At 41.2% G+C, this 57,671-nt stretch carries 50 protein-coding genes and 1 tRNA gene (1 of these 51 running past the window's edge); 25 read left to right on the forward strand and 26 right to left on the reverse strand.

Annotated features, from left to right (window positions below):
• Window positions 1-423 precede the first annotated feature (423 nt).
• Window positions 424-1,308 carry a polysaccharide pyruvyl transferase family protein gene (locus FTV04_RS12325; RefSeq protein WP_180089722.1) on the reverse strand — a complete coding sequence of 295 codons (885 nt, stop codon included), beginning with the start codon at window positions 1,306-1,308 and terminating at the stop codon, window positions 424-426.
• A 101-nt stretch (window positions 1,309-1,409) separates the two neighbouring features.
• On the opposite strand from FTV04_RS12325, the gene FTV04_RS12330 reads away from it, so the two are divergent.
• Window positions 1,410-2,303 carry a hypothetical protein gene (locus tag FTV04_RS12330; RefSeq protein ID WP_180089724.1) on the forward strand — a complete coding sequence of 298 codons (894 nt, stop codon included), beginning with the start codon at window positions 1,410-1,412 and terminating at the stop codon, window positions 2,301-2,303.
• 1 nt (window position 2,304) lies between these two features.
• Here FTV04_RS12330 and FTV04_RS12335 read toward each other — a convergent pair whose 3' ends face one another.
• The 8 genes from FTV04_RS12335 to FTV04_RS12370 all read right to left on the reverse strand — a co-directional run bounded on the left by FTV04_RS12335 (window position 2,305) and on the right by FTV04_RS12370 (window position 12,755).
• Window positions 2,305-3,297, reverse strand: coding sequence for a glycosyltransferase (locus FTV04_RS12335; protein WP_168378744.1), 993 nt, complete (start codon window positions 3,295-3,297; stop codon window positions 2,305-2,307).
• A 2-nt stretch (window positions 3,298-3,299) separates the two neighbouring features.
• On the reverse strand, window positions 3,300-3,953 hold the full coding sequence (locus FTV04_RS12340; RefSeq protein ID WP_168378743.1) for a YrbL family protein: 654 nt from the start codon (window positions 3,951-3,953) through the stop codon (window positions 3,300-3,302).
• Entirely contained in the window at window positions 3,937-4,956 is a 1,020-nt protein-coding gene (locus FTV04_RS12345) for a glycosyltransferase (protein WP_180089726.1), read from the reverse strand. Before FTV04_RS12345 ends, FTV04_RS12340 begins: the two co-directional genes overlap by 17 nt.
• Before the next feature lie 171 nt (window positions 4,957-5,127).
• Complete coding sequence (locus FTV04_RS12350) at window positions 5,128-6,606, reverse strand: phosphoethanolamine transferase (protein WP_180050004.1); 1,479 nt, start codon at window positions 6,604-6,606, stop codon at window positions 5,128-5,130.
• Between the two features lie 88 nt (window positions 6,607-6,694).
• Window positions 6,695-7,588, reverse strand: coding sequence for a mitochondrial fission ELM1 family protein (locus tag FTV04_RS12355; protein WP_180050006.1), 894 nt, complete (start codon window positions 7,586-7,588; stop codon window positions 6,695-6,697).
• Window positions 7,589-7,671: 83 nt separating this feature from the next.
• Window positions 7,672-8,598, reverse strand: coding sequence for a branched-chain amino acid transaminase (locus tag FTV04_RS12360; RefSeq protein ID WP_078191262.1), 927 nt, complete (start codon window positions 8,596-8,598; stop codon window positions 7,672-7,674).
• 18 nt (window positions 8,599-8,616) lie between these two features.
• Window positions 8,617-11,376 carry a bifunctional [glutamate--ammonia ligase]-adenylyl-L-tyrosine phosphorylase/[glutamate--ammonia-ligase] adenylyltransferase gene (gene glnE / locus FTV04_RS12365; protein WP_180089728.1) on the reverse strand — a complete coding sequence of 920 codons (2,760 nt, stop codon included), beginning with the start codon at window positions 11,374-11,376 and terminating at the stop codon, window positions 8,617-8,619.
• A 92-nt stretch (window positions 11,377-11,468) separates the two neighbouring features.
• A complete protein-coding gene (locus FTV04_RS12370) occupies window positions 11,469-12,755 on the reverse strand; it encodes a sensor histidine kinase KdpD (RefSeq protein WP_180089730.1) in 1,287 nt (428 codons plus the stop codon).
• A 1,122-nt stretch (window positions 12,756-13,877) separates the two neighbouring features.
• Here FTV04_RS12370 and FTV04_RS12375 point away from each other — a divergent pair.
• Both FTV04_RS12375 and FTV04_RS12380 read left to right on the forward strand, forming a co-directional pair.
• Window positions 13,878-16,112, forward strand: coding sequence for an NADP-dependent isocitrate dehydrogenase (locus FTV04_RS12375; protein WP_180089732.1), 2,235 nt, complete (start codon window positions 13,878-13,880; stop codon window positions 16,110-16,112).
• 456 nt (window positions 16,113-16,568) lie between these two features.
• Window positions 16,569-16,943, forward strand: a complete 375-nt coding sequence (locus tag FTV04_RS12380) for a hypothetical protein (RefSeq protein WP_180050014.1) — start codon at window positions 16,569-16,571, stop codon at window positions 16,941-16,943.
• Window positions 16,944-17,371: 428 nt separating this feature from the next.
• Here FTV04_RS12380 and FTV04_RS12385 read toward each other — a convergent pair.
• Window positions 17,372-17,458 (reverse strand) — tRNA-Leu (locus tag FTV04_RS12385).
• 178 nt (window positions 17,459-17,636) lie between these two features.
• On the opposite strand from FTV04_RS12385, the gene queA reads away from it, so the two are divergent.
• The 8 genes from queA to secF all read left to right on the forward strand — a co-directional run bounded on the left by queA (window position 17,637) and on the right by secF (window position 25,898).
• Entirely contained in the window at window positions 17,637-18,677 is a 1,041-nt protein-coding gene (gene queA, locus FTV04_RS12390; RefSeq protein ID WP_180089734.1) for a tRNA preQ1(34) S-adenosylmethionine ribosyltransferase-isomerase QueA, read from the forward strand.
• A gap of 21 nt (window positions 18,678-18,698) precedes the next feature.
• Complete coding sequence (locus FTV04_RS12395) at window positions 18,699-19,727, forward strand: hypothetical protein (RefSeq protein WP_180089736.1); 1,029 nt, start codon at window positions 18,699-18,701, stop codon at window positions 19,725-19,727.
• A 54-nt stretch (window positions 19,728-19,781) separates the two neighbouring features.
• Window positions 19,782-20,348 carry a LemA family protein gene (locus tag FTV04_RS12400; protein ID WP_078191268.1) on the forward strand — a complete coding sequence of 189 codons (567 nt, stop codon included), beginning with the start codon at window positions 19,782-19,784 and terminating at the stop codon, window positions 20,346-20,348.
• An 80-nt stretch (window positions 20,349-20,428) separates the two neighbouring features.
• Window positions 20,429-21,325, forward strand: a complete 897-nt coding sequence (locus FTV04_RS12405; protein ID WP_180089738.1) for a DUF4303 domain-containing protein — start codon at window positions 20,429-20,431, stop codon at window positions 21,323-21,325.
• 80 nt (window positions 21,326-21,405) lie between these two features.
• On the forward strand, window positions 21,406-22,536 hold the full coding sequence (gene tgt, locus FTV04_RS12410) for a tRNA guanosine(34) transglycosylase Tgt (protein WP_180089740.1): 1,131 nt from the start codon (window positions 21,406-21,408) through the stop codon (window positions 22,534-22,536).
• 106 nt (window positions 22,537-22,642) lie between these two features.
• Window positions 22,643-22,972, forward strand: a complete 330-nt coding sequence (yajC, locus tag FTV04_RS12415; protein ID WP_078191271.1) for a preprotein translocase subunit YajC — start codon at window positions 22,643-22,645, stop codon at window positions 22,970-22,972.
• 54 nt (window positions 22,973-23,026) lie between these two features.
• Window positions 23,027-24,925 (forward strand): protein translocase subunit SecD, encoded by a 1,899-nt coding sequence (gene secD / locus FTV04_RS12420; protein WP_111885819.1) that lies wholly within the window; start codon window positions 23,027-23,029, stop codon window positions 24,923-24,925.
• A 10-nt stretch (window positions 24,926-24,935) separates the two neighbouring features.
• On the forward strand, window positions 24,936-25,898 hold the full coding sequence (gene secF, locus FTV04_RS12425) for a protein translocase subunit SecF (protein WP_180004599.1): 963 nt from the start codon (window positions 24,936-24,938) through the stop codon (window positions 25,896-25,898).
• A 62-nt stretch (window positions 25,899-25,960) separates the two neighbouring features.
• Here the strand turns inward: secF and FTV04_RS12430 are convergent, their stop codons facing one another.
• The 5 genes from FTV04_RS12430 to cysM form a co-directional block, all read right to left on the reverse strand.
• Window positions 25,961-26,611, reverse strand: a complete 651-nt coding sequence (locus FTV04_RS12430; protein ID WP_180089742.1) for a hypothetical protein — start codon at window positions 26,609-26,611, stop codon at window positions 25,961-25,963.
• An 81-nt stretch (window positions 26,612-26,692) separates the two neighbouring features.
• Window positions 26,693-28,999: a bifunctional (p)ppGpp synthetase/guanosine-3',5'-bis(diphosphate) 3'-pyrophosphohydrolase gene (locus FTV04_RS12435; protein WP_078191275.1), complete on the reverse strand. Its 2,307-nt coding sequence runs from the start codon at window positions 28,997-28,999 to the stop codon at window positions 26,693-26,695.
• 33 nt (window positions 29,000-29,032) lie between these two features.
• The gene (rlmD, locus tag FTV04_RS12440; protein WP_180089744.1) at window positions 29,033-30,421 is read right to left on the reverse strand and encodes a 23S rRNA (uracil(1939)-C(5))-methyltransferase RlmD; all 1,389 of its coding nucleotides are present in this window, start codon (window positions 30,419-30,421) and stop codon (window positions 29,033-29,035) included.
• A 6-nt stretch (window positions 30,422-30,427) separates the two neighbouring features.
• Complete coding sequence (locus FTV04_RS12445) at window positions 30,428-31,246, reverse strand: 3'-5' exonuclease (protein ID WP_180004601.1); 819 nt, start codon at window positions 31,244-31,246, stop codon at window positions 30,428-30,430.
• 32 nt (window positions 31,247-31,278) lie between these two features.
• A complete protein-coding gene (cysM, locus tag FTV04_RS12450; RefSeq protein ID WP_078191278.1) occupies window positions 31,279-32,199 on the reverse strand; it encodes a cysteine synthase CysM in 921 nt (306 codons plus the stop codon).
• Between the two features lie 153 nt (window positions 32,200-32,352).
• Here cysM and FTV04_RS12455 point away from each other — a divergent pair, with 153 nt between their 5' ends.
• The 5 genes from FTV04_RS12455 to rsfS all read left to right on the forward strand — a co-directional run bounded on the left by FTV04_RS12455 (window position 32,353) and on the right by rsfS (window position 38,277).
• Window positions 32,353-35,160 carry an ATP-binding protein gene (locus FTV04_RS12455; protein ID WP_180089746.1) on the forward strand — a complete coding sequence of 936 codons (2,808 nt, stop codon included), beginning with the start codon at window positions 32,353-32,355 and terminating at the stop codon, window positions 35,158-35,160.
• Window positions 35,161-35,271: 111 nt separating this feature from the next.
• On the forward strand, window positions 35,272-36,060 hold the full coding sequence (locus FTV04_RS12460) for a crotonase/enoyl-CoA hydratase family protein (protein ID WP_180089748.1): 789 nt from the start codon (window positions 35,272-35,274) through the stop codon (window positions 36,058-36,060).
• A 32-nt stretch (window positions 36,061-36,092) separates the two neighbouring features.
• Window positions 36,093-36,962: an NAD(P)-dependent oxidoreductase gene (locus tag FTV04_RS12465; protein ID WP_180089750.1), complete on the forward strand. Its 870-nt coding sequence runs from the start codon at window positions 36,093-36,095 to the stop codon at window positions 36,960-36,962.
• 42 nt (window positions 36,963-37,004) lie between these two features.
• Complete coding sequence (locus FTV04_RS12470) at window positions 37,005-37,802, forward strand: hydroxypyruvate isomerase family protein (RefSeq protein ID WP_078191282.1); 798 nt, start codon at window positions 37,005-37,007, stop codon at window positions 37,800-37,802.
• Window positions 37,803-37,875: 73 nt separating this feature from the next.
• Window positions 37,876-38,277: a ribosome silencing factor gene (rsfS, locus tag FTV04_RS12475; RefSeq protein WP_078191283.1), complete on the forward strand. Its 402-nt coding sequence runs from the start codon at window positions 37,876-37,878 to the stop codon at window positions 38,275-38,277.
• Window positions 38,278-38,371: 94 nt separating this feature from the next.
• On the opposite strand, the gene FTV04_RS12480 is transcribed toward rsfS, so the two are convergent.
• From FTV04_RS12480 to FTV04_RS12500, 5 genes are all read right to left on the reverse strand, one after another.
• Window positions 38,372-38,989 (reverse strand): hypothetical protein, encoded by a 618-nt coding sequence (locus FTV04_RS12480; protein WP_180089752.1) that lies wholly within the window; start codon window positions 38,987-38,989, stop codon window positions 38,372-38,374.
• A gap of 13 nt (window positions 38,990-39,002) precedes the next feature.
• The gene (locus FTV04_RS12485) at window positions 39,003-40,334 is read right to left on the reverse strand and encodes an ammonium transporter (protein ID WP_180089755.1); all 1,332 of its coding nucleotides are present in this window, start codon (window positions 40,332-40,334) and stop codon (window positions 39,003-39,005) included.
• A gap of 348 nt (window positions 40,335-40,682) precedes the next feature.
• Window positions 40,683-42,137 carry an NAD(P)(+) transhydrogenase (Re/Si-specific) subunit beta gene (locus FTV04_RS12490; RefSeq protein WP_078191286.1) on the reverse strand — a complete coding sequence of 485 codons (1,455 nt, stop codon included), beginning with the start codon at window positions 42,135-42,137 and terminating at the stop codon, window positions 40,683-40,685.
• A 3-nt stretch (window positions 42,138-42,140) separates the two neighbouring features.
• A complete protein-coding gene (locus FTV04_RS12495) occupies window positions 42,141-42,461 on the reverse strand; it encodes a proton-translocating transhydrogenase family protein (protein ID WP_078191287.1) in 321 nt (106 codons plus the stop codon).
• 11 nt (window positions 42,462-42,472) lie between these two features.
• Entirely contained in the window at window positions 42,473-43,600 is a 1,128-nt protein-coding gene (locus FTV04_RS12500) for a Re/Si-specific NAD(P)(+) transhydrogenase subunit alpha (protein ID WP_180089757.1), read from the reverse strand.
• A 941-nt stretch (window positions 43,601-44,541) separates the two neighbouring features.
• On the opposite strand from FTV04_RS12500, the gene FTV04_RS12505 reads away from it, so the two are divergent.
• Together FTV04_RS12505 and FTV04_RS12510 are read left to right on the forward strand one after the other, a co-directional pair.
• Window positions 44,542-45,459 carry a DMT family transporter gene (locus FTV04_RS12505; RefSeq protein ID WP_180004610.1) on the forward strand — a complete coding sequence of 306 codons (918 nt, stop codon included), beginning with the start codon at window positions 44,542-44,544 and terminating at the stop codon, window positions 45,457-45,459.
• A 123-nt stretch (window positions 45,460-45,582) separates the two neighbouring features.
• A complete protein-coding gene (locus tag FTV04_RS12510; RefSeq protein ID WP_180004611.1) occupies window positions 45,583-46,779 on the forward strand; it encodes an MFS transporter in 1,197 nt (398 codons plus the stop codon).
• Window positions 46,780-46,831: 52 nt separating this feature from the next.
• Here FTV04_RS12510 and FTV04_RS12515 read toward each other — a convergent pair whose 3' ends face one another.
• The 3 genes from FTV04_RS12515 to FTV04_RS12525 form a co-directional block, all read right to left on the reverse strand.
• Window positions 46,832-47,476: a HEPN domain-containing protein gene (locus tag FTV04_RS12515; RefSeq protein ID WP_180089759.1), complete on the reverse strand. Its 645-nt coding sequence runs from the start codon at window positions 47,474-47,476 to the stop codon at window positions 46,832-46,834.
• A 97-nt stretch (window positions 47,477-47,573) separates the two neighbouring features.
• The gene (locus FTV04_RS12520; protein ID WP_180089780.1) at window positions 47,574-47,984 is read right to left on the reverse strand and encodes a hypothetical protein; all 411 of its coding nucleotides are present in this window, start codon (window positions 47,982-47,984) and stop codon (window positions 47,574-47,576) included.
• A 187-nt stretch (window positions 47,985-48,171) separates the two neighbouring features.
• The gene (locus tag FTV04_RS12525; RefSeq protein ID WP_180089761.1) at window positions 48,172-49,587 is read right to left on the reverse strand and encodes a methylenetetrahydrofolate reductase C-terminal domain-containing protein; all 1,416 of its coding nucleotides are present in this window, start codon (window positions 49,585-49,587) and stop codon (window positions 48,172-48,174) included.
• Between the two features lie 284 nt (window positions 49,588-49,871).
• Between FTV04_RS12525 and dusA the strand changes: the two genes are divergently transcribed.
• Window positions 49,872-50,903 carry a tRNA dihydrouridine(20/20a) synthase DusA gene (gene dusA, locus FTV04_RS12530; RefSeq protein ID WP_180024574.1) on the forward strand — a complete coding sequence of 344 codons (1,032 nt, stop codon included), beginning with the start codon at window positions 49,872-49,874 and terminating at the stop codon, window positions 50,901-50,903.
• A 118-nt stretch (window positions 50,904-51,021) separates the two neighbouring features.
• On the opposite strand, the gene FTV04_RS12535 is transcribed toward dusA, so the two are convergent.
• Both FTV04_RS12535 and coaBC read right to left on the reverse strand, forming a co-directional pair.
• Window positions 51,022-51,540: an Asp-tRNA(Asn)/Glu-tRNA(Gln) amidotransferase subunit GatC gene (locus FTV04_RS12535; RefSeq protein WP_180026766.1), complete on the reverse strand. Its 519-nt coding sequence runs from the start codon at window positions 51,538-51,540 to the stop codon at window positions 51,022-51,024.
• Window positions 51,541-51,932: 392 nt separating this feature from the next.
• Entirely contained in the window at window positions 51,933-53,204 is a 1,272-nt protein-coding gene (gene coaBC / locus FTV04_RS12540; RefSeq protein ID WP_180063973.1) for a bifunctional phosphopantothenoylcysteine decarboxylase/phosphopantothenate--cysteine ligase CoaBC, read from the reverse strand.
• A gap of 112 nt (window positions 53,205-53,316) precedes the next feature.
• On the opposite strand from coaBC, the gene radC reads away from it, so the two are divergent.
• On the forward strand, window positions 53,317-54,018 hold the full coding sequence (gene radC / locus FTV04_RS12545; protein WP_180089763.1) for a DNA repair protein RadC: 702 nt from the start codon (window positions 53,317-53,319) through the stop codon (window positions 54,016-54,018).
• Window positions 54,019-54,093: 75 nt separating this feature from the next.
• Window positions 54,094-55,005 (forward strand): bestrophin family protein, encoded by a 912-nt coding sequence (locus FTV04_RS12550; protein ID WP_078191309.1) that lies wholly within the window; start codon window positions 54,094-54,096, stop codon window positions 55,003-55,005.
• Window positions 55,006-55,102: 97 nt separating this feature from the next.
• Here the strand turns inward: FTV04_RS12550 and FTV04_RS12555 are convergent, their stop codons facing one another.
• Window positions 55,103-55,954 (reverse strand): PHP domain-containing protein, encoded by an 852-nt coding sequence (locus FTV04_RS12555; RefSeq protein WP_180089765.1) that lies wholly within the window; start codon window positions 55,952-55,954, stop codon window positions 55,103-55,105.
• A 44-nt stretch (window positions 55,955-55,998) separates the two neighbouring features.
• On the opposite strand from FTV04_RS12555, the gene FTV04_RS12560 reads away from it, so the two are divergent.
• The 4 genes in view from FTV04_RS12560 to mnmC are tightly spaced (at most 37 nt apart) and all read left to right on the forward strand, a layout consistent with a single transcriptional unit that may run on beyond the window.
• Window positions 55,999-56,610: an inner membrane-spanning protein YciB gene (locus FTV04_RS12560; RefSeq protein WP_078191311.1), complete on the forward strand. Its 612-nt coding sequence runs from the start codon at window positions 55,999-56,001 to the stop codon at window positions 56,608-56,610.
• Between the two features lie 28 nt (window positions 56,611-56,638).
• Window positions 56,639-56,941, forward strand: a complete 303-nt coding sequence (locus FTV04_RS12565) for a YciI family protein (protein WP_180089767.1) — start codon at window positions 56,639-56,641, stop codon at window positions 56,939-56,941.
• 5 nt (window positions 56,942-56,946) lie between these two features.
• Complete coding sequence (locus FTV04_RS12570) at window positions 56,947-57,462, forward strand: hypothetical protein (RefSeq protein ID WP_180089769.1); 516 nt, start codon at window positions 56,947-56,949, stop codon at window positions 57,460-57,462.
• 37 nt (window positions 57,463-57,499) lie between these two features.
• Window positions 57,500-57,671, forward strand: partial view of an FAD-dependent 5-carboxymethylaminomethyl-2-thiouridine(34) oxidoreductase MnmC gene (gene mnmC / locus FTV04_RS12575; protein WP_180089771.1) — the start only. It continues 1,775 nt past the right edge of the window; 172 of the gene's 1,947 nt are visible here — the first part of the coding sequence; it begins with the start codon at window positions 57,500-57,502; its stop codon lies beyond the right edge, outside the window.

Below are 57,671 nucleotides of genomic sequence, written 5' to 3' on the forward strand. Positions count from 1 at the left end.
AGTAACTTGGACCAGTGTTGATCATTTAGCATTGTTCGAGGCATAGCGAGTGTAAAATTGGGTTTGGCGATTTAATTTTACTATCTCGCTATTTTTTTAATCAACAAATGTCAACAGACCCTAATAACTAAATTTATAAAAATTTGAATTTGAATTACCAAAATTTTCCATTACTTATGCCAAAGTCAGTCGATCGCAAGTCTATAAAAAATCACTTCAAAAGTTGATCATAAATTTTACTAAAATAAATATATACATTTAGGAGAAGAGACTTCAGCTTAAACGAGTGTTGATCTTTCAGTTTTGTGCGAGGCATAGCGAGAAGTGAAGTTAGTGTAATTATGTAATTAATTGGATTCAGCTTTCTCACTATTTTTTGAACATTATATTTCAACAGCCCCTAAAAAATATTGGTCTTTATAATTACAGTGGGAAACTATTTTTTAAATCATCTAATGAAATATTAAATTTACCTAGGCGTCCCGTATTAGCGTGTAAATGAATAAAGTCCGGATTAAGACACTCATAACTAACATCTACGGGCAAAATTTGTTCACCAACTTTAAAAATCGAAAAAAAATCATAAAACTTAAATTTATCACCAACCAATTGATCTTCAGAAAACCGCAACCATTTCCATGGAACTTCATAGGCTTGGGCAATGATTAATCCATGCAAGGAACTTGATAAACAAACATCAGCACTCGCAATTTCATCAATCACTTTTTCTGGTGACTGCATTACATCCACGACATGTATATCATCACAACCTGCCAATTTATTCTTAACTTCCTGATAATGTATATGATGTGGGCAAATTGCGATTTTTATATCCAATGAATGTGGTTGATAATAATCTGAAATAAGCAAAGCTGGATCACCGTAAACATTAGGCACTTTCCAGTTCAATTTATTTTGAATTTCTTGTTGAGTTAGCGTTCCTCTCACCGCATGTATTTGGGGAATAAAAGAGCTTTTTAAACGCTTTAATATCTTCTTTTGTTCCAAAGGAGCAATAAGCCCACTCCCCCAAATATCAACAACTCCTTGATCTTCCGTGATATGGCCCAAAATAGAGCCTACACTAAATAAACTCTCATTAACGCGTTGGTCTCTAGTATTAATTACAACACGATCAGTCATTAAGCCAATTAACCATGGGCCAATCCAATCGCCAAAGTTTTGATTAACATCCCACCAATATGCAAATATAGGTGGTTTAGCATTGATCAATCCATCTTTATTAATTGTTAAACATGCCTGATTTTCAAATCCTAAAGGCTTTTTTTTCCGAGAAAAAATACTCATTCTTTATACTACATCACGGTTTCACATCAAGGATAACAAAACAATAAATTTGAATAAATATCTAATATAATAAAGATTATATACTTTTATCCGAGTTTACTATGTCTTTATTTCGACGTCTTGCAAAAAAATACTATAAATCCCAAGAAAAAAAGAGAGATAAAGAGTTTAGGTCGCGTTGGTATCTTCGCTTCGGTAAATTAGAATCCAGTTTTGAAGCCAGTCTCATTCCGTCATTACATGAAATTTATGCGCCTGAGGGACATGTCTACGCTGATCCATTTATCGTAGAAGAAAATGGACATACTTATATTTTTATTGAAGAAGTGGCACCAGATCATCCTGTTGGTTTTTTGTCAGTAATGGAAGTATTTGAAGATGGTACATACACTGAACCCAAAGCTATTATTCAGTGCTCTTATCACCTTTCTTATCCTTGTATATTCAAACATGAAGATATTTGGTACATAATTCCTGAAAGTGCAGCCAACCAAAGTATCGAGTTATGGAAATGTACAAATTTTCCATATTCTTGGGAATTTGATCGTACATTAATAAGTCATATAAATGCTGCAGATACTACACCGTATTATCAAAATGGAATGTGGTATCTATTTACCGCGATTAAAAATCAAAAATCAAAAAAATATGGTAATGAACTCCATATTTTTTACAGTGAGAATCTACTGAGTAGTGATTGGCAACCACATCCTCAAAACCCAGTTAAAAAAGGCATTGTGCAATATCGCCCAGGTGGTCACTTGAGCATGATCAACAATAAATTAGTCCGCCCATCACAGGACTCTCTGAAACGCTATGGTGGCAGCTTAGACCTCAATGAAGTTACAAAACTTTCTCCAGAACACTACGAAGAGAAATTTTGGATGAAATTAGATAGTGAGTGGCACCCGAATGATAATGGCTGTCATACCTTTAATATTTTTAACCAACATATTGTGATAGACGCAATTCGTGAAACCCCTAAAAAACTTTAACTTAATTTTGATACAAATTTTCAGTTTGCTGCAACATTGATTCAAATTTTAGGTTTTGCTCTGCTTTTATAAATGCTGCTTCGAATAGAGGGAGCATTTCAGCTCTAGGTTTTAATTCCCTCGATATCAAGTTCGCCATCTGTTCACTCGAATTCGGTTCACAGATAAACTGCCCATCAATAAAGTCAGGCACCATCCCAACATCAGTCGATAGAGTTGGTACGTGACTCAATAGAGCTTCAGCCAAAGTAATAGGACCACCTTCTTTTAAAGAAGAAATTACGAAGCAATCTACCTGAGCAAGTAAATCAGAAATATCTGACCGAAAACCCAATAGTTTTACACGATCATTTAAGTTAAGTTGGTCGATCTGAGTTTTCAGCGATTGGTACTGAGTCCCATCCCCTACAATCCATAATTCAGCATTGATATTTTTCCAAGCATCAATCAGGATATGAAAGCCTTTCACTGTTTCCAATCTACCAATCGCCAAGGCAATGGTAGGCTGATTTTCACATTTCACTTTATTATTAATTTGATTAATATCTTGATCTACACCATTCCAAATCACATGAACTGATTTTGAAATCGGAAATTTTGCTTTAATTTTCCCACTCACAGCAATGATGTCATCAAACGCCATGAATGGTTTTAAATTACTTTTCATCCCATGTACGGTGACAATCTTTTTACAAGAAAACTGCTTTAACCACGGTGCTAAAATACTTGCTGCTTTACTTGCCTGAACATGTAAAACGTCTGGTTGAAGTTGCTTTATTTGTTTAACTAACGCATAAATGAGAAACGGATTCCAGCGACTTCTAGAAAAATCAAATGGATGTAGTGTGATATGACCACTTAGTTTTTGTTGATAGGAACGATCTGCAATTAAATGAACTTCATGACTTTGCGCCAATCCACGACATAAATCTAATGTATGTTTTTCCAACCCCCCCATACCACCATTCGTTGCCATGACCTGTACAATTTTCATGATTACTCCGACTTCATATTTTTTTGTATCAACTGCTTGAGACGCTCTGCACGGCGACGAAGTTTTTTATGCATTAAGAAATCAGACCAATAAGACCATGGAATAATCTCCTTACTCTTTAATGTTGATTTAACATCAATACATTTTAATCTAAGCCCACCTCGATGATGTTGAACAACTAAATTACCCGAGTTTAAATCAAATAGTGGAATATTATGTTGAATTAGCCAATCCGTTAACTGATCAATCGAGTGACATACAGCCTCTATATTCAATGGTATTTGATGCTTGAGATAATGATGAAGACTAAGCGATACCTCACCTTGCTCATCCCGAATTAACTCACAACTAAGAATTAGTTGTGCATGAACAACTTCTAACTTCAAACAAGAGGCAATAAATTGATGTAATTCATGCTCATCAATACGTCTTTTTAAACGCTGATATGCACTCCATTCAATGTAATTTTCATTAAACCGATAAAAATGAGCGCTTAAAAAGCGTTGGATTTTTTGGCGAAAATTCTTAATTTGACGTTGTTCTGGAGGTAAATCTATTTTTAAACACACCTGAGGATCGGAAGGTGAAATCACGCAATAACGATTTGCTCCCGCCCCCAAATACTCTGCTGACTCTAACTTAGCAACTGAAAACATGATCCTTCCATTCATAGTCTTCGGTATAAGGCTGTGAGAAAATAGTCTCTAACATGAACTTTGTGACACGTTTTGAACTATAGCTAGAATGCGTTCTGTTCCAACCAGCTTCAGCAATCACTTTTGCTTCCTTGGGATGATTCACATAATATTGAACCTTATTTGCTAAATCATCAACATCACTAAAATACACCACTTCTTTATCTGAAAATAACGTCTCAAATCCAGGAATATGAGGTGTGAAGGTCAATAACCCATTACCTGTCAGTTGTGTAATACGATCTGATGTATATAAATCTAATGAATTCGCACGTGAATAGTTTAAGCCCATACGGGATTGACTTAAAACTTTAAAATATTCCGCACCAAAAACTTTTGGATCTTCATCAAAACCGCAATAACGTGTAGGAATATGTTTAATTTTTTGTTGCAAACTACGAATAAATTGAGTACGTTCCACATCAGAAGATGAACCACAAAAGACCAATTCATTCACAAATTCATTTTTTTCAAAATTTTTTAGACTATCAACAGCATCCAGACTCATATTTGGCATATAAGCCACTTTATTGCCATTTCCTAAAGTCTTTAATAACTCACCACTTGTGGTGACAAAAATACAATCTAAATAAGGCGACCATTCTTTAATAAAATTCGCTTTCTTATCTACGCAAATCCAATCAACATACCAAAATGCTACTTTCGTTTTGGGATATTGTGCTTTAACTTGTTTTAACGTTTCCGTACTCAATAATGATGAATGGCCTATTAGGATTAAATCTGGTTCAAAATTTTTTACAACTTTTAATACTTCTTGATTTGCCCATTTTTTACCAACTTTTTTAGTGCGCCAAATGGTGCCATAATAAGCCATATCATGAAAAGAGAAGTCATAAACATGATGACCATTTAAAATCAAACCTGCCGAAATTTTTCTGTCTGTATTATAAAATTCAGCCCCAGATTTTTTAAAAGCAAAATTATTGATATGTAATATTTTCATAAGTTAACTCTGCAATCATATTTTAACATAATTAAAATTTCTTTCTTAATCTTACCTGGGTAATTCAATTATAAATAACCTCTAACAACAAATTAAAAGTGATTTATCAATTCTGCTAAGACTTACAAATAAAACAAAAAAAATCAATTCATTTTTATTTTTTGCTGTAAATCATTGCGCTTCGCTTTCATTTAATTTTTTATATGGCACATAATCATCCCAATCAAAAACGGTGACATTTTGATTGTCTTCGATATTCGCCAACGATTTTTTAGGATCTAATAATGGTGTTTTCACCCCCAATAAATCTGCATAAATATGCATATAATCATAGGCACTCACAGTCTTGTTATAGTGGTTTTTGGCCTGCGCATCGCTACGTAATACAAAAAATGGAACCTGATAATTATCTTTAAATTCATTATCTACATGATATGAATCTTCATCCACGGTCATACCATGATCAGAAAAATAGGTCACACTGAAACTACGCTGATCAGCCTTCAAAGAGGTATATATCTGTTCTATAAAGTGATCCAACTTATTGATCGAAGATAAATAACAATTAATCGTTTCAGGTTTATTCGCATACATACGTGGTGCCTTAAACAGACGTTCACAAGCATCCGGATGTGAACCCATCATATGAATAAAAATTACATTTTTTTGATTGGCATATTTTTTTAACTGGGCCTGTAATATTTCGACCATTTTGTCGTCATCAATATTACTCGACATATAGTTACCACTTTTCAGGAAGAACTGATGATCGGCATGAATGGCAATTTTAGAAATCGCCGTATCATTTTTCCCCATAAATCCCTGATTTGAAATCCATATGGTGTTATAGCCCGCTTGTTTTGCTAGCGTCACAACATTTTTTGCAATCTGCGGTTCACGATTTTGATCAACCAAAGTCAGCGTTCGAGTCAGACTGGTGACCGTATTCGGTGCAGTTGCGATGTAATGATCTACAACATCCAGTGGCATCTCATTTAAAAAAGGTGTGGTATCGTCTTTCGAACCGTAGAGTGATAAATGATCTCGCTGAACACTCTCACCAATGATAATCACTTGATTGTCATAGCTAGCATTCACCTGCTGAATTTCCCAATCGATATCTTGCAAATTATCTTCAAGGAGTTTGGCTTCTTCTTGTTTATATTTAACCGTCGCCATTGCAGTTTGAATACCAAACACACTAACGCCGTTAGCAATAAAGATAAGTGTCAAAATCAGCTTGGGATAATTTCCCTGATTAGATTGATTAAAAAATAAAACATAAAAACAAAGGCTTAAGAAAACAACAAAGGCAAAAACAATATATTTAGGATCGACTACAGATAAAAACTCAAAGGCTTCATTGGTATTACTTTGAAACATCGATGCCACGATTCCCAAAGACATATGCCCTTGTAAGAACCCTGTCCCACTTGCAATATACAGGCTAATGACAAAAAATAGCGCAAGGAAAATGTACTTAAAAATAGAACTATGTAGTTGTTTTACTGCAATGAAAAAAAACGTACTCGAAAGAACCAAAACAAAGAATAAAGGAGCATCTTTGATTTCAGATAAATAGTCCCAAAAACCTAAGCCAACGCAAAACCCAATTGAAAGCAAAAATGGAAACAAATAGGTTTTTAGCATTGACCGGACAACCCTGTAATATTATTCAAACATTTCCAAGATAGACTGAAATGTTGGTAGAAATTTTTCGTCGGGTATTATCTATACTTTAGGGACCGAGTACAATCTTTTTGGCGATACGGTCAGTTTCTTTAAATTCGGTAGCGAGATTCAAATCAGTTAAAGTGGTCTGTAACGACACCAAGCCTTGTTTTAAAATTTCATCTACCGACTTGGTAATCCGGTCTTCCTTCAACCGATCCACTTCAATCACCCCGACTTTACAACCCGCGGTGAGAGCCTCGTAAATCATTGAAACACTATCTTCAGTCACCCAAACTGCTTCGGCTTTTTGCATTTCTTCAAAAATCCAACCTTGCGGAGTGTCTTCAACTGGGAAAATCTGTACTTTTTCAATATTCTTTAACTGTTTTAATTCTGCTAAAAACGCTTTTGGTGTGCGCCGTGAAGTGGTCAAAATGATTTGTGAATTTGGATTCTGCTCGACTATTTGTTCAATCGCTTGGAGTACTTTAGCAGCATTCCACTGATGGCGTTTTGAAGAGCCTCCCAAGGCGATAAGGATTCGACCATGCTGATGCCGCTCCTCATTCACAATAGGATTTAACGCACCCTGTGTGGTCAGTACTTTATTTGATGCCTGAATACCATCGTGCTGTGGAATTACTGCATAATCAAACCATGCAAACGGCAAGCTGGGCTTCATTAAAATAATAGTTTTGGCTTTGTTATACACTTTGCCTAACAGCCATACTCGAAAATGTGTATGGCTGCCGACGCCAAAAATATAAGTTGGCTCGTGTTCTACGGCATGAAGCTGATGGCTAAATAGCGCAGAAATAAGTGTCACTATAGGCAAATCATCAATTGAAATTTCTTGAAATGTGACTGCTTCCTGAGATTGGCGCTGCATGGCCTTAAATAAACCTAGAGCCTGTGAGCGATGTCCTGCTTTACCATCACTGACATAAACAATATGCATAGTCTCGTTCCAAAAAATTCAATATCTTCAAGCCAATAAAAAAGGCGAAACTTAGTTTCGCCTTTTCATCTTAACCGATCAGCTTATTTTACGTAAGTTAACCAGTGCGCATATTTAGGGTCTTTACCCTGAACCGCATTAAAGAATGCAGTTTGGATTTGCTCAGTGATTGGACCACGACAACCTTCACCAATTTGACGGTCATCATATTCACGGATTGGCGTCACTTCAGCAGCAGTACCTGTAAAGAATGCTTCATCAGCGATATAGAATTCGTCACGTGTAATACGACGTTCAACCACTTCAAAACCAAGGTCTTTCGCAATCGTAATAATGGTTTGACGGGTAATACCATCAAGTGCACCACCCGCGATGTCAGGAGTATGAATCACGCCATCACGAACTAAGAATACGTTTTCGCCTGAACCTTGACATACATAACCTTGTGGGTCGAGTAACATTGCTTCGTCATAGCCAGCATGTGCCACTTCTTGGTGGGCAAGAATGGACAAAGTATAGTTACCAGATGCTTTTGCTTTACACATGGTCACGTTTGGATGATGGTGCGTAAATGAAGACGTTTTAACACGAATACCCTTCGCCATCGCTTCATCACCAAGGTAAGCACCCCAGCTCCATGCAGCAACAACGGCATGAATTGTATTGTCAGTTGCTGCAATACCTAATTTTTCTGAACCAATAAAAATAATTGGGCGTAAATAGCAAGAAGCCAATTTATTTTCACGAACCACATCAATTTGAGCTTGTTCTAATGCTGCATGATCAAATGGGACTTTCATTTGATAAATTTTTGCAGAATTTAATAAACGCTTAGTGTGTTCTTTTAAACGGAAAATAGCCGTTCCATTCGGAGTTTCATAAGCACGGACGCCTTCAAACACACCCATGCTGTAATGCAATGTATGTGTTAATACGTGAGTTTTTGCCTCACGCCAGTCAACCAATTGTCCATCTTGCCAAATAAAACCATCACGATCAGCCAAGTTCATGGCACACACTCCAAATTTTTATACACAGTCATTTTTATCCAATGCAAACGTTGCAGTTGGATCAATTAATCTTTGCCATAGCTTGCAAACGACCACTCGGGTATCGTGCCAATCGTCAGCTGAAACTTGCATGGATTGATTCGCAAGTGCTAAACGGTGGCTCTCGGCTCGTTCACGGAGATAAGCTTGAATCAATGCTGTCGCATCGGCGCTGGATAAGCAATCCGTTCTTGCGGCATCCTCAAGGATTCGTACGTTGTCAGAGTAATGGGCGAGATCGGGATTCGACCCACTCCATGCTAATACTGCATACTGTGCCATAAATTCGATGTCAACGATACCACCTGCATCTTGTTTTAAATGAAAAATTCCATCTTTTTGCTGCTCTTTAGAAGAACCTAGATGGTCTTTCATTTTTTGGCGCATTTTGAGCACTTCTGCACGAACATTGTTCTCATCTCGTGGCTGCGTCAAAATATTGCAGCGCAAGTTTTCAATTTCAATCCGTAAACTGTGCTCGCCTGCAATGGTTCTGGCACGTACTAAAGCTTGATGCTCCCAGACCCAAGCATTTTTATGTTGATATTGCTCAAAAGCTTTTAAGCTGGTCACCAATAACCCCGCCTCTCCCGAAGGTCGTAAACGTGTGTCCACTTCATACACTCGACCATCTAGGGTTTGCGTGGTCATTAAGGACATAAATTTTTGTGCCACCCGCATGGCAAATTCAAAGCCACTAATTGGTTTCTGTCCATCGGTATCCGCTTGTTCGTCCATATAGTGAATAAACACCAAATCCAAGTCCGAACCATAACCCAGCTCGATGCCACCCACCTTGCCATAGCCAATTACCGCGAAAGCCGTGTGATCAATCGAACAACGCTGCCCTTCTGCATCGATTGGATAGCCATGTTTTTTGGCAACAATTTGATATGCCAAATGCAAGGTTGCATTCACCGACACTTCAGCAATATCGGTCAATGCATCCGACACTTTCATCAACGGACTTTCTGCCAAAACATCACTAGCAGCTACTGCTAAGACATTGGATTTTTTAAATAATCGAAGAACACGCATTTGGTCTTCGACTTGATCAATTTCAATTCGAAGCAGTTGTTGACGTAGAGAGTCTTCTAAATCTTTACGCTTTGGCAGCTCAAAATCCATCGACAAAAACTCGTCCAACAGCACGGGATAATGCGTCAATTCTTCGCAGATCCACGGACTCACTGTTGCCATTTTCACTAATCGTTGTAATGCCCCTTTGCTCTCAATCAGCATCACCAAATAGACCGTACGGCGCAGCACCGACTCCACCAAAGGCATCAGACGTAGTAAAGCCACCTGAGGTTTATCTGACTGTAATATCGCCTCAATGAGATGTGGCCAAAAAGTTTTTAAACGCTGTACTGCTTTGGCAGGTAATTTTTTCAGCGCATGCCCATACCAAAATTCGTGAATTAAATTTTTGGCATCATCATCTAAAACATCATTTAACTGTGCTTCTAAATGACTAAAGCTTTCCAATAACGGATCGGGTTCTTTTTCTTTAATAAGATGTTCAAACTGGTAAATGACTTTGGCACGTTTCTGATTGAGCACATTCAAAAAGTCATCCCAGGTTGCAAAACCTAAAGTATCTAAAATGCGCTGGCGTGGTTCAGGCTCATGTGGCAACGATTGGGTTTGCTGATCATTGAGTGCTTGAATCGCATGTTCAATACGACGTAAAAATAAATACGCATCTTCTAAATCAGCAACTGCGGTTTTTTCTAATAATCCAACTTCACCTAAATGATGCAGACTCACTAAACATTGACGGTCTTGCAACTCGAGTTTTGAACCGCCATAGATGAGCTGAAAGACTTGAACAATAAACTCAACTTCACGAATTCCGCCTGCACCGAGTTTAATATCATCTTCGATATTACGACGTAGCACTTCACGTTCAATCATGGCTTTCATGTCACGCATAGCTTCGAAAGCGGTGTAATCGACATATTTGCGGAAGACGAAAGGTCGGGTCATTTCCAGTAACTCTGCGCCTTCTTTACCGCCCGTGACGATCCGTGCCTTAATCCAAGCATAGCGTTCCCATTCGCGACCATGCTGGCTTAAATATTTTTCTAATGCCGCATGACTGATTGCCAAGGCAGAACCATCGCCCCATGGGCGTAGACGCATATCTACACGGAAGACAAAACCATCTGCGGTAATATGGTCAAGCAAGTAAATTAATTTTTGTCCCCACAAAATACAGAACTGCTGTACATCAATACATTTTCGACCATTGGTTTCGCCCTGTTCATCAAAGGCAAAAATAAGATCAATATCACTTGAAAGATTAAGTTCCTGTGCACCAAGTTTTCCCATGGCAACCACAATTAGGTCTTGAAATTTCCCCTTATAGCCTAGCGGTTCACCATATTTCGCAATCAACGGATTCAGCGCAAAATCTTTTGCCGCACAGATGGACGCATCGGCAAAGTCTGAAAGCTCTCGAGTTAAGGTGACGACATCGGTGAGTTGATTGGCATCTTGCCAAATCCAACGAAACATGAGACGTGCGCGCAGCACACGAATTGCACGCATCCAACTATTTTCATCTTGGATATCGGCAAGGCTGCTTGCGACAAAATGTTGAATTTGTGCTGTACTGAGCGAGGTTTGAAACTGATCAATTGCATAGTCTTGTTCTAAACTGGCCTGATGAATTCCGAGCACCTGTTCAGCATATTGACTGGCACGTAATGTTTTCTGCAATTGCTCCGCATTCATTTCACAAACCCTAGCGTGATTTTTTTCTAGTTATAACAGTTGATAACGCTTAGGGAAAAGTATTTTTAGGCTTTTATACCAATAGATGCACATTAAAGTTCACTTAAGGTCGCATCTTTCTGTGCACTGCTGCTCTCGGTATTTAGGGTTTGATGCAGGCTCGTCGCCTGTGGCAACCAGACTTTAAATTGTGTGCCTTCACCTTCTTTCGAGTTCACCACAATTTCACCCTGATTTAAGTCCACAAAACGTTTACAAAGGACTAAACCCAACCCCGTACCACGTTCTCCTGCCGTACCTTTAATACTAACCGTCAGTTTTTGCTGAAATAAATCATCAATCTGAGCTTGGGTCATCCCCAATCCAGTATCTTGAATAGTGAATACAACCCGTTCTCCATCTCGATCGGCTGAAATCGTCACCACACCTCTACCATCGGTATGGGTAAATTTCAATGCGTTTGACACCAAGTTTTGCATCACTGATGTGATCATATTGATATCTGCATTGACCTTAATGCCTTCAGGCACGGCATTGATCAGTCGAATATTTTTCTTCACAGCCAAGCTATTCAAGACATCACTGACGATTTTTGCAGACTGATGTAAATCAAAATTAATCGGGTGATAAACAAAGCGACCACCTTCTGCCATAGCCCAGTTTAATAAGCTTTCTAAAAGGTTATACGTCGACTGTGTGGTGTCATATAAATAGTCTGCAATATTTTGCACACTTGAATCATCTAAGGTATTGCGTTCCTGCGCCAAAACCTCTGAAAAACCCAGTAGACCATGAAAAGGTGCTCTTAAATCATGCGCAATAATTTGGAAAAATTTAGTCTTACTAAAATTCAGTGCCGACTGCTGTTCATAGGCTTCTTTTAATTCGGCATTTTCAACACGGAGTTGAATGATGTTGACTAGACTTTGTACAAATTCTTCAACGATCTTTAATTGTTTGGCTTCAAATGCAGTGACTTGATCATCAAACAAAATCACTTTACCAATAGAGTCTTGATCATATTTTAAATCGAAAGCGACTAGACGCTGATGCCCTAAACCCAGTTCCTGCATATAGTCGGAATAAGCTTGGTAATTTTCAGCGTCTCGGTCTATACGAGAATGTTCAGCAAAAAACTGATCTAGACGATCATCATCAGCTTCGGCCATAAAGGCCTTAAATATGTGCTCTGACGCATACCATATATAAGGTTCATTTTTAAATGCGAGGACAGCATTATCGACTTGCACAATACCACGCGCGAACTTTAAAAATTCTGCAATGCGGTTGTCGTCCGTATAAACCCCCATCAATAAAGACAAACGACAGGCAGTTAATAATTCGGTTTGTGTACCAATATCCAGTAAACGTAAAGCCATCCCGTTGCTCTCCTCAGGGTTTATCTTAAAGATAAAAACCAACTGCTACGATCAAGATTAATAGCAAAAATAGCCAGAACACTCAATAACAAATTCTAACAAAAAGACCAAGATCATTTACGAATCAGTCATTTAATCGAACTTTCATCCAATTAGAAAATAAAAAAATCTATAAAGAACATAACATTAAAGGTAAAACAAAAATTAAAATAATAAAATTAGAAACTTAAATTAATTTAAATTTTATTGACTGTTTATTTTAAATCGTACTTTTCGCGTTTTATTCAAACTAAAAACACGACCAAAAGAAACATTCATTTACATAAGACCTAAAAAACTGGGCTTAATTTTCTTTAACTACATCACAAAAAATAGTGATATTTATGACTATTCTATGACCAAATTGCTCATCAGGATGCTTGTTTCAATCAGCTACACTAAATGAATCTATTTTTAAGTTTCTCTATTAGACTAATTTATTAGTTTTTATCAGTTGAGCGTGTCATTGCTACTTCAAATAAAACCTGCTCGCTTTTAATTTATTAAACTAAGCTAAAGATTCGATTCATGCTTCTGCTCTACATGAAATCAATCATTCAATTGACTAAGGTTGAAAATAGCCATGCCTTATTCATCAGATATATAAGTTAGCGCATAAACATTCCATCAACACTCAAAGTCAATTGGGACATCAAAACCAAGTCGTTCTTTTACAAAGTCCCCAATCCTGACTAATTTTCGAACTTACGCACCAAATCTACACCTAAAAGCTAAGGCTTTCGGTTTGACCTGCCCTACGCTTTGCTTTACAACTAAAATTCGAACGAGCCATAAAGAACAGATCATCCCCCAAGAAAACGATATAAATTTAATTGTTCAATAGCTTTAAGCTATGAATAACAAGCTTTCAATATTCCCCTTCTCAGTTTTGCGCTAAAATTGGGCGTCAAACTGCACTTCTTTTGTATCATTTTTCTACGAAATGACCACATCACAGGATCTTGCGTTGACTGAAAAGCAATGAACCCCGATACTTTCATAGTTTTATTTAAGCAAATCGGTTCATAGAGGCGAGCCACAAGCTCGGACCTCAAAGACACAATCTAAAGCAAGGGGCTATATATGGCTGGTGGAAAGTCAACTATCATCTACACACTGACCGACGAGGCGCCATTATTGGCGACTTACTCTCTGCTGCCGATCATTGAAACCTTTACTAAACCTGCTGGCGTTGAAATCGTTAAACGCGATATCTCAGTTGCAGCACGTGTACTCGCTGAATTTTCAGACTACCTAAGCGAAGAACAAAAGGTGCCAAATAACTTGGCAGAGCTTGGACAATTAACCCAAGATCCAAGCACAAACATTATCAAACTTCCGAACATCAGTGCTTCAGTTGGCCAATTAACTGCTTGCATTAAAGAATTACAGTCTAAAGGTTTTGCAGTTCCAAACTACCCAGAAAACCCAGCGACTGAGGAAGAAAAAGAAATCAAGGCGCGTTATAGCAAATGCCTAGGTTCTGCTGTAAACCCTGTACTTCGTGAAGGTAACTCTGACCGTCGTGCGCCTACTGCAGTAAAAAATTACGCGAAGAAACATCCGCACTCTATGAGCGAATGGAAACAGTGGTCACAAACTCACGTTTCTCACATGGACGAAGGTGACTTCTACCACGGCGAAAAGTCTATGACTTTAGACCGCGCTCGCAACGTAAAAATGGAATTGATCACTAAGTCTGGTGAAACTGTTGTTCTTAAGCCAAAAGTTGCGCTTCAAGACGGCGAAATCATTGACTCAATGTTCATGAGCAAAAAAGCACTTTGCGACTTCTACGAAAAAGAATTAGATGATTGTAAAGAAGCAGGCATTTTGTTCTCTCTACACGTAAAAGCGACCATGATGAAGGTGTCTCACCCTATCGTTTTCGGTCACTGTGTGAAGATTTACTACAAAGATGCATTCGAAAAACACGGTAAATTGTTTGATGAGTTAGGTATTAACATCAACAACGGTATGTCTGGTCTTTACGAAAAAATTGAAACTCTTCCGACTTCTCTTCGTGAAGAAATCATTGCTGACTTACATGCTTGCCAAGAACACCGTCCTGCACTTGCAATGGTTGATTCTGCAAAAGGCATCACTAACTTCCACTCACCTAATGACGTAATTGTAGATGCATCTATGCCTGCAATGATCCGTGGTGGCGGTAAAATGTGGGGTGCTGACGGCAAACAGTACGACTGTAAAGCTGTAATGCCTGAATCTACTTTCGCGCGTATCTACCAAGAAATGATCAATTTCTGTAAATGGAATGGTAACTTTGACCCACGCACTATGGGTACAGTTCCTAACGTTGGTCTGATGGCGCAAAAAGCGGAAGAATACGGTTCACACGACAAGACTTTCGAAATTCCTGAAGCGGGTGTTGCCAACATCACGGATCTGGAAACAGGTGAAGTGTTGATGTCACAAAACGTGGAAGAAGGCGATATCTGGCGTATGTGCCAAGTGAAAGACGCTCCAATCCGTGACTGGGTGAAACTTGCTGTGACTCGTGCACGCAACTCAGGAATGCCTGCGATCTTCTGGCTTGACCCGTACCGTCCACACGAAAACGAACTCATCAAGAAAGTTCAAACTTACTTGAAAGAGCACGACACTACTGGTTTAGACATTCAAATCATGTCTCAAGTCCGTGCAATGCGTTATACACTTGAACGTGTTGCTCGCGGCCTAGATACAATTTCTGTAACTGGTAACATCCTACGTGACTACCTCACAGACTTGTTCCCGATTATGGAATTGGGTACTTCTGCGAAAATGCTTTCTATCGTGCCCCTAATGGCTGGTGGCGGCATGTACGAAACTGGTGCGGGTGGTTCTGCGCCTAAACACGTACAACAACTTGTAGAAGAAAACCACTTACGTTGGGACTCTTTAGGTGAGTTCTTGGCACTTGCTGTTTCTCTAGAAGAAATGGGCATCAAAGAAGACAACGCGAAAGCTAAACTTCTTGCAAATACACTTGATGCTGCGACTGGTAAATTGCTTGACAATGACAAGTCTCCATCACGTCGTACTGGCGAACTTGACAACCGTGGCAGCCACTTCTACCTTGCTAAATACTGGGCTGAAGAACTTGCTGCGCAAGACGAAGATGCAGATCTTAAAGCGAAATTCGCTCCTCTTGCTCAAGCACTTGCTGAAAACGAAGAAAAAATCGTTGCAGAACTTGCTGAAGTTCAAGGTAAAGCTGCGGACATCGGTGGTTACTACGCTGTAGATACAGCAAAAGTAAATGCTGTAATGCGTCCAAGCGCAACTTTAAATGCTGCTCTTGAAGCTGCTCAATAAGTTGATGCTGAACTAACGCAAGTTAGGGATATAAAAAACCAGCGCTTCGGCGCTGGTTTTTTTATACCCCAATTTATATAGTGTTATGCCAACTATTTCATTTAATACTTAGCTCTAAATTTTATGAATGTGAGTTATCAAAGGTTAGGATTTTTCATTCAACTACAGTCCAATGATATATTTACATATTTTAATCTTAGGCGAATAAGCAAAGGAATTAAAGGGTAAAATAAAACCTAAATCCAATGAGAAACTTTTACTAGTAAGCCATAGCATAAATGCTCTCTACAAGATATGGATGTCTAGAAGTATTATGTAGAAGGTCTCATGGAGAATATTATTGGATAGGTGATAATACACACGGGGCATACTGCTATTAATCACCCTATATGAAAGAGAACGACTATCAAACATAATCCCAATCATCATTTTTTTTTGGTTTTAAAGTGGTAAAAAATGAAAAAAATCATAAGTTTATTTATTCTATACTCAGTTGCATTGCATACTCACAGTCAAGAAATTTTAGACCAGGCTACCAAAGACATAAATGATGGAATGTTCCTAATTACCAAGTTGGATGAGTTAAATGATGTTAATGAAAGAATTGATGCTAACGTCAAATTAGGCAAATCAACTAAAAATTCTAGAGTATTAGATTCTATAATTTGTTCAACACGCCCCCTTATGGAGAAGAAGTTATTGATTATTAATGAACTTATTGATTCTGAAATATTGCTAGATGCAAATTTAAGGGATGCTAGAGATGAAAAAATAGAAGATAGGGTAAAAGTAAAAGCCTTTTTAGAAATGACTAAAAGTAGATGTTTATAAAATGATTATTTAGATACCACCTCGAACTTAGCACCATATTGCGTTGGCAGTAATACATATAAAGAAAATAAAGGCTTTCTAACTTGGTTCCACTCTGAGAATGCTCGAAAAAGAAGTGTTAACACTGAGACAATCGCAGATGTCATCAAAGTAGCTTTAGATAGTTAATAAAGCTTTTAAATACTACAAGCCCCTATAAGACACCCGATCAATCACATTTGATTATTGTATTGATCTAATAATTTAAGCTTAGCATCTGATTACACCATGAGTACCCAAACAAAGATCAGGTACTCATTTTACGAAGTGACCACCTGATATGTAGCTAATGGAATCATTGAAAATTTTCTAGGGATTTGATATAAGTTATTAATTCTAGACATAAAAAAAACCCCAAGTCTTAATAAGCTTGGGGTTTTTTAGAATTTTGGTCCCGAGGGTCGGACTCGAACCGACACATCATCTCTGATAGTGGATTTTGAATCCACCGCGTCTACCAATTTCACCACCTCGGGAAGGTGTTGAAACGTATAATAAACTGTTTCAAAAACTTGTCAACGCATGATGTTCTCATTTGATTAAAAATAAACCGTATAAGAATTTTTAGATGGATAATCCATCAATTTCAGCGTTAAAACCTAAAAAAGCTTATACTAAGCCAAATTTCATTATCCCCTTTTCAGATTTCTTAACATGCAACTTTCTGACTTTAACTTCAATCTCCCTGACGAACTCATTGCCCGCTATCCGCTTGAAACACGTAGTGCATCACGCCTGCTCCATCTCGATCTGAATGGCGAATATCACGACTATCATTTCACTGACATTCTAGACTTGCTCAATGAAGGTGACTTATTGGTACTGAACGATACCAAAGTAATGAAAGCCCGCTTGAAAGGCAAACGAGCAACTGGCGGTGCAGTTGAAGTCTTGGTTGAACGTATTCTTGACCCAAAAACCGCACATTGCCACATTAAAGCCAGCAATACGCCTAAAGAAGGTGCGGAATTATTTATTGGTCCAGACGAAGTTAAAGTGACCGTTCAAGGCCGTCATGAAAACTTATTTGTTGTGGAATTTTCACAGCCTATTTTACAAGTTTTAGATTTATACGGTGCTTTACCGATTCCGCCTTACTTTAACCGTGAAGCAGAAGCGATTGATACCGAACGTTACCAAACTGTTTTTAACGATCCGACCAAATTGGCTTCAGTTGCAGCACCAACAGCAAGCTTACATTTTGATGAAGCGCTACTCAAAAAATTGGCAGACAAAGGCGTAAATAAAACCTTTGTTACCTTGCATGTGGGTGCTGGTACATTCTTACCCGTGCGCACCAATGACATTGAAAATCACATCATGCACAGCGAATGGTGTGACGTATCAGAAGAATCTATGGCTTTAATCCGTGAGACAAAAGCACGTGGCAATAAAGTTATTGCTGTCGGTACTACAGCGACTCGTGCGACTGAAAGTGCCGCTCAAGCCAATGGCGGCGAACTCAAGGGTTGGACTGGTGATACACAAATCTTTATCTACCCAGGTTATGAGTTCAAAGTAGTCGATCGTTTAATTACCAACTTCCATTTACCTGAGTCTACCCTGCTCATGTTAGTGTCAGCGTTGTCCAGTCGAGACAATATTTTGAATGCCTATCACCATGCCGTCAAAAGCCAATATCGCTTCTTTAGTTATGGCGATGCGATGTTAATTGATAATATTAACCACAAATAAAATTACGCCGAAATCATCCCTATGCCGATAGATTCTGTAAAGCACTCCATCCATATTCGTCGAAAAAAGAATGCTGTGGTTTTTCAGAATATCGCTCGGCTCTGGGATATAGGCCGAAACGCCAAAACACACCAAGAGCTCCTCGATGGACTGCATCCATGGAATGCTCCCATTACGCTCAAATTTGAAAACTTACTCCCTCTAGCTTTAGCCGCACTAGGTGTCGGCTTCATGCTATTCATTGTGATTCAGCCCGATCATGGCTGGGCACAACTCTGCTTTGCTGCGGGGTTGGCCATGGTGTTCTGGGCCTATATCAGTTATGAAAAAGATGACCCGCTCGAAGAAGTTATTGCGTTTTTAGAAACCGAATGCATTGCCAGAAAATACCAATTGGCTTTTAACCGACAGCCTCAATACATTTCAATGCCACTGAATAATCTGCAATTTATTGGCAATCTTAAACGCATGTTCCCCGTGTTTAAGCAAGGCAGCCTTTCGAATGATATTCAGACCTTCGCGAGCACCGTTTGGGAAGATGAAAATCAGCAACAGCATCAAGTCATGGTCTTTCATTATCACTATGTGAATGAACTGAAAGTACGTGACAAAGACGGTGATGAAGTCACGGTTAAAGAAATTCATAAAGACCTGTGGGGCGTATTTGTTTTTGATATTGGCATCCATGGTCTTGCCGTATCTGCAACAGGCAAAAACTTTGGCTATCCCTATAGTTTTCCTTGGCACAGCAGCGACATTCAAACCAATCAAAAATTAAAGTTTTATGGCGAGAACCAAATGGAAATGGCTAAATTACTCAGCCCGGGCTTTGTCCTCCGACTAGCGGATTTTTTTCAAAACCGTGAAGGTGATCTGCTATTTCATCCGAGCCACCGCATAATGTGCTATCTTGGCTCTACAGATTTATTTAAAGTTAGTAGTAAAGCAAAACGAATTCAAGATGTTTCTGCATTGCGTGGACATCTCAGAACCTTTAAATTAAATGCTTTAGAAAATTTGAAAAACGACTTAACGCAGTTTTTAAAATAGATTTCATATAATAATGTTTTAAATTACGACCTTTTATCTTGAGGATAAAATTTTATGGGGCTTTTGATCTTTGTTTTAATCATCATTGCATTGGTGATTGGCGCAATCATGATTCGCAACAACATTGTCCGACATCACAATGCAACCATTCGTGCATGGTCAGATGTAGCCAGCTATGAACGTCAAAAAATCAAAATTTTAGATGGATTACAGCCTTTGGTTGAGCAATATTCCAATTTTGAACAAGGGACTTTGGCAAAAGTCACTGAACTCCGTCAAAACATTATGAATTTGAACGTCAATAGTACCGATGTCAGCCAATTACAGCGTATTGAAGCCTTAAATCAAGATCTAATGCGCAGCCTGAATGTTGTGGTTGAAAACTACCCAGAGCTCAAAGCCAATGATATTTATCTGAAAATGATGAATGAAATTGAAGAACAAAACGAAAATGTCGGTGCGGCGATTACTATTTTTAACCGCAACGTCGAGTTGTTCAACAACCACATTCAAGTGTTTCCTAACAATATTATTAATACGCTATTGCTGAGTAAAAAAGCGGTTCGCCCTTTCCGCGATCAAGCTGCCAGCCAAAATTTTGATTATCGTCCGAACTTTTAAGTTCGGGCTTTAATGCACAAAAGTAAAAAAATAATGATGAGGTGATCAAGCACCTCCAAAACTAGAAAGAAAAATAAAATATGCAAAATCAAATTAATGCACTGAAAAATGTGCTGATTCAGGCGTTTTTCAAACTCTATGAGCAGCACCAAGACGACCATATTTACGCATGTACGTTGGTGTTCAATCCCTATTTGTCCATAGACTATATCGTAGTCTCTACGCAGCGTAGTATTTTTGCCGAAGATGAAGATTCTGCTCAATATCTTGCAGCACATGATCGATGGAATGTGTCAAAATGGCGCTATCATAGTGCGCTTTCCCTCGGCCAAGACTTGGCGCAGTTCAAACTGACATCTGTAAATGAAGTGGGCCATTTAAACCTTGATCCCTCCTCTATAGAAAGCACAATAAAGTCTGAATCGGCTAACCATCTTTCAATCTTGCTCAATGCCATACAACAAACAAAAGTCGACTTGGTTCAGTCCTACGGCATTGAATTGGATAACATCCTGTTTTTTATCACGGTCCCAACACAGCCCGAAATAGAGATTTATTCAGCTCAGGTTTTAAATACACCAAGTACACAGCTTGAAGATTTTCTTAAATCCAAACAACCCCTACAACTCGACAGCTTACCTAAACGTATGAAGCTGTCTCAGTATGATAAAGACCTACTGATTGATTTGGCTCAAATCGTTGAAATACAATCTTATAACTATTTACATGTTGCCAATGAAGTCTATCTCTTAAGCTTAGAAAAAAGTTATGCAACCACGAACCCCTATATTCAAAAGCTCATTGACAACATCGTAGCCATGACATCGGACCCGAAAGGCACATTTGCGATGGAAAAAGAAGAAATTTTGCAGCGAATTAACCAGTTTTATTTTAATGCCAAGAGTTCAGATGAAGCCTTGTCACAAGATGCGATCTATAAATTTACAGACTTAACACCCGACAAAGCTAGCGTTTAACCGCAGAATCAAGGAAAATAGAGCACTTTTAGCACTCTTACCATCAGCGAACTGTTTTTTCGCCTTGATCTGGACCTTGTATGAAGTTTGAAAAATTGGCGCAATCGGGCCGTGCTCGTCGCGGCCGTTTAACCCTTGAACATGGTGTTGTTGAAACACCTATGTTCATGCCTGTCGGTACTTACGGTACTGTAAAAGGCATGCTCCCACGTGACATTAAAGAAATTAAATCCCAAGTTATTTTGGGCAATACCTTCCATTTATATCTTCGCCCAGGCCTAGATGTCATTCGTGAACATGGTGGTTTACACCAATTCATGAAATGGAATAACCCGATTTTGACAGATTCAGGCGGTTTCCAAGTCTTCAGTCTTGGCGCTATGCGCAAAATTAAAGAAGATGGCGTAACTTTCCGCTCTCCAATTGACGGCTCTAAAGTCTTTTTATCTCCTGAAATTTCGATGGATATTCAGCACACACTGAATTCAGACATCGTGATGATTTTTGATGAATGTACGCCTTATCCTGCGACACATGAAGAAGCGCAAAAATCACTGCAGCTTTCATTGCGTTGGGCGAAACGTTGTAAGACTCAACATCATGACGTGCTGAAAAACCGTAATGCCCTGTTTGGTATTATCCAAGGCGGCATGTACGAAGATTTACGTGATGAATCTTTAAATGGTCTGAAAGAAATTGATTTTGATGGTTATGCCATTGGCGGCTTGTCTGTTGGCGAACCAAAAGAAGAAATGATCAAAGTATTGGATTATCTTCCAGAGAAAATGCCTGCAGATAAACCACGTTACTTGATGGGTGTCGGTAAACCAGAAGATATCGTAGAAGCAGTTCGTCGCGGTGTCGATATGTTTGACTGTGTGATGCCAACACGAAATGCACGTAATGGTCATTATTTTGTGACTGACGGTTTAGTGCGTATTCGCAATGCCAAATATCGTCATGATCAAAGTCCGCTTGACCCACATTGCGACTGCTATACCTGTACAAATTTCACCAAATCTTATCTCTTCCATCTTGAGAAATGCGGCGAAATGCTCGGTTCGATGCTCGGTACTATTCATAACTTACGTTATTACCTGCGTCTGACTGAAGCGATGCGTGATGCACTCGATAACGGTACATTCGATGAATTTGTTCAGGACTTTTATCGTCGTCGCGGCATGGAAGTGCCACCTTGTCCTCAAGATTAATTCTTTCAGCATTTGCGCTGAAGAAAAAGACAAGGTAAATTGCTGAACAAGTCCAATTTATTTATCAAAGTATTGATAACCAGTTTTTTTAGTTTAGGAAAATGAAATGAGCCTTTTTATTTCTACTGCTCACGCGGCAGGTGAAGCTGCACAGCAACCAAGCATGATGGCAAACCTGTTGATGATTGCGGTATTTGTCGCAATCTTCTACTTCTTGATCTGGCGCCCTCAATCAAAACGTGCAAAAGAACATCGTGCACTAATTGAAAGCCTAGGTGTTGGTAGTGAAGTTGTTTTTGCGGGCGGTTTAATGGGTAAAATCACAAAAATCGAAGGTGATTTTGCAGTTGTTGAACTGAACCGTGGCGTAGAAGTAAAAGTACAACGCGCAAGTGTGATTTCAGTTCTGCCTGAAGGCACTCTAAATAACCTTTAATCAAAAAATAAGTCGTGCACCCGCACGGCTTTTTTCATTTTAAGAAGAAAACGAATGCGTTACCCAGCATGGAAATATCTACTGATTCTAGTGGTACTAGTCATCAGTACATTATATGCCCTGCCAAGTTTGTATCCTGATGAACCTGCTGTTCAAATTTCAGGTGCCAAAGCCGGTACCCAGATTGACCAAAGCATCGTACAAAAAGCAGAGCAGATTTTAAAATCTGAAAATATTGCCAGCCATGACAATAGCTTCACCAATAATGCCGCTTTATTACGTGTTGATTCGAGCGAACAACAATTAAAAGCGAAAGAAGCACTGCGTCGTGGGCTCGGTGAAAATTATGTCGTCGCACTGAACCTTGCGCCTACTACGCCAGAATGGCTACAAAAAATTGGTGCTAAACCAATGAAGCTAGGTCTGGATTTACGTGGTGGTGTACATTTCCTACTCGAAGTGGATATGGATAAAGCCATTTCACAACGTATGGAAACGTCTGCGGCTGACTTACGTCGCCAACTTCGCGACAATAAATTAAAATTCAATAGCTTATCTTTGAACAACAACACCATTACGATGCAATTTGCAAATAATGATGACCGTTCTGCAGCTATGGATTTCCTTCGTCGTAACGGCAATGAATATACTCAACAAGCCGTTGCAACAACTGAAGGTTCGACTCTTCGTCTAAGCTACACAGATACACGTAAACAAGAAATTCAGTCTTATGCTGTCAACCAAAACTTAACAACTTTACGTAACCGTATTAACGAGTTAGGTGTAGCGGAAGCATTGGTGCAAACCCAAGGTAGCAACCGTATTGTGGTTGAATTACCGGGTGTACAAGATACTGCTGAAGCAAAACGTGTGCTTGGTCGTACTGCAAACCTTGAGTTCCGCTTAGTTTCTGATTTAAACGATCAATATATCGATCCTTACACAGGTCAAGCAAAAGGCTCATTACCGCCAGGTACAGAAGCATTTGCTTATGAATCTTTGGACAGCGGTCGTCAATTATTGCTTAACCGTAACCGTATCTTAACGGGTGAACGTGTACAAAACGCGTCATCAGGCTTTAGCCAAGATACAGGTGGTGCTGAAGTAAATATTACTTTGGACACTGCGGGCGGTAAGTTGATGTCTGAAGCTACTCGTAATGCTGTAGGCAAACGAATGGCTGTTTTGTTCATCGAGAACAAACAAAAAATTAGTTATGTTGCAGATCCTGCAACAGGTACACAAACTGAAGTTCGTACACCTTATACCGAATCTGTAGTCATCAATGCGGCAACTATTCAAGCTGTATTGGGTTCTCAGTTCCGTATTACCGGTCTAGATTCACCTCAAGAAGCATCTGAACTTGCATTGATGTTACGTGCAGGTGCTTTGGCAGCGCCAATGTACTTCGTTGAAGAACGTGTGATTGGTCCGAGTCTCGGTCAAGAAAACATTGACAAAGGCGTATTATCAACTCAAATCGGTTTCTTATTGGTTGCGATTTGGATGGTAGTCTTCTTCCGTGTGTTCGGCTTGATTGCCAACTTTGCACTCGTGGTTAACCTTGCCATGATTTTAACCATCATGTCTTGGATTGGCGCGTCCCTCACCCTTCCGGGTATTGCAGGTATCGTAATTACCATTGGTATGGCGGTCGATGCCAACGTACTGATCTGTGAGCGGATACGAGAGGAAATTAAATGGGGTGCCTCGCCAAAACAGGCGATTGTTGCGGGTTATGATCGTGCGTATAACACCATCTTTGACTCCAACTTAACCACATTCTTAGTGGCTTTCATTCTGTTCGCAATTGGTACTGGCCCAATTAAAGGCTTCGCGGTTACCCTAATGATTGGTATTGTGTGCTCGATGTTCACAGCGATTACCGTGACACGTGCAATCGTACAAATCATTTATGGTAAAAAACGTAACCTGAAGAAGTTGAGCATTTAGGAGATCGAAGATGACTGAAAATACTCAACCGAAACAATACGGCCGTCCGGACAACGAGCGCATTATTCCGTTTATGAAGATTGCCAAACCGGCAGCCTTTATATCGATTATTTTAACGCTCGCAAGTATCTTTTTTATTTGCACCAAAGGTCTAAACCTCGGTTTGGACTTTACTGGTGGTGTAGCAGCAGAGTTGAACTATAGTCAACCAGTAAAATCTACCGATGTGAGCTCAGCGCTGACAAAAGCTGGTTTTAAAGATCCTGTAGTACAAACCTTAGGATCTGACCGCGACCTGATGGTTCGTATGCCAGTTCAAAAAGACATTGAAGCTGAAGACTTAACCAAAGCCATTACGACTGCTGCTCAATTGCCAGGCAATAAAGCAGAAGTGCATAAAGTCGATGTGGTGGGTGGTCAAGTCGGTAATGAACTTTACGTGCGTTCTGCGGGTGCTGTAGGTCTTGCCCTACTGCTCATGCTGGTTTATGTCACTATTCGCTTTGAGTTCAAACTTGCGATGGGTGCTGTACTGTCTTTATTCCACGATATCGTGGTGACCATCGGTATCTTTGCCATGATGCAGTGGCCGTTTGACTTAACAGTTTTGGCTGCGCTACTCGCGATTATCGGCTTCTCGCTCAACGATAACATCGTTGTATCTGACCGTATTCGTGAAAACTTCCGTAAGATTCGCGGTGCTGAACCTCTTGAAGTTGTGAACAGTGCTTTGACTGAAACACTTCGCCGTACCATTCATACCTCAATGACACTGTTACTGGTTGTTGTGGCGATGATGGTACTGGGCGGTGATGGTCTGAAATGGTTCTCTGTTGCAATGTTTGTTGGTGTATTTGTGGGTACATATTCATCAATCTACATTGGTACAGCCTTCGCGCTATGGCGTGGCCTGAACCGTCAAGACTTCATTGTACAAGTGAAGCCTGAATTTGAAGAAGAAGAGATTCCTTAAGCTTTTCGACTTATAGTTCAGATCAAAACCCATCTTCGGATGGGTTTTTTTATGCGACTACCTTAAATAAATGAGCTAGGCAAAATCGCAATAATAGGATGTAATTTTTCAATATCGGATTGCAGGAATTCCACCTGTCGTTTTTGGTCTAGACTTGCAAATTGCCACGTATCATCTGTTTGCTGTATCACGTTTAAAATAAGATTTAAGCCATTCCGCAAATATACACAGGCTAGATCCGATCTCTCTACCCCTCGCCGTTCATCACAGACCACAAGCCAACCCTCTTGTAATACAGGGGCATAATACGACGCTGTGATGCGAATAAAATACAGGTCTTGAGTGTTTTTAAATAATGCTGAATATTGAGATGAATCATTTGAAATCGGTTTTAACGAAAATGCCTGTGTCTCAATCACCTGCATTTCAAAAAGGACCAAGCTTGCTTGCTCCTCAGTGCACTTGTCTTGTTCTATAAACTGAACTTCATGATCTAAACTTCCCTTAAGGAGTCCCAATTGTGTCTCTAACTCACGTGCAAATTTCTCTCCAATCTGCCGATGACTATTTAATAATTGGGAAATTAAAGGAACTGATAAGCCAAAATGTTCACACACGGCTTTACCATTTTTAAAAGGGCCTGTTGCCACCCAATGGTCAATCGCTCGTGTTAAATTCTGTCGACGCTTTTCAAAAAGCTCTGAAGGCAGCATAAGCATTCAATTTTATAATTTCTCTCCCCCAATATAATAAAAAAACCCGCACGCAGCGGGTATTTTTATACAGCTTTATTTTTAGCTACCTTGTACCAATCGACGTGCGCTGATAATGCCCGGTTGTTGTTCTAGACGTGCCAACAGTTTCGACAACTGCGCCAAGCCTTTCACTTCAATCAACAGCTTCATATTGGCAATACCATCACTTTCCGAAATCGTATTCACCTGACGAATATTGATTTGGTCTGAGAAAATCACTTGAGTCAGATCTTTAAGCAAACCACGACGGTCATAAGCTTCCACCACGATTTGCACACTTTGACCACGAGTTGGCTGCATTTCCCAATCCGCTTCAACCGCACGTTCAGGCTCTTGCCCAATCATACGGATATAATCCGGACATGCGACCTTATGGATACTTACGCCACGATTCAGGGTGATATAACCAGCAATCGATTCACCATGCACAGGCTGACAACACTGAGCAATGTGTAGTTCTACATTGTCCAAACCATCAATCAAAATACCATGCGCCGAAAGCGTATGACTTGCACGTGGGTTCAAGGTTGGTTTTAACACCAGTTCAGGCTCATCCTGATCGAGGTGCATATGACGGTTAACCTGATTGATTAAGGCATGCAGGCTAATGTCACCACTCACCAAGCCAATCAAGATATCTTCACCCAATTTCACATTAAAATGATTGCAGTAATCATTCAAATCGATACTTTTCGGGTGAATCGCCAAACGTGACAATTCTTTATTCAGAATCTCACGTCCCACTTCCAAGTTTTTACTCCGGTCTTGCTGACGGAACCAATGACGCAACTTGTCACGTGCACGAGCCGTCTTGATATAACCCAGCGAGTTCACCAACCAATCTCGGTTCGGTTCACGATCTTTCTTGGTTAAAATCTCGACCTGCTCCCCAGTTTTTAGGGTATAGGTTAGAGGCACATAACGTTGGTTCACCCGTGCTGCATAGCACTTGTTACCCACTTCAGTATGCACATGATAGGCAAAGTCGAGCACAGTCGAACCACGTGGTAATTCTTTGATATCACCATCACGACTAAACACATAGATTTTCTCAAAATCTTCAAACTCTTGGATTTGTTCGAAGTTTTCAGAATCTTCATCTTCTTTATGGGCGCTAGCATCATTTCGTTCTTGATAATGTTCAAGCACTGCACGCAAAGAATGTAAGCGATGATTAAATGAATAATCTGTGGTTTTAGAGCCTTCTTTATAGTTAAAGTGCGAACACACCCCGAGTTCAGCTTCTTCGTGCATATTGTGCGTACGAATTTGCACTTCTAAAGATTTGTTCTCTGCAATCACGGCCGTATGCAGTGAGCGATAACCATTGGCTTTCGGGTTGGTAATATAATCATCGAACTGATGCGGAATATGACGCCAAATCTGATGAACGATCCCCAGTGTGTGATAACACTCAGGTACATTATCCACCAGAACACGAACCGCTCGAATGTCATAAAGCTGATCAAAGCTCAGGTTCTTACTCTTCATTTTTCGATAAATCGAATAAATGTGTTTCACCCGACCATTAATCTCGGCCTCAATGCCATGATCTAATAGTTCTTTACGTAACTTTTCTGTCACGAACTGAATATATTGTTCACGCTCTAAACGTTTTTCATTCAGTAAAGAGGCAATTTCTTTATAGCGTTCAGGTGCTAGATAACGGAAAGCAAGATCTTCAAGCTCCCACTTAAGCTGTGCAATCCCTAAACGGTGCGCAAGCGGCGAGTAAATGGTTAAAATTTCTCGTGCGACACGCTCTTGACGCTCTTTGGTTGAGTGCGCCAACTCACGTAATGCATAGGTACGTTCAGAAAGTTTGATTAATACAACACGTACATCTTCGGTCACCGAAATCAGCATTTTATAAATGCCGGTCAAATGTTCACGTTGGTTATTATTAAAATGATCTTCTAGACGTTTATTTTGCTCAATCAGGTCAGACAACTTACCCATGGCAAGCGTGCCTTTCACCAAAGCATGCACTTGATCGCCAAATTTGCTTTGGACTTCTTCTAAACTGGTTACGCCTTCACGAACACTTCGATACAGCATGGCTGCTGATAACGTATCTTCATCCGCATACAGATGAGCAAGAATATCCGCCATTTCAATACCCGTATAGAAGGTATTCGAGCGATGGTTGACCGTTGTTTCAAGTTCATTCTGTAAGGTCAGATGTGCAACTTCTTCGAGTTGCTTTAGAGGAGCCCCGTCAAACATGCCACTCACACGCTCTAGCCATTCAGCCAAATCATGCTGTGCTTGCTCGGCATGTTCTACAGTCGTTTCCTGAGACAGCTCATTGAGACGTCCAGGTAATTGTTCACGTACTGTGACCATACCCTACTCCTAGTTTTCTACGCTTCATAACTTTTAATCGTTTATCTGATTTTCTTTTTCGAACAAAGCAATCGATTCGACATGCCCTGTATGGGTAAACATGTCCATGACACCCGCTTTTTTCAAACGGTAGCCTTGTTGTACCAGCATTCCAGCATCGCGTGCTAGTGTTGCAGGATTACATGACACATAAACGATTCTTTTTGCACCAAATTTGGGCACATAACGCATTATTTCTTCTGCACCAGAACGTGGTGGGTCTATCAATAATGCATCAAATCCTTGTTTTGCCCAAGAATGATGCGAAAAATCTTTTGTTAAATCTTGTGAATAAAATTTCAGTTGCGAAAGGCCATTGTTTTGTGCATTTTCTGCACCACGCTGAACCATTTCTTCACTCCCTTCAACTGCAACGACTTGACCCGTTGAACCCACACATTGAGCAAGTGGTAAAGAAAAGTTTCCTAAGCCACAAAACAGATCTAGAACTCGCTCACCCTGTTGTAACTGAAGCAATTCACATGCCAGTTTCACCATTTGCGGATTAATCGTGGAATTCACTTGCGTGAAGTCCTGAGGATTAAAGCCAAATTCCACAGCAAAGTCACTTAGACCATAGTGCAGACGCATCGGTGCATCGGGATGATCCACGCGATGTAAGCTGTCTGGCCCTTCAGGTTGTAAGTACAGTTGCCACTCTTTATGTAACGCAAATTTTACTAATTGGTTGACATCTTCCGCGCAAAGTTCCGCCGTATGACGAATCAGGAGGGCAATTTCTTGATCTCCCATGGCCAGTTCCATATGCCCAATATCTGCTTTACCTTGCAGACCTTGTAACAGTTGTTTGAGTGTGGTGATGGAGCCAAACTCACGATCCAACACCATACAACGGTCAATCGAAGTCAGTTTATTTGACTGGCTCTCACGAAAGCCAACCACGAGCTTATCTTTTGCAGGTAGGTAACGCACGCCAATACGTGCTTTGCGACGGTAATCTTCACGCAATGAACGTAAAGGAGCTAACCATTGATCAGGCTGAATGCCGGCAAAATGTTGCAAATGTGATTGTAAAACGTCTTGTTTTAAACGAATTTGCTCATCTGGATGGATATGCTGCATGCTACAACCACCACAGACCCCATAATGTGGGCAGGCCGGTTTTACCCGTAAAGCAGACTCTTCACTCAGTAATTCAAGACTGTCTGCTTCTTCAAGACGCTTAACGACATTGGTAATACGCGCACGCACTGTTTCACCCGGCAAGGCATAACGGATAAAGACTTTCTTACCGTGTTTTTCTGCAGGATGATCTGGATGCGTGCCAAAGTGCGCTATGCCTCGCCCCTCATGTGAAAGCGATTCAACCTGAAATGTATAAATGGGTTGTTGGGCTTTTTGGGGTTTGGCTTTGTGTTTCATGCGTACCTAATGTGTGGAAGATGGGAAATCAGATTGGGTGAATTCGGTACGTTGCGAGGTTTGCTGCCATACCGATAAAAAATCAGCGTGTTGCGGCTGAGTTTGTAAATATTGAATCGTGCTTTGAATCAGGTGCTGATGATCATTTAACAATAACTGTCCTTTCAGCAACAGCCAGCGTAAATAAATCAACCATGTATTGAGCACATCACCTTCACAGTAGCTGGTCAGTTCCATCCACTGTTGTTCACGCACATATTCAGGCACATGGTAGCCACCATCACCACGTTTACCGGGGAAACCGAGTAAATGTGCTGCATCGTCGAGCTTTTGAAAATGACGACCATGGAACATGGCCATGACATCCATCAAATCTACATGACGATGATGATAACGATTCTGGTAGTTATTATAGCGCTTTTGCGTATCAATCTCGCCCTGATCGAACAAACTTGGTGCAGATAGTCCGTGATACATGGCACGGAACAAAATCACAGGCAAATCAAACTGTGAACCGTTCCAACTGACCAAGGTCGGATGACGCTTTTCAAAAATAGAAACGAATTTTTTTAAAATTTCAGCTTCGCTATTGTCTTCACGGCTAAATGAAAACAACTTCATGCCCTTTTCATCAATCCATAGTCCAGAGATACAGACAATTTCATGCAAGGCCAAACGCTGAAAATCCGTGCCCGCCTCTTGGCGACGCAGTTTAGTCAGCGCAGCATCTAGATCCACCTCAGGCAGATCCAGTCCATACAAATGCGCACCTGACTTCAAATCTGTCAGTGTTTCGATATCAAAAATTAAAACAGGTAAACGCATAAGTACTCACCAGTGCCAATCGGCCACTGTAATTATTCAGGATCAACAACAGAGAATAGACCAGTAGACAAGTATCGGTCACCACGGTCACATACGATGCAAACAATCACGGCATCCGGATTTTCTTCAGCCAATTTAACTGAAGCCCATACCGCACCACCCGATGAGGTACCTGCACTGATACCTTCTGTACGTGCTAAACGACGAGCTGTTTTTTCCGCTTCAATTTGCGGAATATCCATAATGCGATCAACACGTGAAGGGTCAAAAATCGTAGGAAGATATTCTTGTGGCCAACGGCGAATACCGGCAATGTTTGAACCTTCAGACGGTTGTAAACCAACAATTTGAATATCCGGATTTTGTTCTTTTAAATATTTCGAAATCCCCATAATGGTCCCAGTGGTTCCCATTGAGCTGACGAAATGTGTAATTTTACCGCCTGTTTGTTTCCAAATCTCAGGCCCCGTAGTGAGGTAATGTGCTTCCACATTGTCCGGGTTACCAAACTGGTTTAGGACTAAACCTTTGCCGTCTTTTTCCATTTGAAGGGCAAGATCACGTGCTTCTTCCATGTTTTCAGATTCGATCAGTTCAGCACCGTAGGCACGCATGGCATCTTTACGCTCTTGGCTAGAACTTGCAGGCATGATCAAGGTCATTTTATAGCCACGCATTGCTGCAACCATAGCTAAAGCAATCCCTGTATTTCCGCTCGTCGCTTCAATCAACGTATCACCCGGTTTAATCTGACCACGCTTTTCCGCTTGCATAATCATGTTATATGCAGGGCGATCTTTGACCGAACCCGCTGGGTTATTGCCTTCTAACTTGGCTAATACTGTTGCTTGAGTATGACTTGCCAGACGCTGTAAACGCACTAACGGCGTGTTGCCGACGTAATGGTCTAATAAAAAATCGTCTGCTTGAAAATCAGGGGTTGTATTACTCATTATTCACACCTATATCGAGGTGCGCCTATTGTATGAAAAAATGCCTTTGCCTGCACCCATTTGCCTCGCTTTTTCGTGAAAGTGATTAAAGCACAATCAGTTTTAAATAATCCATGCTAATATTCGGGGCATAAGGAATAAACTGCTTAAACCATGTCAAATATCAACAAAAAGCTTTTTAAACGCCTACACTTAAATCATGCCTATGGTCAGTTGATTGCACTTATTTTCGTGCCGATCACCATTTTGGCTTGTGTCGGTGCGATGTTGGTAATAACAGAAACCTCCAATGCAGCCAAAGCACAACAAAGACAAATGGCTGTTGCGATTCTGACGCGCTATCAACCGACATCAGAATCGGCTATAGAGTTGCTCAACCATTATCCGTGGCAGTTTGATCAAGCTCGTAATGCCATGCAAAGCATGTTGAACGAAAAACATTTGATTCGTGCTGCGATTATAGATTTCAAAGGCAATAACCGCCTGAGCATTGGCTTTCAAGATCAAGCTATTTGGCCTGCTTTTGACAGTAAAGCATCTTTTATTGGACCAATTCCACATCAGGGTAACCATGTTTATGCCCTGAAAATTTCAGATTCAACCCAGACGCCGGCATGGTTAAGCATTGAACTGGATAATCAACCGCTGCAAATTGCCCGCTATCGCGTGTTAATCGTGTTGATTGCAACAGGTTTATTGACGCTCTTATTACTTTTGCTGTGTTTGAATTTCTATTCACGTCGTTGGATTGCACCAATGTACGAAATTCGTATGCAGTTACAACGTTTAAATGCCGACACCCTAGATCAGCACATGATCATTAACAGTACTGGCGAACTCCGTTTATTACAGCGTGATATTGCCAATGTGGTTAAACGCTTGCATTTCAGTTTCTTAGAGTTACGTGAACATACCGAACAAACGGAAGATGATTTAAGACGCACCCTCGATACTTTGGAAGTGCAAAACATCACCTATCGTCAAGCTCGTGACCAAGCGATCCATGCCAATCAGTCGAAGTCGGTGTTCTTAGCCAATATTTCCCATGAACTGCGCACGCCACTTAACAGTATTGATGGCTTTATTCATCTTTTACTGCGCCAAGGTAACCTCAGTAATGAGCAAAATTTATATCTACAAACGATTCGTAAATCTTCAGCGCATTTATTGGCTTTAATTAATGACGTGCTTGATTTCTCCAAAATTGATGCCGGCAAACTAGAACTCGAAACTGCACAATTCGACTTAGAAGAAGCCGTCTTTGATGTGATGGATATGTTGTCGCCATTGGCAGCGCAAAAGCACATCGATATGACCTTCTACTATGCGGACAATGTGCCAAAATTTGTGGTCGGCGATGCCCTACGCTTCAAGCAAATTTTGACCAACTTAATTTCAAATGCGATTAAGTTCACTCCAGATGGTGAAATTATTGTCCGTGTCCGTATGGAGCACGATGACATCGGTCAATGCCTGCTGCACTTTAGTGTCCAAGACAGTGGTATCGGCCTAAGCGGTACCGACCGTAAGAAACTGTTTGAATCTTTCTCGCAAGGTGATGCATCTGTGACCCGTCAATTTGGCGGTACAGGTTTAGGTCTTGCCATCTCCAAACAATTGGTCAGCCTAATGCATGGACAAATTGGTTTTGAAGATAACCAAGAACGTGCCCCAACAGAAAAAGGCTCAACCTTCTGGTTTACTGCGCGCTTTGTGGTCGATGAAGAAATTGAAATTGTGCATCCACAATTTAGCAATCTACAAGTCGTTTCCTACTTGGCACATCCAGCAACTGCCAATGTCCTACGTCATTATTTAGAAAATTATGATGTTGAACATATTGAAACGCAGTCAATCCTAGATTTATTTAGCCGTCTCAATCAGCTGCAAACCAATGAAAATACTTGGTTGATCGTCGATCATAGTGGTGACTCCGAAGCCTTACTCAAAGAAATTCGTCATCGTTATAGCGGTAACTTAGCGGTTTATGGCTACCAAATGATGCTCGATCCAAACATGTTGAACGAGTACCGTGCTCGTCCATTGCATCAACCACTCAGCCGTACAGCGCTGATTCAGTTGTTGAGTAATGAGCCGTGGTTTGATCAGGAGCAACATGAAGAATTTAATGGTCAAGGCCTGCATATTTTGGCAGTCGACGACCATTTACCGAATCTGATTGTACTTGAAGCCCTGCTCTCTGAGTTGAATGTGAAAACCACCAAGGCTTTGAGTGGACAAGAAGCCATAGAAATCATTCAAGCTCGCCAAGAGCAAGGTTTGGCGGCTTTTGACCTCATCTTTATGGATATTCAAATGCCAGTGATGTCAGGTGTCGATACCACGCGTGCCATTCGTTCACTTGAGTCGACCTTTGAAAATCATAAGCGCCTTCCAATTATTGCATTGACGGCACATGCGCTCTCGGATGAAAAACAAAAGCTCCTGCAAAGTGGTATGGATGACTATGTCACCAAGCCCATTCAAATGGATCAAATTATTCAAATCTTGACCCAATGGACTACCGATAACTTTAAGAAAGTACCGGTTTTAGAGCGCAGTTCAGTGATTGAAGCCCTAGAGCCGAGTATTTTAGATTGGCAACAAAGCTTGCAGTTGGCCGCGAATAAAGAAGACCTTGCGGTCGATTTACTGAAAATGCTCGTCGATAGCTTTGAACAAGAAATCCATGAAATGGCACAGCTCATCGAAGATGAAGATTTTCCACAATTAGAGCATGTGCTACATCGGCTTTATGGCGCAACCCGCTATGTGGGCGCTCCGACCCTCCAAGAGGTTTCAGGTCAATTTGAGCAATTTGTATCGACCTTACGTAAGGAACGCCGTAAAGCAGATGAAGCTTTTGTTCAAGAAACCCTGAACCGTTTTGATGAGTTAAAAAATGTCATGAGGCAAGTTGAACACGCGGCTCAACAAATCTTAGCCAAACAAAATAATTAAGCGCAGTCCGACTAAAGTCAGTGCCGTCCAGCTTCTGTTGTGACTGCACTGTCATGTATCCTGTCAGGGTGCATGCTATGCTCGGGCGCAGAAACAACAAGAGTAATTACCATGGCTTTATTACGTGTAGAAAAAAATAATGGCATTGCAACGGTTTACTTAAACCGTCCACAAAAACGTAATGCAATGAGCTTTGCATTGCTCAAAGAATTGGTTAGCACCGCTGAAAAATTAAAAAAAGATCGTAGCTTACGCTGTGTCATTTTAACGGGTGAAGCCAATGTATTTAGTGCTGGCATTGATTTGGCTGACCTCAATGATCCGAAAAATCGTGCCTATGCCGCGTGGGAACTGTTAAAGCCCGGTCAAAGTTTATTTCAAAAAGCCTTTTTGATTTGGCAACAACTTCCTGTGCCGGTGATTGCCGCACTTGAAGGCTTTTGTTTTGGTGCAGGCATGCAACTTGCCTTGGCTGCCGATATCCGTATTGCCCACCCGAAAACGCAAATGTCGATTATGGAAAGTCGTTGGGGCTTAGTCCCTGATATGGGTTTAACCCGCTCGCTCAAAGGTGTGATTGGACTGGATTTAGCCAAGGAATTAACCCTTACAGCACGTATTTTTGACGCAGAATATGCCAAGGATATTGGTTTAGTAACACATTTAAATGAACAGCCTTTGCTTCAGGCGCAGCAATTAGCCGAAGAATTATCACAACGCTCACCAGATGCCTTGGCAGCGGCAAAACAAGTACTAGATGCCATGGAACATAGTCCAAAACGATCTTTACGCTTAGAAAAAATCTGGCAATTTAAATTACTGCTCGGCAAAAACAGCCAATTGGCACGTAAAAAAGACAAGAACCCAGAGGTTCAGTTTTTACCACGCCAATATAAGTAAAATAGTCACACAGGATAGATTGAGTACAGCACATGGCGTTTGATCGTAATACAAAAATTGCATTTCTAGGTATGGGGCTGATGGGTAGCCGCATGGCCACGCGCCTCATTCAGGCAGGATTTGAAGTTGCGGTGTGGAACAGAACTGCCGCTGCGTGTGATGAGTTGATTGCGATTGGCGCGACGGCGCTTCAATTGGAGAAGATTGCCCATTATCCTGTGGTTTTATCTTGTCTCGCAGATGATGCTGCTGTTGCCGCGGTGTATGCAAGCCTCGAAACCCATTTAGCGGCAGGACAAATTATTGTCGATTTTTCGAGTCTTTCTGTAAATCAAACCCATCAATTGGCTCATGCTGCAAAGTTGAAACAAGTCACTTGGATTGACTCTCCTGTTTCGGGGGGCACAGCAGGTGCTGAACAAGGCACTTTGGTCATCTTTGCCGGTGGTGATGCTCAAACGATTCAAGATTTGAGTCTGATTTACAATGTTTTATCTCAACGTGTTACCCGCATGGGCGACTCAGGTACAGGTCAAGCTACCAAAATTTGTAATCAGCTGATCGTCGCTGCCAATAGCACGTTAATCGCAGAAGCTGTCGCATTGGCCGAGAAATCAGGTGTAGACACCACGTTATTAGCACCAGCGCTTGCCGGTGGTTTTGCAGACTCAAAACCTTTTCAGATTTTAACTCCACGTATGGCCTCGCATCAGTTCGAACCCGTGCAATGGAAAGTTCAAACTTTATCTAAAGACCTGAATAATGCAGTCCAACTGGCCGCCGAGTTTGAGTTAAGCATCCCTGTTGCCAGCCTTGCTTTATCGCAACTCAAAGCCCATCAGGACAATGGTTTTGCAGAAAAAGATTTAGCCACCATCATTCAACATGTCGAACAAAACTAACGACTTTCACTTTAGAAGTAAATTGCTTCAAGGACGATATACATGACTCAGCTCGCGGTTAATTTATCCATGATTTTTACCGAAGTGCCGTTGTTAGAGCGTTTTGCTTTGGCTCGTGAACATGGTTTTAAGCATGTAGAAATTCAGTTTCCGTATGAGCTGAGTATTGAGCAAATCCAAACCCAACTCACTATCAATGATTTAAGCCTGTGTTTAATTAATGTCCCTGCGGGTGATTTGATGCAAGGCGGCGATGGTCTTGCGGGAGTTCCGGGGCGTGAAAATCAATTTCATCAGGCCTTAGAGCAATGTATTCGCTATGCCACTGCGTTAAATGTACCGAGTGTCAATATTTTAGCCGGCAAACAGCCACAAGATGCAGACTTACTCCCATGTTTAAATACCTTGTCGAGCAACCTTAAACTGGCATGCCACATGTTGTCCGAACATCATATTCAACCGGTATTTGAAATGATTAATGGCACTGATATGCCGCGCTTTTTGGTGCAAAATATTGCCCAAGCTCAGGAAATGCTTGAAGCTGTACAACACTCTACTTTGAAGATGCAATATGACTGCTACCACATGGCGATGATGGGTGAAGATATTCTCAGTACTTTGGCAGAAAATATTCAGGATATCGGTCACATACAGTTTGCTGACTGTCCGGGGCGACATGAACCTGACTCAGCGCAGATTCCATTTGCAGAGATTTTTAAATGGTTAGATCAAAGCCAATATACAGGTTACATCGCGGCTGAATACCGACCACGAAGCAACTCATCACATTCTTTTGCGTGGAAAGACAAATACTTCCCTCATTTAGCCAATGGTCAATGACGTGTTGATTTGAAATTCAGCAACAAAACCGCTATATTAGACCATGTAAAATTGTCAGGAAATCATACCCTCTATGAATTTAGAACCATCGCCCAGCGCTTCTAATTCTCTCGATCTCGCAAAATCAACGCAAATCAAAGACGTACAAGCTTGCTTAGCTGTTGTACGTGAAGCACTTGAAGATGTAAAAGCCAAAGATATTATTGAACTTGATATCAGCACTATCAGCAACGTAGCAGATGCGATTGTTATTGCGAGCGGTACTTCAACTCGTCACATTAAGTCTCTTGCAGACAACGTGGCAGAAGAAGCACGTAAAGCTGGATTCCGCCCTATCGGTGTTGAAGGCGAACGTGATGCAGAATGGATCCTGATTGATCTCGGTTTTGTAGTGGTACATGTGATGTTACCTACAGCACGTAAATTCTATGATTTAGAAAGCTTATGGCGTACAGCTCCAGAAACTGTAGCTTAAGCTTCCAGAAAAAAGCGACCTAATTAGGTCGCTTTTTTTATCCCTTGATTTTATACACCAAGGACTATCAGCTTCATGGTGTTTCCCCCCGGCACTAAACCAGTTGATGTAAATCCACCTCAGGATAATTGGCTTTTATTTTCAGCTTGGTTTGTGCATAAACTTGGTCTGCACGCATCGGGCCATAAAAGTCACAATACACTTCATAAATGCTCGTTAAAACTTTGGCATAACTGGTCAAGGGCAAAAACTCGACAAAACTCGCCGTATTTATTTGTGCATTTGCCGCAATTGCCAGCCCGATTTCTTCTAATTGCTCAATCACATCTTGGGTGAAATCAGCCTGATCTGTAGATTTCACCGTCAGCATGACTGACTCGATAAAGCCTAAAAAAGCTTCGCTAATGGTCTCTGCAATGAGCTCGTCTTCTTGCACCTGCTCCTGTGGTTTTTCAGCACGTAACAGTTCCTGCTTTTCTAAGGTAGATAACTCATACAAAACTTGCTTCAGCATATCTTTACGATAAAAGCGAAGCTCCTCTGTGGTACAGATATCATTTAAGAAGCGATTCAAGACAAATGACGGTTTCATGCTGTACTGCTGCTCCCAGTGCCGTAGTGCACTGTCGAGTAAAGTCCCATGAATAAATTGTTGTAAGCCTTTTTCTAAAGCTTCGCGGCGTTGTGCCAAATTCAACAGTTCGGTGCTCATTGCATTACTCCTGTTAATGACGTTTGGTCATATCATCCGTTTCAAAAGTCACATCTTTTTGAAACTCGGGATAAGACAATTCAGCATGCTCGGTATAGTCCAAACCACGTTGTTCATGTTGCTTACTCACCCGTAAGCCACCCAACAATTGATCCAAGACCTTAAATACAATGAACGCAACGCCAAAGCCCCATAAAAAGGCTGCAATCACTCCAAGCCCTTGTATCGCGATGACATCGCCATTAAACATATTATTTTCAAGGAAGATCCCTGCAGCCAATGTTCCCCATGCGCCACAGAATCCATGCACGGTCACCGCATCAACCACATCATCCAGTTTCATTTTTTCCATGAGCATTGGTAGGAAGGTCACCATCACACCTGCACATAAACCGGTGATGACCGCATACAGTGGAGACATCGTTGCACAGCCTGCCGTAATGGCAACCAAGCCACCCAGTGAGGCATTGATCGTACTGCGGATCAAAATGGCTTTAGATCGGATGAGACAGAGCAACATATATGCAACCACGGCAGCACACGCCGCAAGATGCGTATTTAAAGCAATACGTCCTACGCTGACATTGGCATTAATGGTCGAGCCTGCATTAAAACCAAACCATGCTAACCATAAAATAAAACCGCCTAATGCTACCAAAGGTAAGTTATGCCCTGGTAAATAATGGCTTTGCCCATTGCGTCCAAATCGACCCAAACGTGGTCCCAATACAATGATGCCAGCCAAGGCAACCCAGCCGCCCATTGAATGCACCACGGTCGAACCTGCAAAGTCGATAAATCCGAGTGCTTTTAACCAACCGTCTCCGCCAAATAAACTGCCCCATGCCCAACTACCAAAGACAGGATAAATCAGACCTGAGACAACGGCCGCACTCACCACATAAGCGACAAAATGAATCCGCTCTGCCATTGCACCACTGGCAATGGTGGTTGCCGTTGCAGCAAACATCATTTGGAAAAATAGAAGGTTCCAGTGCCAATCATCCAGTTGATCGGGTGCAAAATGACTGAAGCCAAACCAGCCCGTGGTATTGACCCCAAACATCAGACCAAAACCCACCAACCAAAACACCAGACCACCCAAGCAGGCATCCATGTAGTTTTTCATGAGTACATTCACGGTGTTTTTACTGCGAACTGAACCACTTTCGATCATGGCAAATCCGGCTTGCATAAAGAATACCAAGATACCACCCAGTACCACCCAAATACTGTCGAGCGAAATACGAATGTCTTGAATATTACTGGCGATTTGCGGGTCGACTGCCCATGCAGTCGATGTCAGGACACTCAGAAACAGTGCCATCAAGTATGTTTTTTTCATGATTATTCCCCCAAGAATAACCATGCTGTGCAAAAAGAATACCAAATTTCAGACAATTAATTATTTTTCAATGCATTGCGTCACAAAACAAGTTCGCGACAATATTTTGAATCACTGAGATCGAATTTAATTAAACAAAACAGCGCATCAATCTGCACCTTGGTTTCAAAACACGCATCAATTTGATTCAAGCACCTGATGCGCTAAATATTTGTGCACTTTTAGTGTGAAGCATCAATTAATCAAAAGCGAAGAAAATAAAAGCGAAGAAAACAAAAAAACCACCCGAAGGTGGTTTTAAATCTTCCTCAGTCCAGCTTTATCACAGCGGGACTTTGGCAATATGGATTAATGACCGCCGCCATTAATGGCTTTTGTCATATCTTCCACAACTTTCTTCGCATCACCGAAGATCATCATCGTTTTATCATTATAGAACAAGTCATTATCTAGACCTGCGTAGCCTGTAGCCATAGAGCGTTTGATCACCATAATGGTACGTGCTTTATGTGCTTCAAGGATTGGCATGCCGTAAATTGGAGAACTTGGATCGTCTTTTGCCGCTGGGTTCACAACGTCATTCGCACCAATCACCAGTACTACATCTGTTGCTGGGAAGTCTGAGTTGATCTCATCCATTTCAAGAATGTCTTCATATGCAACGTCAGCTTCAGCTAAAAGTACGTTCATGTGACCCGGCATACGACCTGCCACAGGGTGAATCGCAAAACGAACTTTTACACCTTGCTCTTTTAAGATTTCACACAATTCTTTCACGGCATTTTGTGCACGACCTTGCGCCATACCATAACCCGGTACGATCACCACGCTATCCGCATTTGACATCAAGAAGCCAGCATCGTCTGCAGAGCCTGAACGGTGATTACGCTGTGCTTTTTCACCATTATCTGCCGCAGCTACTGCTGTACCACCCATTGCACCACCAAACAAAACGTTGATGATTGAACGGTTCATGGCTTTACACATGATGTAAGACAGAATCGCACCCGATGAACCAACCAGTGAACCTGCAACAATCAGCATGTTGTTTTCAAGCGTGAAACCAATCCCTGCTGCTGCCCAGCCTGAGAACGAATTCAGTAGCGATACTACCACTGGCATATCACCACCGCCTACTGGCGCAATCCATACCCAACCAAATGCAAGTGCAAGAACAGTCATTGCCCAGAAAGCATTCATGTTGCCTGTAGTGAAGAAGTAGATACCACACGCCAACATCGCAAGGAAAATTAAAGCTTGAACAGGTTTTACCCATCCACCTGAAATGGTTTTTGCCCATTTCTTCGCAGCCAATTTACCGTAAGCAAATACCGACGCTGTGAATGTAATCGCACCAACGAAACAGCCTACAAACAATTCAAATAAATGAACTTTGCTCATGTGGGCATGTTCTACACCCGCTGCTGTTAATACCGCTTCATTCTCCGCGAATGCCGCAGTCAATTGGTTGTTATGTAGAATCGCAGCGATCGCAATCAGTACCGCAGCCAAACCGACCAATGAGTGCATCAGTGCCACAGTTTCAGGCATTTGCGTCATCGGAACTGTTTTTGCACGTGCAATACCAACGACCGCACCCAACACCATTGCACCCACAATCATCCAAATCACTGGATGATCTGCGACAAAGAATGTGGTGATTACAGCAATTGCCATTGCGATCATGCCATAACGGTTACCTTGAATCGCAGTTTTTGGACCAGACAAACCACGCAACGTTAAGATAAAAAGAACGGCACCAATCAGGTAGAACCAATCCGCATATTCTTTAATGAATTCCATGGATTAACCCTCTTTTTTCTTTTGCTTAGGTTTGAACATTTCAAGCATACGTGCAGTCACCGCAAAGCCACCAAAAATGTTGATACTTGCTAGGAAAACGGCAATCGCACCTAAAATACTCACTACGTTAATGCTTTGGAACTGTACGCTTGCATCCACAATACCTGGGATACCAACGGTTTGAATCATCGCACCAACGATAATGATCGATGACAAAGCATTAGTTACAGCCATTAATGGTGTGTGTAGCGCAGGTGTTACCCCCCAAACCACGTAGTAACCAACAAAGATTGCCAAGACAAAAATAGTAATCGTTTCAACCATGATGATTCTCCTTAACCACGTTTTAGCAGCACTTGGCCGCCATGAGTGACAAGTAGTGCTTTTTGAATTTCTTCTTCAGAGTTAATTGCGAAGTTCTTTTCGCTATCAAACATGGTTTCTATGAAATTCAAAACGTTACGTGCGTACAGTGCCGACGCTTCAGTCGAAACTGTTGAAGGAATATTTGGAATACCGAGAATTTTCACACCATTTGCAGTCACGACATTTTCGCCGCAAACAGAACCTTCAACGTTACCGCCAGTTTCAACCGCCATATCTAAAATGATTGAGCCCGGTTTCATTTTGGCAACGGTTTCTGCTTTGATTAAACGTGGTGCGTCACGACCCGGTAATAATGCAGTCGTAATCACGATGTCAGCATTCGATACGGCTTTATCAACAATAATCGCTTGGTCGCGAATGTAGTCTTCACCCGGCATCCAGCCATAACCATTTTTCGCAGCATCAGCTGCTTTTTGTTGCTCTTCTGGTGACATTGGTACGTCTAACCATTTACCACCCAAAGATTCAACTTGGTCACGTGCTGTAGGACGTAAGTCAGTTGCTTCAACTACGGCACCTAAACGTTTCGCTGTTGCAATGGCTTGTAAGCCTGCGACACCTACGCCCATGATCACAACACGTGCAGGTTTTACTGTACCTGCTGCTGTCATCAGCATTGGGAACATACGTTGATATTCTGCCGCAGCCAAAAGCACAGATTTATAACCTGAAAGGTTGGCTTGAGATGAAAGTACGTCCATGTTTTGCGCACGAGATAGGGTTCGTGGCAAAAGCTCCAATGCAAATGCAGACACGTTTTGTGACGCAAATTGGTCAAGTTCGGTGTTGCGGTAAGGGTCAAACATCCCTACAACGGTGGTACCCGCTGTGAGTTTTTGAATTTCGTCACCTTTAGGCGCACGAACTTTCAAAATCATTTGACTACCGGTATAGGCATCATCCGTAATTTTGGCACCAACTTGTTCATAGGCGCTATCGATGTAAGCAGCGTTTACCCCTGCTCCACGTTCAATAACGACGCTATGACCAGCGCTGATCAACTTCTTTACTGTTTCAGGCGTCGCAGCGACGCGATTTTCACCGACAACAGTTTCGGCTGGAATTCCGATCTGCATGAGCGTTCCTCAAGCTAATTTTTCTTAAGTAAACATCGCAATCCGCGATGTCTCCCCTCAGGATGTGTTTTTGTACAATTTTTGGATTCTAATTGAACTTTTTTAAAATACTACCCAATATTTATTTAATAAATACCCATATTTTGAACTCATGATTCATGAAAAGAATGGTGCGATATTTCATTTATTCAGTTTTATTTGTCGATTTATTACTCATTTTTATCCTATTTATAACTTTTTAATATTACTTAAGACCAAAAACATAAATAATTTCGCTAGTTTTAGTGCAGATTGTTTCACTGCGTTGATCATTGTGACATTTTCATTCAACCCACAATGAGCTGAACGTGTCATTAAAAATCGACTTAAGTCAGGTAGAGTCACTCTTTCATGCAGACTGCATCAGCTCGTTGACTCATTTGACAGTTTTGACGTGTTGACCTGCATTGAAAACTGACATTTTTCTGCCACAGTCTCGTCAAATTGGTCAGCTTGAATATCCGATGGATTTTTGCGCACGTTTCGGGTTTATTGAGATCTTGCCCTCCCCACCTGATGCTTCGCCTTAAGTCTTAGAATTGACTTTTTTAGCTAAAAAAATAATTTTTTGAATATTTAGCATCATGATATCGCTACTGACTTTCTATCCCTAAAAAACACTATTGCACCATTTGTGTGCAATTTTCACCTTAAATGTTTCAGCCTGATATATTTGACCTGCCGAGTCATGTTGAGATTAAAAAATTCAAAACCAAATTGGTCATTTCTTCCGCTGTTTTTCATGTTTGATCTAGCAATCCCTTATGCATAAAGGAATAAGTACTATTCTTTTTTTGCATTTTTACTCGCACGATGCATTTTTTATAATCAAAATGACAGTTCAAACTTATCAGAACAATGCTGTCGAATTCATTCAGTCGTCATGAGGCACACCGTCACTTATGTCAAGAAACCTTAGTCCGCACTTCATCGGTGCAATTTTTGCACTGATTGCTGCCTTCTTGTTTAGTACCAAAGCGATTTTTATTAAGCAAGCCTATGCACTTTCTCCTCTTGTCGATGCCACAGTCCTCATGGCTTTACGCATGATGAGTGCATTGCCGTTTTTCTTGGTCATTGCATGGCTGAGTCGACGTTCCTATCAAACGATTCAACGAAAAGATTGGGTGCTCTTGCTCATTTCCGGTCTAATCGGCTATTACTTTTCGAGTTGGCTCGACTTCCGTGGCTTGATGTATATCAGTGCTTCGCTTGAACGAATTATACTTTTCCTGTATCCCACATTAACTGTACTGGCTTCCGCTGTTTTATTCAAAAAGCCACTGAGTTTTAAAACCATCCTTGCCCTGATTTTAAGTTATGGCGGGACAGTGTTAGTGATGCTACAAGAACAAAGTACCACACCACATGATCAGTATTTTTGGCTCGGATGTAGTTTGGTTTTTGCCAGTGCCGTGTTATTTGCAATTTACTTATTACTCACGCCAGGCCTCATGCAAAAGTTTGGTTCTTTACACTTTACTGGTCTAGCCCTGAGCATAGCCTGCGTTGGGACGATTATTCATTTTCTATTTGCAACACCGCAGCCCATTGCCTTGCTTCAACAACTCCCGAGTCAAGTCTGGCTGTATGGTTTAGCGCTCGGACTATTGGTTACCGTACTTCCAACCATTTTGATGATGCAAAGTATCGTCCGACTTGGGGCTGCACAATCGGCCATGATTGCATCTATCGGGCCCATTTTAACGATTTTACTGGCCGTCGCTTTATTGAATGAACACTTAAACCTATGGCAATGGGTCGGTTGCGGTCTGAATATGCTGGGTGTCTTGATGATCAGTCTCAGTAAGAAATCCTAAACGCGTGCGTGGATACAATTCACAGAGAAACACTTTAAGACCTGTTTGATTTTCCTTATAGTGACCACAACAGCGTGGCAGCAAATTCTTTGCATACGCTTCCGCCCAATATCTGGACAATTTATGAAAGCCTCGATCGACATTAGCCATGATAAAACCCTGTTGTGGCTTATGGCTGCTGCATGTGGTTTATGTGCGGGTGCCAATTATTATTGCCAACCTTTAGTGGCTTCTATCCAACAGAGCTTTCAAATTCCACAATCTGAAGTTGCGCTAACCGTCACCTTTGCGCAAATTTCTTATGCTTTGGGTCTACTGTTTATTGTGCCGATTGGCGATATTGTGAATAAAGCCAAATTTATTCCATTACTCATGCTTGGTGCGACTGTCGGTTTAGCCCTCTGTGCTTTTTCGACCAATCTATACATGCTTTGGGCAGGAACCATTATCACGGGGCTATTTTCAGTGGCTGCTCAGGTTCTTATCCCTTTGGTCACTGTTGCGATACGACCTGAAAAAATTGGGGCAGTTGTTGGCTTTTTAATGAGTGGGTTATTGGTCGGCATTCTGTTATCGACCAGTCTCTCTGGCTTATTGTCCTATCTGTTTCATTGGAAATCGATTTACATCCTCAGTGCGCTCTTGATGTTGGTATTAGCACTCTTACTCAAAAAACGTCTGCCCGTGGTCAGCATCACACGGATGCCCTACAGCCAAGTTTTCCAGTCAATGGGCGCATTACTCAAACATGAGCCACGGTTAATTTTCCGTTCTCTAATTGGAGGCTGTGTCTTTGCCGCGATGAGTATGCTGTTTTCCACCATTGCCATGTTACTGACTGAGCCACCTTTTCAATTGGCCGATGTTTGGGTCGGTGTTGTGACTTTAGTTGGTGTATTTGGTGCCCTATCGACACAGTGGATTGGGCGTTGGGCGGATTTGGGTTTCAACCGAAAATTAACTTGGCTCGGTTGCAGCATCTTGGCCCTCAGTTGGGGACTGCTATATTTGGGTGGAAGCTCCCTCGCCTTTTATATTTTGGGCTATGGTTTAATCAACCTCGGTTTGGCTATGGTACATAGCTGTAATCAAAATATTATCTTCCAACTCAACCCGATTGCACGCTCTCGAATCAATTCAATTTACATGACGTTTTATTTTGTCGGTGGTGCATGTGGTTCAGCTTTGGGCGTGTTTGCATGGCATCATGGTGGCTGGACCACTACCTGCATGACAGGGATTGCTTTAGTAATTGCTGCTGGATTTTTCGTATTAATCGATCAACTCTATACTGCACGGCAACTGAAATATCCACAATGAAATGTATGGATCATTGCTCTAAAGCCACAATAAGTGGCTTTATTTTTGCAAATTAACTGACCTGCACCACGGGATAAAAGGGTTTGCCTAAATCCAAGGTTTCTGCATTTTCCAAAAGAATCACCATAAACACCGGTAAGAGTGCCGACAGTATTGTGCAGCCATCTTGAAGATGTTTCCGATTGACCGAACTTTTATAGGTCGCGCCGCCATGAACCATTTGATTGCGTAGCGTATACATGCGATTGAACAGCACCATTAAAATATCAACGGAATCTTTTTCTTTAAGCGCGCGTAGTACTTTCTGTTTTTCATGCGCCAAGCCCTCTTTGCATGCGTCATGGCTAATTTTTTGATTTTGATAATCCCAAAAACCCTGATAAACATAGGGATTATCCAAAAAAAACCGTATCGGCTGACTAAAACGCTCCCATAAAATATTATAGATTTTATGCTCTGCATCCTTTTGGCAAATCACATATAAAAACTGCCTTAAGCTTTGCTTGTCCTGAGCAATCTGTAAGTCTTGCGCATATATTGCGTTGAAGGACACCCACAAACTGATAAATTGCAAATCGAGATCATCTTGAAGATCAATCGACTTTTTCAGCCAACTTAAACCTCGATGAATGCGTAAATTAAATTGGTCGGTATGTTCCGACTTTTTACTTTTGAATATTTCTTCAAGTAGCATCATGCCTGCTAAATTCCAATGGATAATTCGTTTATTTTTCTACCATTTGAACTTAGCGCAATTGTTTACCAGCATGCAATCAAAATATCTCTGTATTCAACTATTTGGTTTCATCTTGTGTGAGATAGGTATAACGTTCTAACAGATCATTTTCATCAAAAATCAATTCATAAGACATTTTCTTTCCATTAAAAACGGATTCGGCAGGTGTTCCTAAAAGTTCCCATAACCCCACGGTCGCCACATCTGCAGCACCATGCCAAAACGCACGTCCGACTTTACTGGCAGTCGAATAACCTTGGGTAAAAGTATAAATTTCATAGCGTTTGCCATTTTTATATTCAGAGGTGATCGGTGCGCCAAATTCAGCAATCACCAAGTTACGAGATAGCCCTTGTTGAATCATTTCAATATTTTTCTTGTTTGACTGCTTGCTTGCCATGACAACTGAACAGCCTGTTGTGCCTGACAATGTGAAAACTAAAGCTAATCCTAAGCAGGTTTTTTGCATCATGTGGTATTCCCCAAATTCTTTAAATTTCTATTTTTAATTTTTGATTTTCATCTGCTGTTGATCTTAATTGTTTCTTTCATCTTTTTCATTTTTTTATACGACTATTCGTCTGATTTTTAGAATGATTAGCGCTTGAAAGATTCACATTTATGAAGATTTCAGACTGAATATTGCTTTAAGTTAATTATTGTTCTGTTGGTGACGAATTCGGTGGAACGAACCAGTTTTTCCAAGAGCTACTGTGCCGAGTTTCAATTGCGACGGTAGGGATGAGCTCTTGCTTCAGCATTTTTTCTTGACCCACGGCTTTCGCCAACCGCGCTTTGACCGAGTGTATACACTCACGGTCTTCAAACTCACAGCGGTCAAGGTTGGAGCCACCACAGGGTCCATTGGCTAATCCTTTGGGGCAGGTTTCTGGGCAAATATACAAGGTTTCACCTAAACGACATTGTCCGCAACTTTCACAGCCCACGATGCCATGTTTACTGATAAATTCTGTTTTCAGCAAGGCTGCATCAGCTTTCGGTTTTTGCCATAATTTGGCCGCAAAAATATAAGATCCCACCCCTTTGGCCAGTTTTGAACTAAAAAATAACTCATGCATGACATGCATACTTTTATATTTCAAAACTTGTTCAACTGGAGCTTTATGGTTATTTGCGCCCGTCGGGTGGAAGTTCACATCTACACTAGAGCGCCAAAGCATTTTCCATTTTGCTAAACATTGTTCAAACGTTAATGTGGCAAATTGCAAAATTGCTTTTTGCAACTTCTCTTGTTCTTCCGCTTTATGACAGGCCGATAAATGAACCCCTGCATAGCCCAAATGCTGACACATTAATATTTGTAAAGCGCAGCGGGCATAGACATTTTGTTCAGCTTGTATGGCGTCAGTTTGCTGTTCTTGTTGCAAAAAATTTAATACATCTGCTGAAAGCACGATGCCTGCGACTTTTTGCTTGGCCATAAAGCGGGCACGGGTAAAGGTCAGCGGCATGACACACGCCAATACAGGTACATGTGGATAGTATTGCTGCATATAGTGTTGGTAACTGCTCAACACATCCATGTCAAAGCCCAACTGTGTAATCACATAGTCAGCGCCAGCTTGAATTTTTTTATTCAGTTTAAAAAACTGCGCATCCTTTTCTGCTTCTGCATATTTAAAAGGATTAAATGCTACCCCTAAATAAAACCCGCCATAGTCTTTGGCTGCCATGACTTGATTGACCGACTCTAAATAACGGCTCCGTAGAGTCGGATCATTTGCCCCATCCTGATGCTGCTTGAGTTTATCACCACTGAGCAAAAGTAAATTCTCTACCCCGTGCTGCTGAGCATCTTTCAGAAAAGTTTGAAAATCTGAGATATCTCGACCTTTCCCCGAATAATGCAGAATTTTTTCTTTGCTTTGAGGGTAGTCTTGCATTGCTTCTAAAGGAGCAATATCCGTGTCACTTTGTACTCGGTCAGCCAATGTCATGCACACAGGAAAGCCTGCAAATGTCGTTGGGACCAGATGCGTTTTTTGCGTCGTTAGATATTCAAACGAGATACAAAACTGGCGTTGCAATAGATATTGGGAAAATAAAGACATAAAGGCAGGCAGTCAAATCTGCTAAGAAACCATACAATAAAGTTTATAAAATTATAGATTAATCACATAAAAATTTAAATTACTTAAGCCACACTTCCGACTTTTTCTAGCCTGACCTTGAATATGTCACGCTAGCAAGACCATGCCCCAAACCACAATTTATGCTAATATTGCGCGCGTCTTGAAATGCGGTTTTTTTCATCGTATTTCAGACAGCTTTTGGTATTTCTTCACCATTTTCCATTTCGTTCTTCCATCTTGTTCTTTTAAGGCGTGTTTTTTTAATGACTGATCTCCAACCCATTGAAAATAAACTTCAACCACGAATTAGTGTTGCGCCAATGATGGATTGGACGACTCGTGACTATCGTTTCTTTGCACGCTTATTTAATCCCAATGTGATTCTCTACACCGAGATGGTCACCACAGGTGCGATTTTATTTGGCGGTGCGAATCGTCATTTGGACTATAACAACGAAGAACACCCGATTGTGTTACAGCTTGGTGGTTCAAATCCCAAAGATTTAGCGACCTGTACCAAGATGGCACAGGACTGGGGCTATGATGAAGTAAACCTCAATGTCGGCTGTCCGAGTGACCGCGTTCAGAACAATAAAATTGGCGCATGCTTGATGGCAGAGCCTGATTTGGTTGCAGAATGTATTACTGAAATGCGAAATGCTGTTGATATTCCAGTGACCGTGAAACACCGCATCGGGATTGATGACATGCAGTCTTATGAAGAAATGCTGCATTTTGTTGATACGGTTGCAAAGACTGGCTGTAACAATTTTATCGTGCATGCCCGTATTGCCCTGCTGCAAGGTTTGTCGCCAAAAGAAAACCGTGATGTGCCACCTTTACGTTATGAAGATGTTTATCGTCTGAAACAAGAACGTCCAAATTTATTGATCGAAATTAATGGCGGGGTGAAAACCTTTGCTGAAACACAGCAACATTTACAACATGTTGATGGCGTGATGATTGGCCGTGAGGCTTATCACAACCCGTATTTATTGGCTGAGATCGGTCAGCTTTGGGATCTCGAATTACCCAACCGTTTCGATATTATCGATCAGATGCTACCGTATATTGCTAAACGCATGGAAGAAGGTGCGCCGCTTTCTATCATTACCCGTCATATTTTAGGTTTATTCCAAAATCTACCAGGTGCTCGAAAATGGCGTCAGGCTTTAAGTGGTGGCAATGCCAAAACCTTTGCCGATGTGGAAAATGCCATCCAAAATATTAAAGATGCAATGCAACGTACAGAAGACTATTTACGTGATCATCCTAAAGTCGTTTTAGAAGATTAATTCTATAAAGTAAAAGCCCGCTATTTTGCGGGCTTTTTTATTCGTCATGCCTCACCAAGTACGTGTTTAGCAACATCGTCACAACTCAGCTAAATCATCTAAAAAGTCACATCATCACTCAATGACTATTGACCGTAATGTTCCCCTTGGGAAAAGGCTCATCATAGCCAGTCCATTGATAATCTGATGGATCTTCTTCCTCACGTAAACCCACATAGCTCTCAGGCGCCGATGTAACAGGCTCAACCTCCTCGGTTGGCTGTTCCAATTCCTCAACCAAATGATTCAACTCTTGATCTAACTGCGCCTGATATTTTGCAATTTCAGCTTCGTCAATGAAGGCAAATTGTTCTTCATCTATTTTCCATGCATAACCTTGCAAATCTTTGTAAATATCGACCAAAACAGTATAAGGCTGACCATCGTATTGCAACGTCGCCTGAGCCTTAAAACTTAATCCCTTACGTTCTAATACTTTTATATTTTGAATCCGTAAATGGTACTGCCGATAATCTGGATTCTGATCAAACTCGTGCTGCATCTGCTGCTCAATCTGCCGAGATAATTCATCTGTCGAGACAAAATAGCTACAACCAGCCAAACTCAACAGTAAAAAAATGGTGAGCCATCGAAACATATTGCATCCCCCATGATGCATTTATTTTTGATGAAAAAGTCAGACCGTTCACAGATTGCGATCCAAACATTCCTCATTGTTTGCTTCATAATAGCCAATAAAACACACAGTACAAGCCAAATTATCAAGATTTCTCAATTTTATATTTAATTTTGATATCAATCACTTAAATTGCATTTTTGCTGTTTTAAAACACTGACAGCCTTGGTCTATTGCTGACATATTTTTGTTGAAAATGACCATTTTGGTAATAGTTTCCTAGCCGTCAAAGTTTCAACATCAAAACGATCCTATTGTGATTTTTTCAATATAGAGCCTTAAACAAAACATCGTAAAAGCGCCATAAAAAAAATCCCCAAACATTGCGGGGATTTTTAAGGAATCAACTGAAATTATTCATCGTCTGTTTCAGGCTCATGATGTAGCGCATCATGTATGGCTTCCACCAATTGCTGTGCAATTTCTTGTTTTGAGGCTTTCTCTAAATCACGCTTTTCCATTTGATATTGATCTGCGAAGAACACAGTCATGGCATTTTCGTCTGAAGCAAAACCAATGTCTTTACGTGAAACATCATTGCACGCAATCATATCGAGTTTTTTTGCCACAAGTTTGCCGGCAGCATACTCTTCGACATTGCGTGTCTCGGCGGCAAATCCAACCATAAATGGACGTTTTGACTGCTGCGCAATCGTTGCAACGATATCTGGATTTTTAATTAAAGCCACATTGAGTTCATCGCCAGCTTTTTTGATTTTATGCTCTGCAACTTCTGCCACGCGATAATCTGCAACCGCCGCTGTTGCGATAAAAATATCACAGCCTTCATCTAACATTTGCAGACTGGTATCTAACATTTTAATTGCAGACTGCACATTAATCCGTCGTACACCATTTGGTGTATCTAAACTGACGGGTCCTGCGATCAGCGTTACTTTAGCACCAGCTGCATAACATGCCGCTGCCAGAGCAAACCCCATTTTACCTGTGCTGTGGTTGGAAATATAACGTACAGGATCTATCGACTCACGTGTTGGACCGGCTGTAATCGCCACATGTTTACCTGCAAGCATGCCAAATTTTTCAGCAATGGCTCGCTGTGCTTGATGAAAATAGGCCGTCACTTGATCCGCCAAATCTTCTGGCTCAGGCATACGTCCTAAGCCCACATCTCCACATGCTTGAGAACCGGCATCAGGCATGATCACATGTACGCCATCTTCAACCAGTGTATTTAAATTACGTTGTGTCGCTTTGGCTGCCCACATTTGCTGATTCATCGCTGGGGCAACCCAGACGGGTGCTTTTGTCGCAAGATAAAGTGTCGAAAGAAGATCATCTGCTAAACCCGCCGCAAATTTTGCCAGCGTGTCGCAACTTGCAGGAGCGACCAATACCAAATCAGCCCAACGTGCCAATTCAATATGCCCCATACCCGCTTCTGCTTCGGGATTGAGTAATTCGGTATGCACAGGGTTGCCTGAAAGCGCCTGAAACGTTAGCGGGGTCACAAAGGCTTGCGCACCTTGTGTCATCACCACGCGCACATCAAATCCGGCATCTTTTAATCGACGGACAAGAATGGCACTTTTATAGGCTGCGATACCACCAGTGACACCTAAAAGAATATTTTTTGTGGGCATTACACTTAAATCAAAGCTCACGAACAGGCTACCTATCTGTTGCAGTGGCGCTCACAATAGCATTAAATATGCACTGACCCAATAATCTGCTGTGAAAAAGCCGATTGACTGATAATAAAAAAGTCTAAGAATAATGAATAATTCAATTAAAAATTGGCCTGAACAAGAGCGCCCACGTGAGCGCCTGATTCAACAAGGCGCACAAAGTTTATCCGATGCTGAGCTACTGGCTATCTTCCTACGCTCAGGTTCCCAGCAGCACTCTGCTGTCGAACTCGCACGAGTCTTGATCCAACACTTTGGTCAGTTGCAAGCGCTGATGGATGCGTCACTTGAGGATTTACGCCAGTTTCATGGCATTGGAAACAGTAAATATGCGCAGCTCATGGCGGTAAAAGAACTCGGTAAACGCTATGTGAGTCAACATTTTCAAAATGAAGCCTTGCACTTGCAACACTCTGAACAATTACAAAATTTTCTTCGCTTTGAATTTTTAGCGGAACGTCAAGAAGTCTTTGGCGTGCTCTGCCTAGATGCGCATTTAAGAAAAATAAACTTTAAAAAACTTTTTTATGGCAGCCTCAATACCTGTGAAATTTCCATCAATCAACTGCTGCGATACGCCATTTCTGAACACGCCAGCAGTATCATCATTGCACATAATCATCCTTTCGGTCGTGCAGAACCTTCTGCTGCCGATCTTGAATTGACTCGGCTCATTCAGCAGGCTTGTCAGCTGGTGGAAATTCGACTGATCGATCATTGCATTATCTCAACAGAAGGGAGTTTTTCCTTTGCTGAACATGGCTTGCTCCAAGCACACTCATCTGCATGAAACAGTTATTGACAAGTGCTTGAGCAAACCCGAAGATCATCATAATTTTTTAAAACTAGAAATTATCATTCGAACATGATCGTCCGTGACCAACCGAGTATTTTTAAACTGCTATTTTCTTGGCGAGGAACGATTTTACCTAAGGTTTTACCGCCGCTCGGGATCGTTATGTTGCTGTCTGCCATTGTGGGCGGCTTATCCTATGTCGATATCTTCCATTTTACCGAATTTCCTTTGGTCGGCTTTACCCTGATCGGTGTTGTGCTGTCGATTTTCTTGGGCTTTAAAAACTCAGCCTGCTATGACCGTTGGTGGGAAGCTCGGCGTTTGTGGGGCATTTTGATTGCCAACGCGCGACATTTTGACCGTGACTGCCGTTTACTCAGTCAAGGCCGTCGTGAACGTGTGATCCAACATGTGATTGTGTTTGCCAATGTTTTGCGTGACCGACTCCGCCATCAAACCGCCAACCCCACTGAACTAGTTGAAACCAGCGGCATGAGCGCGAATGCCATCACTCAGTTATACCAACAAGCCAATGCACCGCAGTACACATTGAGTTTGATTCAATGGGAGCTGATGCAGGCGCTCAAAGATGGTGAAATTTCAGATATTATTTATACCCAGATGAATCAGCATGTGATGGAACTCAGTACCGTACAAACCGGCTGTGACCGTATTGCCACTACGCCATTACCGTTTGCTTATTCGGTCTTGCTGAATCGAACCGTTTATTTTTTCTGTTTTGTCTTACCCTTTAGCTTGGGGTCTACTTTAGGTCTAGCGACTCCCCTATTGGTGGGGATTTTGGCCTATACCTTTTTAGGCTTAGATGCGCTGAGTTCAGAGATTGAAGAGCCCTTTGGTACACAAAGCAATGACCTTCCTTTGGACTCAATGGTTCGAACTATTGAAATTGAGCTACTTGGAACTTTAGGCAAACCCACCCCACCACCGATTCAAGCCAAAGATCACAATTTACTGTAATTGATCAATGGGTCTAAACCCTCGCTTACATAGCTTTGTCGTACACTTTTTTGGTATATCGAAGATATGTAAGTGAGAGCAATCATCGCGCAAAGCTTTAAGCAAAGCTCTCCCAAATTCCAACTTGCCCCTCTTTCACTCGAGGGATATTGCCGAGTTTAATCCACGGCATATTGTCACCATGAAAATCACTCCCAACAGAAACTTTTAAGTTAAAGACAGCAATCATACGATCTACCATTTGACGAGTCGATAATGGCTCAATTGCCGGTGGTAATTCCACTGCATCACCGCCCGCTTCAGCAAAGATTTCAATCAAATAACGAATATTGGTCGCAGATAAATCATAACGCGTCGGATGCGCCAACACTGCAAAGCCACCACTGGCATGAATCACCTCAATGGTTTCAGCAAGACTCGGACCTTCAAATTTTACAAAGGCTTTTTTGCCTTCTTTAATATATTTATCAAAAGCTTGTTGTGAACGTGAAACCACACCCTTTTCCACCAAAGTTTTGGCAATATGGGTACGTGTTACCCGATCTGGAATATGGTCGACCTTGGCAATCACATCGCTATAAATATCTTGACCGATTAACGGTATCAGTAAGTCACAAATCTGCCGAGCACGTTCCGCTCGAATACGCTTTTGATCCATCAATAAGGCTTGTAAGGGCGCAGGATTTTGCATATTTAAAGCGACGATATGCACACCATAACTTTTTTTGGTCGCAGGTCTCGACCACTGGCTGGAAATCTCCACGCCAGAGATTAATTGCAGCTTTAATTCATGCGCGACCTGCTCTGCTGCCAACAATCCGTCCATCGTATCGTGATCAGTCAAAGCCAGCGTATGAATTCCAATAGCACTTGCGGCCTGCACCAAAGCCTCTGGTGACAAAGTACCATCAGAAATATTACTGTGTGTATGTAAATCTACGCCTTGCATCTCTATACTATGTCATTTATTTGATCAGATTTAGATACTCTAACATGAAAGCACTTTTAGACTTTGTGCCACTCATTATTTTCTTTTATTTATATAAAACTGTAGATCCAAAAGATACGCAGCACCCATTATTACAATTGATTGGTTCTGCTGGGGGTGTCGATAACAATAACATTCTTGTGGCAACATCAGGTCTCATCATTTCCATGCTGGTGGTTTATGGTGCATTGTTTGTCATGCAAAAATTCCGTCTAGATAAACAACAATGGATTGTGTTGTTTATGACCGTGATATTTGGTGGTATTACCCTGATGCTAAGCGATGATTTTTATATTCGTTTAAAAGCCGTTTTACTGAACTTAGTTTTCGCAGGGGCGTTTTTACTTTCACCACTATTTAGTAAAGATAAGAAACCACTCATCGAACGTTTATTTGGTCCAGTCTTAAATTTAACCGCTGTCGGTTGGAAACGATTGAACTATGCATGGGCTGCAATGTTCGTGGTGATGTCATGTTTACACACCTTTTTCGCTTATTTGTTTGCAGACGGAAAATATTGGGGTGAATTCACTGCTTTTGGTGACATGATCGTGATGTTTTCCTTTATCATTATTCAGTTTATTGTATTACGTAAATACTTTAAGACCTCAGAATAATCCATTCGGTCAAAAATCAGGAAAAGTCATGCCATTATTCGTCGTAAGCTGTACAGATAATGAAGGTACAGTGGAAAAGCGCCTTGCAGTTCGCCCTCAACATCTTGAACGTCTACAAAAACTTGATGATGAAGGTCGTCTGATTGTTGCAGGTGCAATGCCTAAAGATCCGGCAAACCCGCAAGCTGGTTTTTATGGCAGTACGATCATTGTCGATTTTGATAGTCGTGAAGCCTTAAACCAATGGTTGGCAGATGAACCTTTCCTCAAAGAAGGGGTTTATGGCCAAATTGATGTCAAACCATTTAACAAAGCATTTCCTAAAGGATAAGGTTCATGCGCGTCGTTGTTTCTAGTTTACTGGGCTTATCTTTAATTTGTTCAACTGCATGGGCTGAAGAACCGGCTCCTGCACCTGCTGTAGCCCCTGCTGCTCAAGCAACGACTGCAACACCTCCTCCCAATCCTGTGCCGCATACTATTCCTGCCAATAAACCGGGCATCATTAAAGTGGCGGCAACCGTCAATCCCAATGGTCAACCTCAAGATGCAACCCCATTGACCATTGAGCAATTGGCAAAAAATAAAGCGCTGCAAGATGCCAAAGTTAAAGCGATGGTCAAAGACCAATCTGTACGCTTACAACAATTAGAAAAAGCTAACCTTGAAGCTTTGGCGCAAAACCAAGAATTACAACTTAAAAATGATAGCTTGGGCGTACAAGTACAAGTGCTGCAAAGTGAACGTAGCGCGCAGATGTTTTTATATGGTGGCACCACGCTTGGTGTTGGCGTGATTTTAGGTTTCTTGTTGGCCAGTTACGTCTATACCAAACGTCGTCGTCAATGGTAATTCGTTGTTCTACTTCAATTTAAAGGTTGCTTGAGTTTTGTCAGGTGCAATTCAGACTGCCGATCTCGATTGGCAAATGATCGATGGCATTGATATACCAGTGTCTAAACAGTTTGGTGATGTGTATTTTTCGAAGGACAACGGTCTACTCGAAACACGTCATGTGTTTTTAAAAGGGAATGACCTCGACACTCGCCTTGCGGCACTGA

It is taken from the genome of Acinetobacter sp. YH12219, from assembly GCF_013417875.1.
Lineage (GTDB): Bacteria > Pseudomonadota > Gammaproteobacteria > Pseudomonadales > Moraxellaceae > Acinetobacter > Acinetobacter amyesii.

Coding starts and splice junctions, on each gene's coding strand:
- FTV04_RS12360 (WP_078191262.1), bottom strand. CDS start 8,598: ATGAACTTGGCTGATCGTGATGGTTTTATTTGGCAAGATGGACAATTG.
- FTV04_RS12335 (WP_168378744.1), bottom strand. CDS start 3,297: ATGAAAATTGTACAGGTCATGGCAACGAATGGTGGTATGGGGGGGTTG.
- radC (WP_180089763.1), top strand. CDS start 53,317: ATGAATAATTCAATTAAAAATTGGCCTGAACAAGAGCGCCCACGTGAG.
- rlmD (WP_180089744.1), bottom strand. CDS start 30,421: ATGAAACACAAAGCCAAACCCCAAAAAGCCCAACAACCCATTTATACA.
- FTV04_RS12350 (WP_180050004.1), bottom strand. CDS start 6,606: ATGCTAAAAACCTATTTGTTTCCATTTTTGCTTTCAATTGGGTTTTGC.
- FTV04_RS12455 (WP_180089746.1), top strand. CDS start 32,353: ATGTCAAATATCAACAAAAAGCTTTTTAAACGCCTACACTTAAATCAT.
- FTV04_RS12520 (WP_180089780.1), bottom strand. CDS start 47,984: ATGCAAAAAACCTGCTTAGGATTAGCTTTAGTTTTCACATTGTCAGGC.
- FTV04_RS12375 (WP_180089732.1), top strand. CDS start 13,878: ATGGCTGGTGGAAAGTCAACTATCATCTACACACTGACCGACGAGGCG.
- FTV04_RS12330 (WP_180089724.1), top strand. CDS start 1,410: ATGTCTTTATTTCGACGTCTTGCAAAAAAATACTATAAATCCCAAGAA.
- secD (WP_111885819.1), top strand. CDS start 23,027: ATGCGTTACCCAGCATGGAAATATCTACTGATTCTAGTGGTACTAGTC.
- FTV04_RS12555 (WP_180089765.1), bottom strand. CDS start 55,954: ATGCAAGGCGTAGATTTACATACACACAGTAATATTTCTGATGGTACT.
- FTV04_RS12370 (WP_180089730.1), bottom strand. CDS start 12,755: ATGGCTTTACGTTTACTGGATATTGGTACACAAACCGAATTATTAACT.
- FTV04_RS12560 (WP_078191311.1), top strand. CDS start 55,999: ATGAAAGCACTTTTAGACTTTGTGCCACTCATTATTTTCTTTTATTTA.
- FTV04_RS12395 (WP_180089736.1), top strand. CDS start 18,699: ATGCCGATAGATTCTGTAAAGCACTCCATCCATATTCGTCGAAAAAAG.
- FTV04_RS12515 (WP_180089759.1), bottom strand. CDS start 47,476: ATGATGCTACTTGAAGAAATATTCAAAAGTAAAAAGTCGGAACATACC.
- FTV04_RS12525 (WP_180089761.1), bottom strand. CDS start 49,587: ATGTCTTTATTTTCCCAATATCTATTGCAACGCCAGTTTTGTATCTCG.
- FTV04_RS12345 (WP_180089726.1), bottom strand. CDS start 4,956: ATGAAAATATTACATATCAATAATTTTGCTTTTAAAAAATCTGGGGCT.
- FTV04_RS12465 (WP_180089750.1), top strand. CDS start 36,093: ATGGCGTTTGATCGTAATACAAAAATTGCATTTCTAGGTATGGGGCTG.
- rsfS (WP_078191283.1), top strand. CDS start 37,876: ATGAATTTAGAACCATCGCCCAGCGCTTCTAATTCTCTCGATCTCGCA.
- FTV04_RS12340 (WP_168378743.1), bottom strand. CDS start 3,953: ATGTTTTCAGTTGCTAAGTTAGAGTCAGCAGAGTATTTGGGGGCGGGA.
- FTV04_RS12400 (WP_078191268.1), top strand. CDS start 19,782: ATGGGGCTTTTGATCTTTGTTTTAATCATCATTGCATTGGTGATTGGC.
- FTV04_RS12500 (WP_180089757.1), bottom strand. CDS start 43,600: ATGCAGATCGGAATTCCAGCCGAAACTGTTGTCGGTGAAAATCGCGTC.
- FTV04_RS12405 (WP_180089738.1), top strand. CDS start 20,429: ATGCAAAATCAAATTAATGCACTGAAAAATGTGCTGATTCAGGCGTTT.
- FTV04_RS12550 (WP_078191309.1), top strand. CDS start 54,094: ATGATCGTCCGTGACCAACCGAGTATTTTTAAACTGCTATTTTCTTGG.
- FTV04_RS12355 (WP_180050006.1), bottom strand. CDS start 7,588: ATGCATATTGTTTATGTCAGTGATGGTAAAGCAGGACATCGCTCACAG.
- FTV04_RS12565 (WP_180089767.1), top strand. CDS start 56,639: ATGCCATTATTCGTCGTAAGCTGTACAGATAATGAAGGTACAGTGGAA.
- FTV04_RS12325 (WP_180089722.1), bottom strand. CDS start 1,308: ATGAGTATTTTTTCTCGGAAAAAAAAGCCTTTAGGATTTGAAAATCAG.
- FTV04_RS12445 (WP_180004601.1), bottom strand. CDS start 31,246: ATGCGTTTACCTGTTTTAATTTTTGATATCGAAACACTGACAGATTTG.
- FTV04_RS12495 (WP_078191287.1), bottom strand. CDS start 42,461: ATGGTTGAAACGATTACTATTTTTGTCTTGGCAATCTTTGTTGGTTAC.
- yajC (WP_078191271.1), top strand. CDS start 22,643: ATGAGCCTTTTTATTTCTACTGCTCACGCGGCAGGTGAAGCTGCACAG.
- FTV04_RS12470 (WP_078191282.1), top strand. CDS start 37,005: ATGACTCAGCTCGCGGTTAATTTATCCATGATTTTTACCGAAGTGCCG.
- FTV04_RS12485 (WP_180089755.1), bottom strand. CDS start 40,334: ATGAAAAAAACATACTTGATGGCACTGTTTCTGAGTGTCCTGACATCG.
- FTV04_RS12570 (WP_180089769.1), top strand. CDS start 56,947: ATGCGCGTCGTTGTTTCTAGTTTACTGGGCTTATCTTTAATTTGTTCA.
- tgt (WP_180089740.1), top strand. CDS start 21,406: ATGAAGTTTGAAAAATTGGCGCAATCGGGCCGTGCTCGTCGCGGCCGT.
- FTV04_RS12460 (WP_180089748.1), top strand. CDS start 35,272: ATGGCTTTATTACGTGTAGAAAAAAATAATGGCATTGCAACGGTTTAC.
- secF (WP_180004599.1), top strand. CDS start 24,936: ATGACTGAAAATACTCAACCGAAACAATACGGCCGTCCGGACAACGAG.
- FTV04_RS12435 (WP_078191275.1), bottom strand. CDS start 28,999: ATGGTCACAGTACGTGAACAATTACCTGGACGTCTCAATGAGCTGTCT.
- queA (WP_180089734.1), top strand. CDS start 17,637: ATGCAACTTTCTGACTTTAACTTCAATCTCCCTGACGAACTCATTGCC.
- FTV04_RS12505 (WP_180004610.1), top strand. CDS start 44,542: ATGTCAAGAAACCTTAGTCCGCACTTCATCGGTGCAATTTTTGCACTG.
- FTV04_RS12380 (WP_180050014.1), top strand. CDS start 16,569: ATGAAAAAAATCATAAGTTTATTTATTCTATACTCAGTTGCATTGCAT.
- FTV04_RS12510 (WP_180004611.1), top strand. CDS start 45,583: ATGAAAGCCTCGATCGACATTAGCCATGATAAAACCCTGTTGTGGCTT.
- FTV04_RS12535 (WP_180026766.1), bottom strand. CDS start 51,540: ATGTTTCGATGGCTCACCATTTTTTTACTGTTGAGTTTGGCTGGTTGT.
- glnE (WP_180089728.1), bottom strand. CDS start 11,376: ATGAATGCGGAGCAATTGCAGAAAACATTACGTGCCAGTCAATATGCT.
- cysM (WP_078191278.1), bottom strand. CDS start 32,199: ATGAGTAATACAACCCCTGATTTTCAAGCAGACGATTTTTTATTAGAC.
- FTV04_RS12480 (WP_180089752.1), bottom strand. CDS start 38,989: ATGAGCACCGAACTGTTGAATTTGGCACAACGCCGCGAAGCTTTAGAA.
- dusA (WP_180024574.1), top strand. CDS start 49,872: ATGACTGATCTCCAACCCATTGAAAATAAACTTCAACCACGAATTAGT.
- FTV04_RS12430 (WP_180089742.1), bottom strand. CDS start 26,611: ATGCTGCCTTCAGAGCTTTTTGAAAAGCGTCGACAGAATTTAACACGA.
- FTV04_RS12490 (WP_078191286.1), bottom strand. CDS start 42,137: ATGGAATTCATTAAAGAATATGCGGATTGGTTCTACCTGATTGGTGCC.